54 protein-coding genes (1 of these 54 only partly in view) are annotated in these 56,553 nt (G+C 74.8%); 34 read left to right on the top strand and 20 right to left on the bottom strand.

What is annotated here, in order from left to right; translation table 11 throughout:
• The 5 genes from ACH436_RS15410 to ACH436_RS15390 form a co-directional block, all read left to right on the top strand.
• Positions 1-697, top strand: the 3' portion of a protein-coding gene (locus ACH436_RS15410; RefSeq protein ID WP_430561081.1) for an RluA family pseudouridine synthase. Its footprint begins 242 nt before the window's first position; only the last 697 of its 939 coding nucleotides appear in the window; its start codon lies off the left edge, out of view; it ends in the stop codon at positions 695-697.
• A 5-nt stretch (positions 698-702) separates the two neighbouring features.
• Complete coding sequence (locus ACH436_RS15405) at positions 703-1,119, top strand: YkvA family protein (protein WP_430561080.1); 417 nt, start codon at positions 703-705, stop codon at positions 1,117-1,119.
• Positions 1,120-1,198: 79 nt separating this feature from the next.
• Positions 1,199-4,786, top strand: coding sequence for a DNA polymerase III subunit alpha (gene dnaE, locus ACH436_RS15400; protein WP_430561079.1), 3,588 nt, complete (start codon positions 1,199-1,201; stop codon positions 4,784-4,786).
• The gene (locus ACH436_RS15395) at positions 4,783-5,301 is read left to right on the top strand and encodes an NUDIX domain-containing protein (RefSeq protein ID WP_430561078.1); all 519 of its coding nucleotides are present in this window, start codon (positions 4,783-4,785) and stop codon (positions 5,299-5,301) included. Before dnaE ends, ACH436_RS15395 begins: the two co-directional genes overlap by 4 nt.
• An 80-nt stretch (positions 5,302-5,381) precedes the next feature.
• Positions 5,382-5,786: a pyridoxamine 5'-phosphate oxidase family protein gene (locus ACH436_RS15390; protein WP_430561077.1), complete on the top strand. Its 405-nt coding sequence runs from the start codon at positions 5,382-5,384 to the stop codon at positions 5,784-5,786.
• A 28-nt stretch (positions 5,787-5,814) separates the two neighbouring features.
• Here the strand turns inward: ACH436_RS15390 and ACH436_RS15385 are convergent, their stop codons facing one another.
• From ACH436_RS15385 to ACH436_RS15355, 7 genes are all read right to left on the bottom strand, one after another.
• Positions 5,815-6,051 carry an RNA-binding S4 domain-containing protein gene (locus tag ACH436_RS15385; protein ID WP_430561076.1) on the bottom strand — a complete coding sequence of 79 codons (237 nt, stop codon included), beginning with the start codon at positions 6,049-6,051 and terminating at the stop codon, positions 5,815-5,817.
• A 97-nt stretch (positions 6,052-6,148) separates the two neighbouring features.
• Complete coding sequence (locus ACH436_RS15380) at positions 6,149-7,138, bottom strand: ornithine cyclodeaminase family protein (RefSeq protein WP_430561075.1); 990 nt, start codon at positions 7,136-7,138, stop codon at positions 6,149-6,151.
• A 59-nt stretch (positions 7,139-7,197) separates the two neighbouring features.
• Positions 7,198-8,121: an ABC transporter permease gene (locus tag ACH436_RS15375; protein ID WP_430561074.1), complete on the bottom strand. Its 924-nt coding sequence runs from the start codon at positions 8,119-8,121 to the stop codon at positions 7,198-7,200.
• Entirely contained in the window at positions 8,121-9,371 is a 1,251-nt protein-coding gene (locus tag ACH436_RS15370; protein ID WP_430561073.1) for a hypothetical protein, read from the bottom strand. Before ACH436_RS15370 ends, ACH436_RS15375 begins: the two co-directional genes overlap by 1 nt.
• Complete coding sequence (locus ACH436_RS15365) at positions 9,368-11,056, bottom strand: ABC transporter ATP-binding protein (protein WP_430561072.1); 1,689 nt, start codon at positions 11,054-11,056, stop codon at positions 9,368-9,370. Before ACH436_RS15365 ends, ACH436_RS15370 begins: the two co-directional genes overlap by 4 nt.
• A gap of 131 nt (positions 11,057-11,187) precedes the next feature.
• Positions 11,188-12,222, bottom strand: coding sequence for a BMP family ABC transporter substrate-binding protein (locus ACH436_RS15360; RefSeq protein ID WP_430561071.1), 1,035 nt, complete (start codon positions 12,220-12,222; stop codon positions 11,188-11,190).
• 104 nt (positions 12,223-12,326) lie between these two features.
• Positions 12,327-13,052 carry a GntR family transcriptional regulator gene (locus ACH436_RS15355; protein WP_430561070.1) on the bottom strand — a complete coding sequence of 242 codons (726 nt, stop codon included), beginning with the start codon at positions 13,050-13,052 and terminating at the stop codon, positions 12,327-12,329.
• Between the two features lie 101 nt (positions 13,053-13,153).
• Here ACH436_RS15355 and hisD point away from each other — a divergent pair, with 101 nt between their 5' ends.
• Positions 13,154-14,479, top strand: coding sequence for a histidinol dehydrogenase (gene hisD, locus ACH436_RS15350; protein WP_430561069.1), 1,326 nt, complete (start codon positions 13,154-13,156; stop codon positions 14,477-14,479).
• Between the two features lie 108 nt (positions 14,480-14,587).
• On the top strand, positions 14,588-17,956 hold the full coding sequence (locus ACH436_RS15345; RefSeq protein WP_430561068.1) for an SNF2-related protein: 3,369 nt from the start codon (positions 14,588-14,590) through the stop codon (positions 17,954-17,956).
• A 45-nt stretch (positions 17,957-18,001) separates the two neighbouring features.
• Here ACH436_RS15345 and ACH436_RS15340 read toward each other — a convergent pair whose 3' ends face one another.
• Positions 18,002-20,236: a RecQ family ATP-dependent DNA helicase gene (locus tag ACH436_RS15340; RefSeq protein ID WP_430561337.1), complete on the bottom strand. Its 2,235-nt coding sequence runs from the start codon at positions 20,234-20,236 to the stop codon at positions 18,002-18,004.
• Between the two features lie 238 nt (positions 20,237-20,474).
• Positions 20,475-20,897: a hypothetical protein gene (locus tag ACH436_RS15335; protein ID WP_430561067.1), complete on the bottom strand. Its 423-nt coding sequence runs from the start codon at positions 20,895-20,897 to the stop codon at positions 20,475-20,477.
• 79 nt (positions 20,898-20,976) lie between these two features.
• Here ACH436_RS15335 and ACH436_RS15330 point away from each other — a divergent pair, with 79 nt between their 5' ends.
• Positions 20,977-21,540 (top strand): Rieske (2Fe-2S) protein, encoded by a 564-nt coding sequence (locus ACH436_RS15330; protein ID WP_430561066.1) that lies wholly within the window; start codon positions 20,977-20,979, stop codon positions 21,538-21,540.
• Between the two features lie 57 nt (positions 21,541-21,597).
• Here the strand turns inward: ACH436_RS15330 and adhP are convergent, their stop codons facing one another.
• On the bottom strand, positions 21,598-22,629 hold the full coding sequence (gene adhP / locus ACH436_RS15325; protein ID WP_430561065.1) for an alcohol dehydrogenase AdhP: 1,032 nt from the start codon (positions 22,627-22,629) through the stop codon (positions 21,598-21,600).
• Between the two features lie 294 nt (positions 22,630-22,923).
• On the opposite strand from adhP, the gene ACH436_RS15320 reads away from it, so the two are divergent.
• The 6 genes from ACH436_RS15320 (at position 22,924) to ACH436_RS15295 (ending at position 27,697) form a co-directional block, all read left to right on the top strand.
• Positions 22,924-24,150, top strand: coding sequence for a histidinol-phosphate transaminase (locus ACH436_RS15320; RefSeq protein WP_430561064.1), 1,227 nt, complete (start codon positions 22,924-22,926; stop codon positions 24,148-24,150).
• Positions 24,150-24,752 (top strand): imidazoleglycerol-phosphate dehydratase HisB, encoded by a 603-nt coding sequence (gene hisB / locus ACH436_RS15315; protein ID WP_429728601.1) that lies wholly within the window; start codon positions 24,150-24,152, stop codon positions 24,750-24,752. Before ACH436_RS15320 ends, hisB begins: the two co-directional genes overlap by 1 nt.
• A gap of 4 nt (positions 24,753-24,756) precedes the next feature.
• Entirely contained in the window at positions 24,757-25,278 is a 522-nt protein-coding gene (locus ACH436_RS15310; protein ID WP_430561063.1) for a hypothetical protein, read from the top strand.
• 30 nt (positions 25,279-25,308) lie between these two features.
• Positions 25,309-26,091 (top strand): imidazole glycerol phosphate synthase subunit HisH, encoded by a 783-nt coding sequence (gene hisH, locus ACH436_RS15305; RefSeq protein ID WP_430561336.1) that lies wholly within the window; start codon positions 25,309-25,311, stop codon positions 26,089-26,091.
• 62 nt (positions 26,092-26,153) lie between these two features.
• Entirely contained in the window at positions 26,154-26,885 is a 732-nt protein-coding gene (gene priA / locus ACH436_RS15300) for a bifunctional 1-(5-phosphoribosyl)-5-((5-phosphoribosylamino)methylideneamino)imidazole-4-carboxamide isomerase/phosphoribosylanthranilate isomerase PriA (protein ID WP_430561062.1), read from the top strand.
• Positions 26,882-27,697, top strand: coding sequence for an SseB family protein (locus ACH436_RS15295; RefSeq protein WP_430561061.1), 816 nt, complete (start codon positions 26,882-26,884; stop codon positions 27,695-27,697). Before priA ends, ACH436_RS15295 begins: the two co-directional genes overlap by 4 nt.
• Before the next feature lie 18 nt (positions 27,698-27,715).
• On the opposite strand, the gene ACH436_RS15290 is transcribed toward ACH436_RS15295, so the two are convergent.
• The 6 genes from ACH436_RS15290 to ACH436_RS15265 form a co-directional block, all read right to left on the bottom strand.
• Positions 27,716-28,015, bottom strand: coding sequence for a hypothetical protein (locus tag ACH436_RS15290; protein WP_430561060.1), 300 nt, complete (start codon positions 28,013-28,015; stop codon positions 27,716-27,718).
• A 98-nt stretch (positions 28,016-28,113) separates the two neighbouring features.
• Positions 28,114-28,914 carry a S1C family serine protease gene (locus tag ACH436_RS15285; protein ID WP_430561059.1) on the bottom strand — a complete coding sequence of 267 codons (801 nt, stop codon included), beginning with the start codon at positions 28,912-28,914 and terminating at the stop codon, positions 28,114-28,116.
• Positions 28,911-29,492, bottom strand: a complete 582-nt coding sequence (locus tag ACH436_RS15280; protein ID WP_430561058.1) for a hypothetical protein — start codon at positions 29,490-29,492, stop codon at positions 28,911-28,913. Before ACH436_RS15280 ends, ACH436_RS15285 begins: the two co-directional genes overlap by 4 nt.
• 1 nt (position 29,493) lies before the next feature.
• Positions 29,494-29,862: a DUF1844 domain-containing protein gene (locus ACH436_RS15275; RefSeq protein WP_430561057.1), complete on the bottom strand. Its 369-nt coding sequence runs from the start codon at positions 29,860-29,862 to the stop codon at positions 29,494-29,496.
• Positions 29,863-29,984: 122 nt separating this feature from the next.
• Positions 29,985-31,502, bottom strand: coding sequence for a catalase (locus ACH436_RS15270; RefSeq protein ID WP_430561056.1), 1,518 nt, complete (start codon positions 31,500-31,502; stop codon positions 29,985-29,987).
• Positions 31,503-31,546: 44 nt separating this feature from the next.
• On the bottom strand, positions 31,547-32,014 hold the full coding sequence (locus ACH436_RS15265; protein ID WP_430561055.1) for a Fur family transcriptional regulator: 468 nt from the start codon (positions 32,012-32,014) through the stop codon (positions 31,547-31,549).
• Positions 32,015-32,319: 305 nt separating this feature from the next.
• Here ACH436_RS15265 and infC point away from each other — a divergent pair, with 305 nt between their 5' ends.
• The 4 genes from infC (at position 32,320) to ACH436_RS15245 (ending at position 35,040) form a co-directional block, all read left to right on the top strand.
• The gene (gene infC / locus ACH436_RS15260) at positions 32,320-33,363 is read left to right on the top strand and encodes a translation initiation factor IF-3 (RefSeq protein ID WP_430561054.1); all 1,044 of its coding nucleotides are present in this window, start codon (positions 32,320-32,322) and stop codon (positions 33,361-33,363) included.
• 100 nt (positions 33,364-33,463) lie between these two features.
• On the top strand, positions 33,464-33,658 hold the full coding sequence (gene rpmI / locus ACH436_RS15255) for a 50S ribosomal protein L35 (RefSeq protein ID WP_079576291.1): 195 nt from the start codon (positions 33,464-33,466) through the stop codon (positions 33,656-33,658).
• Between the two features lie 90 nt (positions 33,659-33,748).
• Positions 33,749-34,132: a 50S ribosomal protein L20 gene (gene rplT / locus ACH436_RS15250; RefSeq protein WP_079576292.1), complete on the top strand. Its 384-nt coding sequence runs from the start codon at positions 33,749-33,751 to the stop codon at positions 34,130-34,132.
• A gap of 56 nt (positions 34,133-34,188) precedes the next feature.
• Positions 34,189-35,040, top strand: coding sequence for a TrmH family RNA methyltransferase (locus ACH436_RS15245; RefSeq protein WP_430561053.1), 852 nt, complete (start codon positions 34,189-34,191; stop codon positions 35,038-35,040).
• Here the strand turns inward: ACH436_RS15245 and ACH436_RS15240 are convergent.
• A complete protein-coding gene (locus ACH436_RS15240) occupies positions 35,037-35,711 on the bottom strand; it encodes an SRPBCC family protein (RefSeq protein WP_430561052.1) in 675 nt (224 codons plus the stop codon). The two genes, ACH436_RS15245 and ACH436_RS15240, sit on opposite strands and share 4 nt — an antisense overlap.
• 88 nt (positions 35,712-35,799) lie before the next feature.
• Between ACH436_RS15240 and thpR the strand changes: the two genes are divergently transcribed.
• From thpR to ACH436_RS15220, 4 genes are all read left to right on the top strand, one after another.
• Positions 35,800-36,471, top strand: coding sequence for an RNA 2',3'-cyclic phosphodiesterase (gene thpR / locus ACH436_RS15235; RefSeq protein WP_430561051.1), 672 nt, complete (start codon positions 35,800-35,802; stop codon positions 36,469-36,471).
• A 162-nt stretch (positions 36,472-36,633) separates the two neighbouring features.
• Positions 36,634-37,722: a phenylalanine--tRNA ligase subunit alpha gene (gene pheS / locus ACH436_RS15230; RefSeq protein WP_430561050.1), complete on the top strand. Its 1,089-nt coding sequence runs from the start codon at positions 36,634-36,636 to the stop codon at positions 37,720-37,722.
• Positions 37,722-40,334: a phenylalanine--tRNA ligase subunit beta gene (gene pheT / locus ACH436_RS15225; protein ID WP_430561049.1), complete on the top strand. Its 2,613-nt coding sequence runs from the start codon at positions 37,722-37,724 to the stop codon at positions 40,332-40,334. Before pheS ends, pheT begins: the two co-directional genes overlap by 1 nt.
• Positions 40,327-41,202: an SDR family NAD(P)-dependent oxidoreductase gene (locus ACH436_RS15220; protein ID WP_430561048.1), complete on the top strand. Its 876-nt coding sequence runs from the start codon at positions 40,327-40,329 to the stop codon at positions 41,200-41,202. Before pheT ends, ACH436_RS15220 begins: the two co-directional genes overlap by 8 nt.
• A gap of 24 nt (positions 41,203-41,226) precedes the next feature.
• Here ACH436_RS15220 and ACH436_RS15215 read toward each other — a convergent pair whose 3' ends face one another.
• The 3 genes from ACH436_RS15215 to ACH436_RS15205 are packed head-to-tail and all read right to left on the bottom strand — an operon-like array spanning position 41,227 to position 43,877.
• Positions 41,227-42,012 (bottom strand): LLM class F420-dependent oxidoreductase, encoded by a 786-nt coding sequence (locus tag ACH436_RS15215; protein ID WP_430561047.1) that lies wholly within the window; start codon positions 42,010-42,012, stop codon positions 41,227-41,229.
• Positions 42,013-42,046: 34 nt separating this feature from the next.
• The gene (locus ACH436_RS15210; RefSeq protein WP_430561046.1) at positions 42,047-42,838 is read right to left on the bottom strand and encodes a methyltransferase domain-containing protein; all 792 of its coding nucleotides are present in this window, start codon (positions 42,836-42,838) and stop codon (positions 42,047-42,049) included.
• A gap of 55 nt (positions 42,839-42,893) precedes the next feature.
• Positions 42,894-43,877 (bottom strand): quinone oxidoreductase family protein, encoded by a 984-nt coding sequence (locus ACH436_RS15205; protein ID WP_430561045.1) that lies wholly within the window; start codon positions 43,875-43,877, stop codon positions 42,894-42,896.
• 23 nt (positions 43,878-43,900) lie between these two features.
• Here ACH436_RS15205 and ACH436_RS15200 point away from each other — a divergent pair, with 23 nt between their 5' ends.
• The 12 genes from ACH436_RS15200 (at position 43,901) to tyrS (ending at position 55,997) form a co-directional block, all read left to right on the top strand.
• A complete protein-coding gene (locus ACH436_RS15200) occupies positions 43,901-44,419 on the top strand; it encodes a GNAT family N-acetyltransferase (RefSeq protein ID WP_430561044.1) in 519 nt (172 codons plus the stop codon).
• 64 nt (positions 44,420-44,483) lie between these two features.
• Positions 44,484-45,572: an N-acetyl-gamma-glutamyl-phosphate reductase gene (gene argC / locus ACH436_RS15195; RefSeq protein ID WP_430561043.1), complete on the top strand. Its 1,089-nt coding sequence runs from the start codon at positions 44,484-44,486 to the stop codon at positions 45,570-45,572.
• Positions 45,569-46,759, top strand: a complete 1,191-nt coding sequence (gene argJ / locus ACH436_RS15190; protein ID WP_430561042.1) for a bifunctional glutamate N-acetyltransferase/amino-acid acetyltransferase ArgJ — start codon at positions 45,569-45,571, stop codon at positions 46,757-46,759. The genes argC and argJ overlap by 4 nt, the downstream gene beginning before the upstream one ends.
• Positions 46,756-47,703: an acetylglutamate kinase gene (argB, locus tag ACH436_RS15185; RefSeq protein WP_430561041.1), complete on the top strand. Its 948-nt coding sequence runs from the start codon at positions 46,756-46,758 to the stop codon at positions 47,701-47,703. Before argJ ends, argB begins: the two co-directional genes overlap by 4 nt.
• On the top strand, positions 47,700-48,998 hold the full coding sequence (locus ACH436_RS15180; RefSeq protein WP_430561040.1) for an acetylornithine transaminase: 1,299 nt from the start codon (positions 47,700-47,702) through the stop codon (positions 48,996-48,998). The genes argB and ACH436_RS15180 overlap by 4 nt, the downstream gene beginning before the upstream one ends.
• On the top strand, positions 48,998-49,930 hold the full coding sequence (argF, locus tag ACH436_RS15175) for an ornithine carbamoyltransferase (RefSeq protein WP_430561039.1): 933 nt from the start codon (positions 48,998-49,000) through the stop codon (positions 49,928-49,930). Before ACH436_RS15180 ends, argF begins: the two co-directional genes overlap by 1 nt.
• Positions 49,927-50,469 carry an arginine repressor gene (locus ACH436_RS15170; RefSeq protein ID WP_430561038.1) on the top strand — a complete coding sequence of 181 codons (543 nt, stop codon included), beginning with the start codon at positions 49,927-49,929 and terminating at the stop codon, positions 50,467-50,469. The genes argF and ACH436_RS15170 overlap by 4 nt, the downstream gene beginning before the upstream one ends.
• 83 nt (positions 50,470-50,552) lie before the next feature.
• Positions 50,553-51,782 (top strand): argininosuccinate synthase, encoded by a 1,230-nt coding sequence (locus tag ACH436_RS15165; protein ID WP_430561037.1) that lies wholly within the window; start codon positions 50,553-50,555, stop codon positions 51,780-51,782.
• 40 nt (positions 51,783-51,822) lie between these two features.
• Positions 51,823-53,241, top strand: coding sequence for an argininosuccinate lyase (gene argH / locus ACH436_RS15160; RefSeq protein ID WP_430561036.1), 1,419 nt, complete (start codon positions 51,823-51,825; stop codon positions 53,239-53,241).
• A 109-nt stretch (positions 53,242-53,350) separates the two neighbouring features.
• Positions 53,351-53,977 (top strand): AAA family ATPase, encoded by a 627-nt coding sequence (locus ACH436_RS15155; RefSeq protein WP_430561035.1) that lies wholly within the window; start codon positions 53,351-53,353, stop codon positions 53,975-53,977.
• Positions 53,974-54,675, top strand: coding sequence for a DNA-3-methyladenine glycosylase (locus ACH436_RS15150; RefSeq protein ID WP_430561034.1), 702 nt, complete (start codon positions 53,974-53,976; stop codon positions 54,673-54,675). The genes ACH436_RS15155 and ACH436_RS15150 overlap by 4 nt, the downstream gene beginning before the upstream one ends.
• Before the next feature lie 62 nt (positions 54,676-54,737).
• Positions 54,738-55,997, top strand: a complete 1,260-nt coding sequence (tyrS, locus tag ACH436_RS15145) for a tyrosine--tRNA ligase (protein WP_430561033.1) — start codon at positions 54,738-54,740, stop codon at positions 55,995-55,997.
• Positions 55,998-56,553: the final 556 nt, after the last annotated feature.

Below are 56,553 nucleotides of genomic sequence, written 5' to 3'. Positions count from 1 at the left end.
GCCCGGCATGGCGATCGCCTACGAGGACGACGACGTGGTCGTCGTCGACAAGCCCGTCGGCGTGGCGGCGCACCCGTCGCCGGGCTGGACCGGACCCACGGTGGTGGGGGCGCTGGCCGCCGCCGGCTACCGGATCGCGACCTCCGGCGCCGCCGAGCGGCAGGGCATCGTGCACCGGCTCGACGTCGGCACGTCGGGCCTCATGGCCGTGGCCAAGAGCGAGGCCGCGTACAGCGGGCTCAAGCGGGCCTTCAAGGAGCGCACGGTCGAGAAGGTCTACCACGCGCTCGCGCAGGGCCACCCCGAGCCGACGACCGGCACGATCGACGCCCCGATCGGGCGGCACCCGAGCGCCGACTACAGGTTCGCCGTCGTCGCGGACGGCAAGCACTCGGTGACGCACTACGAGGTGCTGGAGATGCTGCCCGCCGCGTCGTTGGTCGAGGTGCACCTCGAGACCGGCCGCACCCATCAGATCCGGGTGCACTTCCAGGCGGTGCGGCACCCGCTCGTGGGCGACCTCACCTACGGCGCGGACCCGGTGCTCGCGTCGAAGGTCGGCCTGGAGCGTCAGTGGCTGCACGCCGTGCGGCTCGGCTTCGAGCACCCGCTGACCGGCCGCTGGGTGGAGGTCACCAGCGAGTACCCCGACGACCTGGCGCACGCGCTCGAGGTCGTGCGTGGGGCGTACCGGTAGGCACCGTGCCCGACCTGCCCTGGTGGGCGGACGTCGTCCTCGGCCTGGTGGCCTCCTTGCTCGCCCTCTGGGCGCTGCTGGCCGTCGGCCTGCTGGTCGTGCGCCGGCGCACGGGCCGCGGCTCGCTGCGCGGCGCGGTGCGGCTGCTGCCCGACGTCCTACGCCTGGTCAGGCGGCTCGCGGCGGACCGGACGCTGACGCGGCGCGTCCGTGCGCTGCTCGTCGTGCTGCTCGGCTACCTGGCCATGCCGTTCGACCTCGTCCCGGACGTCATCCCCGTGCTCGGGTGGGCCGACGACGTGGTCGTCGTGGCGCTCGTGCTGCGGGCCGTGGTGCGCAGCGCCGGGCCCGACGTCGTGCGCCGGCACTGGCCCGGTTCCGAGGACGGCCTGGCCGTGCTGCGGCTGCTCGTGCGGTGGTAGCCGGGGCCGCCGTCGCCGTGTGACGTTGCCCTCGGCGGGGCGGTCCAGAGTGTCGGAGGCGACTGCCTAGACTCGGTCCATGCCCGACGCAGGTTCCTCCACCGCCCAGCCGACCGGTACCTCCGAGGACGACTTCGTCCACCTGCACGTGCACACCGAGTACTCGATGCTCGACGGCGCGGCGCGGATGAACGACCTGTTCAGCGAGGTGTCGCGGCTCGGCCAGAAGGCCATCGCGATCACCGACCACGGGTACCTCTTCGGCGCGTTCGACTTCTGGAGCACCGCGCAGAAGCACGGGGTGAAGCCGATCATCGGCGTCGAGGCGTACGTGACGCCGGGGACCAGCCGCCACGACCGCACCAAGGTGCTGTGGGGCGAGCAGCACCAGCGGCGCGACGACGTCTCCGCGGGCGGCGCCTACACCCACATGACGCTCTGGGCGCGCGACAACGAGGGCATGCACAACCTGTTCCGCGCGTCGTCGCTGGCGTCCCTGGACGGCCAGATGGGCAAGTGGCCCCGCATGGACCGGGAGCTCCTCGAGACGTACGGCAAGGGCCTCATGGGCACGTCGGGCTGCCCGTCCGGCGAGGTCCAGACGCGGTTGCGGCTGGGGCAGTGGGACGAGGCGGTGCGCGCCGCGGGCGAGCTGCAGGACATCCTCGGCAAGGAGAACTTCTTCGTCGAGCTCATGGACCACGGGATCGAGATCGAGTCCCGCACGTACAAGGACCTGCTGCGCCTCGCGGAGCACATCGACGCACCGCTCGTGGCGACCAACGACCTGCACTACACCAAGCAGGAGGACGCGCACTCCCACGAGGTGCTGCTCGCGGTGAACTCCGGGTCGACGCTCGACGAGCCGACCTACGACCAGGGCGGCAGCCGGTTCGCCTTCAGCGGTGACAGCTTCTACGTGCGCTCCGGGGCCGAGATGCGCCGGCTGTTCTCCGAGCTGCCGGAGGCGATCGACAACACGCTGCTCATCGCCGAGCGCTGCGACGTCTCGTTCGACACCAAGGCGAACTACATGCCGCGGTTCCCCGTGCCCGACGGCGAGGACGAGGTGAGCTGGTTCGTCAAGGAGGTCGAGGCGGGCCTGCGCCGCCGGTACCCCGACGGCATCAGCGACGACGTCCGCAAGCAGGCGAACTACGAGGTCGAGGTCATCATCCAGATGGGCTTCCCGGGGTACTTCCTCGTGGTGGCCGACTTCATCAACTGGGCCAAGGAGCAGGGCATCCGCGTGGGGCCGGGCCGCGGTTCGGCCGCGGGCTCGATGGTGTCCTACGTCATGGGCATCACGGAGCTCGACCCGCTCAAGCACGGCCTGATCTTCGAGCGCTTCCTCAACCCGGAGCGCGTCTCCATGCCCGACGTCGACGTCGACTTCGACGAGCGCCGGCGCTCCGAGGTGATCCGGTACGTCACCGAGAAGTACGGGGACGACCGCGTGGCGATGATCGTCACCTACGGGTCGATCAAGGCCAAGCAGGCGCTCAAGGACGGCTCGCGCGTGCTCGGCTTCCCGTTCGCGATGGGGGAGAAGCTCACCAAGGCGATGCCGCCCGCCGTCATGGGCAAGGACATCCCGCTGTCCGGGATCTTCGACCCGAAGCACGAGCGGTACGCCGAGGCGGCGGAGTTCCGCGCGGTGCACGACGCCGACCCGGAGGCGCAGCGCGTCGTCGAGACGGCGCGGGGCATCGAGGGGCTGAAGCGCCAGTGGGGCGTGCACGCCGCCGGCGTCATCATGTCCAGCGACCCGTTGATCGACATCATCCCGATCATGCGCCGCCCGCAGGACGGCGCGGTCATCACGCAGTTCGACTACCCGACGTCCGAGGGCCTCGGCCTCATCAAGATGGACTTCCTGGGGCTGCGCAACCTCACGATCCTCGACGACGCCCTCGAGAACATCGTCATGAACGGCAAGGAGCCGGTGGCGATCGAGACGGTCGAGCTCGACGACAAGGCGACCTACGACCTGCTCGCCCGTGGCGACACGCTGGGCGTCTTCCAGCTCGACGGCGGCGCGATGCGCTCGCTGCTGCGCCAGATGCGGCCGGACAACTTCGAGGACGTCTCCGCCGTCATCGCGCTGTACCGCCCGGGGCCGATGGGCATGAACTCGCACATCAACTACGCCCTGCGCAAGAACGGCATGCAGAAGATCGAGCCGATCCACCCGGAGCTGGAGGAACCGCTCAGCGAGGTGCTGGGCGAGACCTACGGCCTCATCGTCTACCAGGAGCAGGTGCAGCGCGCCGCGCAGATCCTCGCCGGCTACTCGCTCGGCCAGGCCGACCTGCTGCGGCGCGCGATGGGCAAGAAGAAGAAGGAGATCCTCGACAAGGAGTTCGTCCCCTTCGAGGCGGGCATGAAGGAGCGCGGCTACTCCAAGCCGGCGATCCAGGCGGTCTGGGACACGCTGGTGCCGTTCGCCGGGTACGCGTTCAACAAGGCGCACTCCGCCGGCTACGGCGTCGTCTCGTACTGGACGGCGTACCTCAAGGCGAACTACCCGACCGAGTACATGGCCGGCCTGCTGCAGAGCGTGCGGGACGACAAGGACAAGATGGCGCTCTACCTGGGCGAGTGCCGTCGCATGCACATCACCGTGCTGCCCCCGGACGTCAACGACTCCGCCGCGAAGTTCACCGCCGTCGGCGACGACATCCGCTTCGGCCTGACGGCGATCCGCAACGTCGGGGCCAACGTCGTGGACGCGATCATCGCCGCGCGCGAGGAGAAGGGGGCGTTCACCTCCTTCACGGACTTCCTCGACAAGGTGCCGGCCGTGGTCTGCAACAAGCGCACCATCGAGTCGCTCATCAAGGCCGGGGCGTTCGACTCCCTCGGCCACCCGCGTCGGGCCCTGCTGGTGGTCCACGAGCAGGCCGTCGACTCGGTCATCTCCGTCAAGCGCAAGGAGGCCGAGGGGCAGTTCGACCTCTTCGCCGGCTTCGGCGGGGCCGAGGAGGACGCGGCGATGACGTTCGCCGTCGACGTGCCGGACCTGCCGGACTGGGACAAGAAGCAGCGGCTCGCGTTCGAGCGGGAGATGCTCGGCCTGTACGTGTCGGACCACCCGTTGTCGGGGCTGGAGCACGTCCTGGCGCGCGCGGCGGACACGTCGATCGCGTCGCTGATGGCCGACGAGGGCCGCCAGGACGGCTCGCAGGTCACGGTGGCCGGGCTGCTCACCAGCGTGCAGCGCAAGATGAGCAAGAACGGCAACCCGTGGGCGGCCGTGACCGTCGAGGACCTCGAGGGCGCGGTCGAGGTGATGTTCTTCGGCGAGACCTATCTCGCGTACTCGACGATCCTCGCGGAGGACCAGGTCGTCACGCTGCGCGGCCGCGTGCGTCGCCGCGACGACCAGATGCAGCTGCAGGCGATGGAGGTGTCGCTGCCGGACACGTCCGCCGTCGCGGACGCGCCCGTGCTGGTGACCGTGCCGCACACCCGGTGCGTCGAGCCGGTGATGGTGCGGCTGCGGGAGGTGCTCGCCACGCACCCGGGGTCGGCGGAGGTGCACGTGAGCGTCGCGGAGCCGGGCAAGCGGACGGTGGTGCGGGCGGCGGACACGCTGCGCGTCGAGAAGTCGCCCGCGCTGTTCGGCGACCTCAAGGCGCTCCTCGGCCCGAGCTGCCTGTCATGACCGCGCACGTGACCCAGGACGACGGGGGCCGGGACGACGGCTCGGCCGACCACCGCTTCCGGGTGGTGCCGGCGGCGTATGTGTACCTGCGCCGTGAGGGGCAGGTGCTGCTCCAGCTGCGGCAGGGGACCGGGTACCGGGACGGCCACTGGGCCGCGGCGGCGGCGGGGCACGTCGAGGCGGGGGAGTCGGTGCGCGAGGCCGCGGTCCGCGAGGTGCGCGAGGAGCTCGGCGTGGAGGTGGACCCGGCCGACCTGGTCCCGGTGACCACGATGCATCGCGGTGAGCCCGGCGGCCCCGCGCTCGAGCAGCGTGTCGACTTCTTCTTCACCGTGACCCGGTGGTCGGGCAGCCCTGAGATCCGCGAGCCCGCGAAGGTCGCCGACCTGCGGTGGTTCCCGTTCGTCGCCCTGCCGGACCCGGTCGTACCGCACGAGCTGACCGTGCTGCGCGCCCTGCACGACGAGGGCCGGCACGGCACCCGCGTGCCGCCGATCCTCATCGAGGGGTTCTGAGGGGTTCTGAGGGGTACGCCACGGCGTCGCTAGGGATGTGGTCGGCGTCCCGCACGCCGGCGCGGCCGTAGGCTCGGGGCGTGTTCCGCCTCAACCCCGAGCAGCTCGTGTTCGTCACCGAGCGCCACCTCGCCACCCTCACCACCCTGCGCGCGGACGGCAGCCCGCACGTCGTGCCCGTCGCGTTCACGTGGGACGCCGACGCCGGGGTCGCGCGGACGACGGCACGTCGCACGTCGACCAAGGTGGCCAACGCGCGCCGGGCCACCGCGGAAGGGGGACGCCCTCGCGCCGCGCTGTGCCAGGTGGACGGCGGCCGCTGGCTGACGCTCGAGGGCACGATCGAGGTGAGCGAGGACCCGGACGAGATCGCGGACGCCGTCGCGCGGTACGCGAAGCGCTACCGGCCGCTGTCGCACGACCCCGACCGCGTCGTCCTGCGCCTCACCCCGGACCGGGCGATGGCCTCCACCTACATGGCCTGATCGTTGCTCACCACGATCAGGGGATGCATCAGGCGACGACGGCCGTCTCGTCGCCCTCGGGCAGGGCCACCGTGATGCGGTCGCCGCGCACGAGCTGGCGGCCGCGCCGCGTCTCCTCCTCGCCGTTGACGCTGACCTCGCCGTCGGCGACCAGGTCCCGGGCGTGCGTGCCGGACTCCGCCAGCCCCGCGAGCTTGAGGAACTGACCCAGCCGGATCACGTCGTCACGGATGGGTACCTCGATCGGGGTGCTCATGGGACCCATTGTCCGCCCTCCGGACCGGAGCACGGCCGCCACCGCGCCCGCGGCCGCCCACCGCCGCCGCCCACCGTCGCCACCCACCGCGTGGCGTGGTGCGGCGTCACGCGGCGAGGTCGACGGCGACGCCCCGGCCGGCCGCGCGTGCCCGCTCGACGAGCACCGCGCCGATCGCGACGTCGAGGATGCCCAGCCCGACCGAGTTGAACAGGGTGATCTCGTCCTGCGCCCGCCGCCCGGTGGCGCGGCCGGTGACCACGTCCCCGAGCTCGAGCCGGCACGCGTCGGCGTCGATGGCGCCCTCGGCGATGGCGAGGAGGGCGTCGCCGGACTCGTGCAGCGCGGTCCCGACGGAGTCGACCACGACCCGGGACCGTGCCATGGCCGCCCCGTCCACCTCCCGGTGGTCCGGGCGGGGAGGCGCCCCGACGACGTTCACGTGCTGGCCGGGGGTGAACCACGCCCCCTGGACGAGCGGGTCGCGCGCGGGCGTCAGCGTGCAGACGACGTCGGCGCGCCGCACCGCCTCCTCCGGCGAGCGGACCGCGTCCACGGTGAGCCCGGGACGGTGCTCGGCGACCAGCGCGGCGAACGCCGCGACACGCTCCGCCGTGCGGGACCACACGAGGACGTGCTCGAGCGGGCGGACCTCGGCCAGTGCGCGCACGTGCTCCAGCGCGAGCGCACCGGCGCCCACCAGCCCGAGCACGCTCGCGTCCGCGCGCGCCAGCCACCGGGTCGCGACGGCGCTCGCGGCCGCGGTGCGCAGCCGGGTGGGGACGGCGCCGTCGAGCACCGCGACCGGCGCGCCGGTGCCGGAGTCGACGAGCACCAGGACGGACCGCTGCGCCGGCAGGCCGCGGGCGCGGTTGCCCGGCAGGTCGGCGAGCAGCTTCGAGCCGGCGAGCCCCGCACGGCCCGAGACGGCGGTCATGGGCAGGAAGTGCGCGGCGGGGTCGAGCGCGGCGACCGTGAGCGGCGCCTGGGCGGCGACGCCGTCGGCGACGTCGGCGAAGGCTCGTTCGACGAGGTCGACGACCTCGAGGGGCGTGACCAGCCCGGAGAGGTCGGAACGGGTGAGGACGAGGGGCACGGGCGCTCCTACGGTGGTGGTAGCGGTAGCGGTAGCGGTAGCGGTGGCGGTCGGGGTGCTCATGCCGTGCGCCCGAGCCGGACGAAGGGCGTCGTGAGGCCCGCCGGCGGGCGGCTGTGCGTGACGAGGCCGGCGACGGCGAGCAGCGCCAGGACGTACGGCAGCATGACGAGCAGCGCGAACGGCACGTCCACCCCGAGCGCGGGCAGGGTGAACTGCAGCGCCTGCGCGAGCCCGAAGACCAGGGCCGCCACGGCGACGCCGACGGGTCGCCAGCTCCCGGCGATCACGGCCACGACCGCGAGGTAGCCGACGCCGGCCGTCATGTTGTCCGTGAAGGTGTGCACCTCGGCGAGGGCCAGCTGGGTGCCCGCGAGCCCGGAGAGCACACCGACGACGAGCACCGCCAGGAACCGGACCCGCCGCACGGGGACGCCCGCGCGGTCCGCGCTCGCAGCGTCCTCGCCGACGGCGCTCAGGGCGATGCCCCAGGACGTGCGGCGCGACGTGAGGAGGGCGAGCGCGACGACCACCGCGAGCAGGACGTACGCGAGCCCGGTCTGCCGGAACAGCGCGGGCCCGAGGACCGGGAGGTCGGAGAGCCAGGGCACGGCGACGCGGTCGAAGCCCGGCACGACGGTGCCGCGCTCGAGGAGCAGCCGGGCACCGAACGTGGTGCCCGCGAGCGCGAGCGCGTTCGCGGCGATGCCCGTGACGATCTGGTCCGCGCGCAGGACAACGCTGAGCAGCGCCTGCAGCAGCCCGGCGAGCAGCCCTGCCGCGGCTCCGCAGGCGACACCCACCAGGGCGGACCCGGACGTGGTGGCCCCGACCACGGAGGCGAACGCGCCGGTGAGCATCATGCCCTCGACGCTCATGGTCAGTGCGCCGGACCGCTCGCCCACGAGCTCGCCGCTCGCGGCGACGAGGACGGGGACGGCGAGCGCGACGCCGGCGGCGAGCAGGTCGGCCAAGGTGTCCATCACGGGGTCGCCTCCGGTCGGGGGGTCGTCGGGTCGGGACGGTGCGCGCGTCGTGACCGGGCCGGGCGCACGGCCCAGACGGCGGTCCCGGCGACGCCGAGGATGACGAGGCTCTCCGCGACCTGGGTGAGGGACGCGGGGACCCCGGCGGCGAGCTGCAGGTTGATCCCGCCCGACACGAGGAACCCGAGCGCGGTCGCGACGGCCACCGCGGCGGTGCACGACCCGCGCGCGAGCAGGCCCACGACGAGGCCGGAGAACCCGTAGCCGGAGGAGATGCCGTCGTCGAGCACGTAAGGGGCGGAGGCGACCAGGACGCCCCCGGCGACACCGGCGGCGGCTCCCGCGCCGGTGAGGGCGGAGAACCGGAGCCGGTCGACGCCCAGCCCCAGGCGGCGCGCCGCGGGTCGGGACAGCCCGACGGCTGCCAGACGGACCCCGGTGCCGGTACGACGCAGGACGAGCGCCACGACGGCCGCGGCGACGAGGGCGAGCACCACGGCGACGGTGGCGGGCGACCCGGGGATCCCCAGGAGCGGCAGGTGCGCCGCGTCCACGAGCGGGGCCGACTGCGGGAGCGTCTCGGAGCTGGTCACGGGCTGGCGCAGCAGCGCCTCCTCGTGGACGGCGAGGACGAGGACGGCGGCACCGACGAAGTTGAGCAGCAGCGTGGTGATGACCTCGCTCACCCCTCGGCGGACGGCGAGCCAGGCGGCGATCGCCGCCCACCCGGCGCCTCCGGCCGCGGCGGCGGCCAGGACGAGGGGGAGCGCGAGGGCCGGGGGGACGCCCGGCGGGAGGGTGGTGCCGACCGCGGTGGCGGCCACGGCCCCCACGCAGATCTGGCCCTCGCCGCCGACGTTGACCATGCCCGCGCGGTGCGCGACCAGGAAGCCGGCGGCCACCAGCAGCAGGACCGCGGCGGTGTTGACGGCCGAGCCGATCGCGTACGGCGTCCCGACCATCCCGTCCCAGAGCGCCGCGGCGGCCTCGGCGGGGGGTGCGCCGGCGAGCGCGGCGAGCGCGGCGCTGACGGCCAGCGCCCCGACGACGGCGGCGGTCGGGACGAGCACGGGCGCCAGGTCCCGGAGCCTGGCCGCCAGGACGGCGGGACGACGTGCCGGCGGTGCGGACGGCGAGCCGGACGAGGGCCCGGACGACGGCTCCGGCGCTGGAGCGGCCGGCGGTCCGGGAGCGGGGCCGCGCCGGGCGTCCCGGGCGGCGGCGGTGGTCCGTGCGGCGAGGGTCATGCGGCTGCTCCTGTCATCAGGTGCGCGACCTGGTCGCGCGCGTCCGGCACGTCGGTGGGCACGGGCCCGCTGAGCCGGCCCCGGTAGGCGACGTGCACCCGGTCGCACGTCGCGAGCAGCTCCGAGAGCTCGCTCGAGACCACCAGCACCGCCGCTCCGGAGGAGGCGGCGCCGCGCAGGCGGGTGACGACGTCGTCGACGGCGCCGAGGTCGAGGCCGCGCGTCGGCTGGGCGGCGACGACGCACCGGAGGGGGTCGAGGCTGAGCTCCCGGGCGAGCACGGCCTTCTGCTGGTTCCCGCCCGAGAGCGACGAGAGCGGGGCGTCGAGGTCGGGCGCCCGGACGTCGAACCGCGCGGCGAGGTCGCGCGCGTCGGCCCGCAGGGCACGCCGGTCGAGGAGCCCCAGCCGCCGGTACGCGCCGAGGCGCCCGAGCAGGAGGTTCGTGGTGACGCTGAGGTCCGCGATCACGGCCTCGTGGTGGCGGTCCTCGGGGACGACGCCGAGCCCGAGACGCGTGCGCCGTGCCGGTGTCGCTCGCGTGACGTCGTGCCCGTCGAGCAGGACCTGACCCGCGAGCGGCACGATCGCCCCGGACAGCGCGGCGACCAGCTCGCTCTGGCCGTTGCCCTCCACGCCCGCGATCCCGACGACCTCGCCGGGCCGCACGGCCAGGTCGACGCCGTCCACGAGGCGTGCGCCGTCCGCGCCCTCGACCACGAGGCCGCGGACGTCCAGCACGGCCGACACGCTCTCGCCGGGCGGCCGCCTCGGTGTCGGGGCGTCCGGCGAGGGAGCGTCCGGTGGTGGTCCGTCCGGTCGTGCTTCCACCGACCGTTCCCCGACGTCGACGCTCGCGGCGAGCACGGGGTCGAGCGCCCGGACGTCGCGCCCGATCATGAGGGGGACGAGGTCCGCGACGCCGAGCGCGTCGGTCGCGGTGGCGCCGTCGGCGTGCGGCGCGTGAGCGGCGTCAGTGGCGTCAGTGGCGTCGGTGCGGGCGATGAAGCCGCCGCCGACGACGTGCCCGCCGCGCAGCACCGTCGCGCGGTCACCGACGCGCATCACCTCGGCCAGCTTGTGGGTGATGAGCACGACGGCCGTCCCCGCCGAGGCGACGCGACGGCAGGTGGCCAGGAGGCGCTCGACGTCCTCGGGGCCGAGCACGCCCGTGGGCTCGTCGAGCAGCAGCAGGCGGGGCCGGTCCAGCAGGGCGCGGACGATCTCGACCTGCTGGCGGGCGCCGACGCTGAGCGCTCCCGTGACGGCCGCCGGGTCGACGCGCAGGCCCAGGTCGTGCTCGATCTCCTCGAGCCGTGCCGCGAGGCCGGCACGGTCGGGTCGCAGCCGCCGCCCCCGGCCGAGCAGGAGGTTCTCCGCCACCGTGAGCGTGGGCACCAGCGAGAAGTGCTGGTGGACCATGCCGACGCCGAGGCGGATCGCCTCGGCGGGGGAGGCGGGGGCGTAGGGCACGCCGTCGAGCAGCAGCTCGCCGCGGGTGGGCGGCAGCGTGCCGAAGACCAGGTGGCACAGGGTCGACTTGCCGGCGCCGTTCTCCCCGAGCACGCAGTGCACCTCACCGGCGGCGACCGTGAGGTCGACGTCGTCGAGCGCGGTGTGCGCGCCGAAGCTGCGGGTGACGCCACGGAGCTCGAGCACCGGCGGGGTCGGCTGCGGTGGGGGCACGGGACCTCCTCGGTCGGGCGGCCTGGTGGCCTGCCTGGTGGTGGGTGCCGGCGGTGCGCTGCCGGCGGTGGGTGGGAGGGCGGACGCCGGGCCGGGCCTGTGGTGGCCCGGCCCGGCGCCGCGAGGTGCCGTCAGTAGGGCGCGACGTCCCCGCTGGCGACCGAGTCCGTGATCGTCGCGAGCGTGTCCGCGATCTCGGGGTCGTCGTCGCACAGCACGAACTCGGTGCCGCCGCGCTCGGACGTCAGCCCGAAGGGCACCTGCGCCGCCTCCCACGTGCCGTCGAGCACCGACCGCACGGCGTACTCGACCTCGGTGCCGATGTCCGTGCGGACGTAGCCGACGTACGGGCCGGTGCACTCGCCCGGGATCGGGCCGCCGATCATCGCCGTCCCCGCGTCGCTCGCGGCCTGCTCGATGCCCTGCTTGCCCAGGTTGACGATCTGGCCGACGACGTCCACGCCGACGCCGAAGTTCGCCGCCGCGGCCTGCTTCGCCTTCGCGGGGTCGTTGAAGTCGCCGAGGAACTGCGGCGTCACCACGGTGGTGCCGGGGACGGCGGCCTCGGCACCGTTCGCGAAGGCGACCGAGGCGTTGACGATGGCGGGCAGCTCGACGCCGCCGATGAACCCGACCTTCCCGGTGCTCGACGACAGGGCGGCGACGGCGCCCGAGAGGTATTCGGCCTCGGCCTGCTGCGGGTCGTAGTAGGCGAGGTTCTCGAGCGGCTCGGCGTCGGCGGGGCCGCCGATCTCGACGAAGGTGACGTCGGGGAACTGCGGAGCCACCTTGCGCAGGTCGGCGTCGGTCTGGCCGCCCACGGAGACCACGAGGTCGGAGCTGCCGGCGAGGCGCACCAGGGTCTGTTCGTAGTCGGCCGCGGCGACCTCCTCGACGAAGGACATGTCGACCTCGCCCCCGAGCTCCTCCTCGACGCGCTGGTACCCGAGGTACGCGGACTGCATGAACCCGGTGTCCGAGGTCGACCCGGGCAGGAACACGCCGACGGCGAGCGGCTCGTCGGCCGCGGGGTCGCTGCCGGATGCCGCGGGGGTGCCGCACGCCGCGAGGGCGAGCAGCCCGGCGGCGCCGAGGGCGACCATCAGGGGCCGGCGGGCCGTGGCACCGGGCCGCGGCCCGGCGGTACGGGGGTGGGGCGTGCGCATGTCGTCCTCCAGTGAGTTAGCGGTATACCACTAATGGAGGAGTCTCGGGACGGAGTGTTTCCACCGGATCACCCGGCCGTAAATGGTGCGTGACCGTCCTTCGGTCAGCCGGCGCGGCGTCCTCGGTTGCGCGACCGGGTCGCCACCACGGGGTCGACGGGGGAGGAGGCCCAGGTCTCGGCGAGCGCGAGGCTCGGCTCGCGTCCCGAGGTCACGTGCTGCCGGGCGAGGGCGGCGACGGTCTCCGCGTCGCGGGCCTCGATCGCCGCCAGCATCGCGGCGTGCTCCGCGCACTGCTCGCGGGTGTCCCGTTGCTTCGTGAGATGGAAGAGCCAGCGGACCCGGGCGTCGAGCGGGGCCAGCATCGACCGCAGCAGCGTGTTGCCGCAGGCCTGCACGACCGCCGCGTGGAACCCCGCGTTGGCCGCGGCCGTCGCGGCGTCGTCGTGCGCGTCGAGCGCCTGGCGCGCCGCCTGGACCGCGGCCCGCATCGCCGCGAGGTCGGCGGGCGTCCGGCGCAGCGCCGCGAGCCGGAAGGCGAGCACCTCGACGCTCTCGCGGACCTCGAAGAGCTGCTCGACGTCCGCGCGCGTGAAGGGCGCGACGAGCGCCCCCTGCCGCGGCACCAGGATCACCAGCCCGTCGCCCTCGAGCTGCTGCAGCGCCTCCCGCAGGGGCACGCGGGAGACGCCGAGCTCGGCGGCGATGTCCCGCTCGACCAGACGCTGCCCGGGATGGAGGTCGAGGCCGATGATGCGCGCCTTGAGGGTCTCGTAGGCGGTCTCGCGCAGCGAGCGGCTGTCGCCGCGGGGCGCGGGGAGCGTGGTCACCCACCGATCCTAGGGAGCGCGCCGCCGGGGCGCCCGCGGCCCGTCGTCCGTCCTCCGGTCGGACGAGGTGGCGCCGGGGCGGCCCCACCTAGACTGGTCGCGTGATCCGACGCATCGACCTCCGCGGGGAGGACCTGACCCGTACCGAGCTGCTCGGGGTGCTGCCGCGCCCCGAGGTCGGGGTGGACCAGGCCGTCCAGGCCGCGACCCCGATCATCGCCGACGTCCGGACGCGTGGCGCCGCCGCGCTCCGTGACCTGTCGGAGCGCCTCGACGGGGTGCGTCCGGACCATCTGCGGGTGCCCGTGGCGGCGCTCGCCGACGCGCTCGCCGAGCTCGACCCGCAGGTGCGCGCGGGGCTCGAGGAGGCGATCCGGCGCGTGCGCGCGGTGCACGCCGCCCAGGTGCCCACGGAGCACTCGACGCGGCTGGGGCCGGGTGCCGTGGTGCGGCAGCGGTGGGTCCCGGTGCAGCGCGTGGGCCTGTACGTGCCCGGCGGCCGTGCGGTCTACCCGTCCTCCGTGATCATGAACGTGGTCGCCGCGCAGGAGGCCGGGGTGCCCGGTCTCGCCGTCGCCTCCCCGCCGCAGAAGGACGCCGGCGGGCTGCCGCACCCGACGATCCTCGCCGCCTGCGCGCTGCTCGGCGTCGACGAGGTGTACGGGGTCGGTGGCGCCCAGGCGGTGGCGATGTTCGCCTACGGCGCGGCCGGCAGCGAGCCCCAGGACGGTGACGTGCTGTGCGAGCCGGTGGACGTCGTCACGGGCCCCGGCAACGTGTACGTCACGGCGGCCAAGCGCCTGGTGCGCGGCGTCGTGGGCATCGACGCCGAGGCCGGGCCCACCGAGATCGCCGTGCTGGCGGACGCGTCCGCCGACCCGGGCCACGTCGCCCTCGACCTCATCAGCCAGGCCGAGCACGACCCGATGGCCGCCTCCGTGCTGGTGACGCCGTCCGTGGAGCTGGCGGGCGCGGTCGAGGCCCGGCTCAGCGACCTCGCGGGCTCCACCAAGCACTCCGCGCGCGTGATGCAGGCGCTGGGCGGGCCCCAGTCGGCGGTCGTGCTCGTCGACGACCTCGAGCACGGTCTCGCCGTGGTGGACGCCTACGGGGCCGAGCACCTGGAGATCCAGACCGAGGGCGCCGCGGAGCTCGCGGAGCGCGTGCGGTCGGCGGGGGCGATCTTCGTCGGCCCGTGGTCCCCGGTCTCGCTCGGCGACTACATGGCGGGCAGCAACCACGTGCTGCCCACCGGTGGGTCCGCGCACTTCTCCAGCGGCCTCGGCGTGCACGCGTACCTCAAGTCCGTGCAGGTCGTCGAGTACACCCGCGACGGCCTGGAGGAGCTCGCCGACCGGATCGTCGCCGTCGCGAACGACGAGGACCTGCCCGCGCACGGCGAGGCCGTGCGCGGCCGGTTCGTCTGACCCCTCCCGCCGACCGACGGCGCCCGTGGCCCCGGCCGGAATAGTGTGCCAAACGGGCTGACGGCCGCGCGGGCGGGGCGCGTCGGGGGCGCGTGCGAGCATGGACGCATGCCCGCGCTGCCCCCTCGCCTCGACCCGGTGGTGGTGGGCGACCTCGTCGGGAGCGCGGCGTTCCGTCGCGCCCAGGGGTACCAGCGCGCGGGCATGGTCCGGACGTGGCACTGGGACACCGGCGCCCGGACGCTCACCGCGCGGGTCGCGGGGAGCGGCGCCCAGCCGTACGCCTGCCGGGTGACGTTCACGGTCGGGGGCGACGGGCGGTACGCCTACGGGTCCTCGACGTGCAGCTGCCCGGTGGGCGCGGACTGCAAGCATGTGGCGGCCCTGCTGCTGCACGTCGGCGCGGCGCCCGACGCCGCCGGCGCGGCGGGCCCCGATGACGACGACGCGCAGGACGGGGCGGCCGTCGGCTGGCGCGGGCGCCTCGCCGCGGTGGCGGGCGCCTCGGACCCCGGCGCGCACGTCGGCACCGGACGTGGCGCCGGCCGCGGCGGCGTGCTCCCGGTCGGGCTGCGGTTCCGGCTCGACGAGGCGTTCGGCGGGCAGCCCCAGGAGCTGTCCGTCCGGCCGGTCGTCCAGGGGCGCAACGGGTGGAAGGTGGCCCCGGAGGCGAGCTGGGAGGCGCTGGCCACCGGGCTGTACGCGTTCGCCGACGTGCGGGCCACCCCGGCGCCCGAGGTGCGCCGCTGGTTCGCGGACCTCGGCTCCGCCCTCGCCGACGGCGGGGGGTTCGGCCGCGGCCGGCGCGCGTGGCGGTCCCTGGCGGCCGGCGGGCGCGGGCTGTGGGCGCTGCTCGCCGAGGCCGCGGAGCTGGAGATCCCCCTCGTCGCGCACGGGACCCGAGACGAGGTGCTGCTGGCGGGTGCGGCGCAGCTCCGCCTGCAGGTCGGTGCGGTCGGCGGCGGCACGGTCGACGGCGACTCGTACGAGGGCGGCGCGGTCGGGGTGCGCCTCGACCCGGTCGTGACCTTCGACGGCGTCGACGCGGCACCCGGGGCGCCGCTGGGCACGGTGGGCGACACGGGCCTGTACGCGGTCGAGGCCCGGGACCGGCGGACGGTGCTGCGGTTGGGGCCGACCTCGCGGCGGCTGTCCGACGCCGCGCGGGAGCTCGTGGTCGTGGGCCGGGTGGAGGTGCCCGGCGACGACGTGGCGGAGCTGTTCGCCGAGCACCTCCCCGTGCTGCGCCGGGCCGCGCGCGTCGTGTCGGACGGCTCCGTCGAGCTGCCTGACCCGCCGCGTCCGGTGCTCGTCGCGGGCGTGGCCTTCGTGTCGCCGGAGCACGCGCGCCTGTCCTGGTCGTTCGAGTACGCTGCGCCGGCCGGCGGCCCGGCGCGCCGTGTCCCGCTCGACGGGGCCGCCTCCGACCCGGTCCGGGACCCGGACGCGGAGGCCGAGATCCTCGCCAAGGCGCAGGCGACCGTCCGGGGCGTGCCCGGGTTCGAGCGCTTCGACCTCGCCGCCCGGACCGAGCTCAAGGGCCTGGACGCCCTCGACCTCGCCCACAGCGTGCTCCCCGCGCTGGCCGGGGCAGCCGACGTGCGCGTCGAGGCCGGCGACGTGCCGCACTACCTGCACCTCGACGCCGCGCCCCGGGTCGTGGTGTCCGGCGCGCCCTCCGGGGACGCCGACTGGCTCGACCTGGGGATCTCGGTGTCGGTGGGCGGCAAGGCGATCCCCTTCGCCCGGCTGTTCACCGCCCTCGCTCGCGGGGACACGCGGCTCCTGCTCGTCGACGGCTCGTGGCTCCGGCTCGACCAGCCGGTGCTGGGGCGGCTGCGCGACCTCATCACCGAGGCCACCGCGTTGAGCGACCGACCGGGCAAGGCACGGGTCAGCCGCTACGACGCCCACCTCTGGGGCGAGCTCGAGGACGTGGCGGACGTCGTCGAGGCGGCCGAGGCGTGGCGGCGGTCGTTGGCAGGCCTGCGGGCGCTCGCCGCGGGGGACCGGGTCGCGGACCCGGTCGACGTGCCCGACGGGATCCGTGCCGAGCTGCGTCCGTACCAGCGGGAGGCGTTCGAGTGGCTGGCGTTCCTGTGGCGCCACGGGCTCGGCGGCATCCTGGCCGACGACATGGGGCTCGGCAAGACGCTCGAGACGCTGACGTTCCTCGCGCACGCCCGGGCCCAGGACCCCGGTGCGCCGCCGTTCGTGGTCGTCGCCCCGGCCTCGGTGGTCGGCAACTGGGTCGACGAGGCGGCACGCTTCGCCCCCGGCCTGCGGGTGGCCGCGATGCCGGCCACGGCGCGCACCCTGGGGACCGGGCTGGCCGACCTCGCCTCAGGCGCCGACCTGGTCGTCACGTCGTACGCGGTCTTCCGCCTGGAGTTCGACGCGTTCGACGCCCTCGAGTGGAGCGGCCTGGTCCTCGACGAGGCACAGGTGGCGAAGAACCCGCGCACCCGGGCCCACGAGACGGCTCGGCTCCTGCGCGCGCCCTTCAAGCTCGCCATCACCGGCACGCCGCTCGAGAACAACCTCATGGAGCTCTGGGCCGCGCTCGCGATCGTCGCGCCCGGGCTGTACCCCTCGATGCACCGCTTCAAGGCGGAGACGGCGCGGCTCGTCGACGCGGCGGCCACCGACGACGACCCGCAGGTGGTCGCGGCCGGCAACCGTGCGCTCGCCCGGCTCAAGCGCCGCATCCGCCCGCTCGTGCTGCGCCGCACGAAGGAGCAGGTCGCGCCCGAGCTGCCCGAGCGCACCGAGCGCGTGCTGCGCGTGCCCCTCACCCTGGACCACCGCAGGGTCTACGACACCCATCTGCAGCGCGAGCGGCAACGCCTGCTCGGGCTGCTCGAGGACTTCGACGCGAACCGGGTGGCGATCTTCCGGTCGCTGACGACGCTGCGGCGTCTGGCCCTCGACGCCTCCCTGCTCGACGACGCGTACGCGGGCGTCGGCTCCGCGAAGCTCGACGTGGTGACCGACGAGCTGACCGAGATCGCGGCCGAGGGGCACCGGGCGCTCGTCTTCTCGCAGTTCACGTCGTTCCTGCGGCGCGTCGAGCAGCGCTGCGCCGCCGCCGGCCTGCCCGTCGTCTACCTCGACGGCGCCACCCGGAGGCGCGCCGACGTCGTGCGGGCCTTCAAGGACGGTGACGCCCCGGTGTTCCTCATCTCGCTCAAGGCGGGCGGGGTCGGGCTCAACCTCACCGAGGCCGACTACGTCTACCTGCTCGACCCCTGGTGGAACCCCGCCACGGAGGCGCAGGCCGTGGACCGTACCCACCGCATCGGGCAGACCCGCAACGTCGTCGTGACACGCCTGGTGGCGCAGGACACGATCGAGGAGAAGGTCATGGCGCTGGCGCGACGCAAGGCCGCGCTGTTCGACGCCGTGCTCGACGACGCGGCGGGCACGTTCGCCCGGACGCTGGCGGCCGACGACGTGCGCGGCCTGCTCGACGGCTGACCCACCGTCGCGAGCCCGCCGGTCGCGGCTGCCGCCGGCAGCGCGTCAGCGCACCCCGAGCACGAACGGGTGCACGGCCGCGGCCCCGGCCTGGCGCAGCAGCCGCGCGGCGACCGTGAGCGTCCAGCCGGACTCGGTCCAGTCGTCCACCAGCAGCACCGTGCGCCCGGGCAGCCCGCCCAGGGCGGCGTCGCCCAGCTCCAGCCGCAGGCGGCGCGCCACCCCCGCCAGCCGCATCGCCGAGTTCACGTCGTGCCGGTCGGGCTGCTCCGTGCCCGCGGTCGGGCCGACCGCGCCGATGAGCGGCACCCCCAGGTAGGCGGCCAGCCCGGACGCCAGGTGGTACGTCAGCTGCGGTCGCGTGGTGGACCGCACCGCCACGACCCCTTCGATCGTCGTGCGGCGGCCACCCTTCGCGGCCGGCTCGTCGCTGCCGTCGGCACCCTCGGGGCGGATCGCGTCCCAGTCGTCCAGGACCCGCGCGGCGGCGTGCCGCAGCGGCACCGGCACCTCGCCGTCGGCGGCGCCCGGCGCGAAGAGGTCCCGCAGCGGCCCGGACCAGCCCAGTCCGTCGAGCCGCGCCACCGCGCGGCCGGGCTCGGCGCGCTCGTCGGGCGCGATCTTGCCCTTGAGGTCCAGCCCGAGCGCGGCCAGCCCGGACGGCCACATCGCCCGCGGGCCGACCTCGACGCCCGGGCGGTCCATGTCGGCCCGCGCGGCGGCGACCGCCTCGGCATCGGGCACCGCGGGCAGCGTGACCCCGCCGCAGCGGTCGCAGCGGCCGCACTGCCAGCCCTCGGGCAGCTCGGGGTCGTCGAGCTGGGCGCGCAGGTACGCCATCCGGCACCCCGACGTCGCCACGTAGTCGACCATCGCCTGCTGCTCCGCCTCGCGGGTGGCCTCCACGCGCGCGTACCGCTCGGCGTCGTACCCCCACGGCGTGCCCGTGGCGACCCATCCGCCCTGCACGCGGCGCACCGCGCCGTCGACGTCGAGCACCTTGAGCATCGTCTCGAGCCGGGACCGCTTGAGGTCGACCTGCGTCTCCAGCGCCGCCGTCGACTGCGCTCCCTCTCCCGCCGAGAGCGCGGCGAGCGTCGCCCGGACCTGGGGCTCGGCGGGGAACGCCTGCGACCCGAACCAGTCCCAGATCGCCCGGTCCTCCTGACCGGGCAGCAGGACCACCACGGCGTCGTCCACGCCGCGGCCGGCGCGGCCCACCTGCTGGTAGTACGCGATGGGGGAGGACGGCGCGCCGAGGTGCACGACGAAGGCGAGGTCGGGCTTGTCGAACCCCATGCCGAGCGCGGACGTCGCGACGAGGGCCTTGACCCGGTTCTCCTTGAGGTCCTCCTCGAGCTGCTCGCGCTGGGTGGGGTCGGTGCGGCCGGTGTACGCGGCGACCGCGAGACCCGCACCGCGCAGCTGCTCGGCGACCTGCTCGGCGGCCGAGACCGTGAGGCAGTAGACGATCCCCGACCCCTCGACGTCCTGCAGGGCCTCGACGAGCCACGCCACGCGCGTGGGCTGGTCGGGCAGCTCGAGCACCGCCAGGTGCAGCGACTCGCGGTCGAGGCCGCCGCGCAGCACGAGCACCTCGCCGGCGTCGCCGCCGGCATCGTCAGCGGCTCCGTGCACGCCCAGCTGCTCGGCGACGTCGGCGGTGACGCGGGCGTTGGCCGTGGCCGTGGTGGCGAGCACGGGGATCCCCGGGGGCAGGTCGGCGAGCAGGGTGCGGATGCGGCGGTAGTCGGGCCGGAAGTCGTGGCCCCAGTCGGAGATGCAGTGCGCCTCGTCGATCACGACCAGGCCGGCGTCGGCCGCGAGGCGGGGGAGCACCTCGTCGCGGAAGGCAGGGTTGTTGAGCCGCTCGGGGGAGCACAGGAGCACGTCGACCTCGCCCGCCGCGATGGCCGCGTGCACCTGGTCCCACTCGGTGACGTTGGAGGAGTTGATCGTCACGGCGCGGATCCCGGCACGGGCGGCGGCCGCGATCTGGTCACGCATGAGCGCCAGGAGCGGCGACACGATGACGGTCGGCCCGGCACCGCGGGACCGCAGGAGGGACGTGGCGACGAAGTAGACGGCGGACTTGCCCCATCCCGTGCGCTGCACGACGAGCGCGCGTCGGCGGAACGCGACCAGGGCCTCGATGGCCCGCCACTGGTCCTCCCGCAGCGTCGCGTCGTCACGGCCGACCAGGGCACGCAACGACTCCTCGGCCTGCTCGCGCAGCGTGCCCCCGCCCTCGCCGGCGCTGTCGAGCAGGCCGCGCAGCATCGCGAGCTTGGCCCGCATGGCGGCGTCCGGGGCGGGAGCGTCCGCCCGGCCCGCCGCGGAGGGGGCCGGCACCGGGGCGGGCGGCCCGTGCTCGGGCTCGGGCGCCAGGTCGTCGGGCGGCGGGACGTCCTCGTCCGTCGGGTCGAACACGAGGTCGGCGTACGGGTCGTCGGGGTGGCTCACGTCCTCGATCGTAGGGGGATCCGCCGACGGTGTGCGCCCGCTCTCCACAGGTCCGTCAGCGCACGTACTCCCGCAGCAGCGCCACGGCCGACGCCACCACCGCGACCACCTCGGCCGCGGCCGCGACGATCTCGGTGGTGCCCGCGAAGGTCTCGTTCACGCCGTAGAAGCCGACCGTCGTCGAGAGCACGAACGCGAGCAGGGTCAGGCCGCCGAAGCCGATCCCGCCCACCAGCGGCAGCCAGTGCCGCCAGACCACCAGGAGGGCGGCCAGCACGATCCCGGCCACGGCGTTGAGCAGGAAGAGGGGCCCGACGACGGCGATGGTGTCGTAGCCGTCGACGTACAGGACGACGTGGACGACGGCGGAGACGAGGACGGCGAGGGCCGCGGCGAGCCGCCAGCCGCGTGCCACGGGCGGGCGGGCCGCCGGCGTGGGCCTCGGCCGCGGTGGCACGGCGCCCTGGGAGGAGTCCATGATGATGATGCTCCCACTCCTCGGTGGCGCCGTCAGCGGAAGCGTCCGGCCGCCCGAGGCCCGACCCACCGGAGGCGCGATGCCGACCAGACTGCCGACCAGCCCGCCGACCAGCCTGTCGACCGGCCGGCGCGAGCCCGGAACGTCCCCGCTCTCCCGGGTGCCCGACGACGACCGGGAGGCGGGCGCACTCGACGGACCCGCCTGCGCCTGCGGTCCGACCCGCCGCCAGCTGCTGCGGGGTACGGGCGCGGCGGCGGGGGCGATCGCCGGTGCCGGGGTGCTCGCCGCCTGCGCCGAGCAGCGGCCGACGCCTCAGGACGCGGCGGCCTCCGCGAGCGCGGAGGGGGCGGGGACCGTCGTCGTGGCGCTCGCGGACGTGCCGGTCGGCGGTGCGGTCGCGGCGAAGGTCGGGGGGCAGGACGTGCTCGTGACGCAGCCGACCCAGGGCGAGGTGCACGCGTTCAGCGCGATCTGCACCCATGCCGGGTGCACGGTCACCCCGGGGGAGGGCGAGCTGCTGTGCCCCTGCCACCAGTCGCGGTACGCGCTCACCGACGCCGCGGTGCTCGGTGGCCCGGCGCCCGAGCCCCTGCCGGCGATCCAGGTCGAGGTCTCGGGGGAGGACGTCGTCCTCGCCTGAGGCGCGACGAAGGCCCGGCGGCCTGGCCGCCGGGCCTTCGTCGCGCACGGGTGCGGGTCAGCTGCGCATGTCCATGACGACCCGGCCGTCGATCTTGCCGGCGATCATCTCGTCGAAGATCGCGTTGATGTCGCCGAGGGGACGCACGGTGTAGGTCGGGTCGATCTTGCCCCGGGCGAAGAAGTCGAGGGCCTCCGCCATGTCCTTGCGCGTGCCGACGATCGAGCCGCGGACGGTGAGGCCGAACAGCACCGTGGTGAAGATGTCCAGCGGGAACTTCTCCGGGGGCAGCCCCACCAGGGAGACGGTGCCGCCGCGGCGCAGCGCGCCGACGGCCTGCGGGAAGGCGTGGGCGTTGACCGCGGTGACGAGCGCGCCGTGGACGCCGCCGCCGGTCTTCTCCTGCAGCTCGGCCGCCGCGTCGGCGGAGGTGGCGGCGTTCACGGTCACCTCGGCGCCGTGCTTGCGGGCCAGCTCGAGCTTGGCGTCGTCGACGTCGACCGCGGCGACGCGGCGGCCCATCGCGACCGCGTACTGCACGGCGATGTGCCCGAGGCCGCCGATGCCGGAGATCAGGACCCACTCGCCGGGCTGGGTGTCCGTCATCTTGAGGCCCTTGTAGACCGTGACGCCGGCGCACAGGATCGGGCCGACGGCGGCGAGCTCGACGCCGTCGGGGATGACGGGCGCGTACCGGGAGTCGACGAGCATGTACTGGCCGAAGGAGCCGTCGACCGAGTAGCCGCCGTTCTTCTGGTTCGGGCAGAGGGTCTCCCAGCCGGTCTCGCAGTACTCGCACTCGCCGCAGGCGCTCCACAGCCAGGCGTTGCCGACGGTGTCGCCGACCTTGACGCGGGTCACCTGGTCGCCGACGGCGACGACGTGGCCGACGCCCTCGTGGCCGGGGACGAACGGCGGGGTCGGCTTGACCGGCCAGTCGCCGTGCGCGGCGTGCAGGTCGGTGTGGCACACGCCGGTGTAGTCGACCTTGACCAGCGCCTCGTGCGGGCCGGGCGCCGGGACCTCGCGGTCCTCGACGGACAGGGGCTCGGTGAACGAGTGGACGACCGCGGCCTGCATGGTGCTCATCTGCTTCTCCCTCTCGCGGGCCGCGGACGGCGGCCCCCACGTCGAAACTGCTGGGTCGATCTGTTGGGTACCTCGACGGTAGGCACAAGTGGTGGGGAGTGCAGCCGGAAACCCTTGTGAAGGCTGTCACAAGGCCCGGAACCGTGCCGTTCCTGGCATGTGAAGTCCTTCACAAACCTGTTCTCGGGGCCCCGGACGGGAGAGTGCGGGCCCGGCCCGCACCCGGTGCCGACCGCCGGCGCCGAGGGGCGGACGCCACACCCGGCCACCCCGCAGGTTCCGTAGAATGACGCCGTGACCACCCCCCTGTCCGCCGCCGCGCCCGCCGGTGGCGTCGACGGCGCGCGGCTGCCGCTGCGTCCCGAGCTCGCCGCCGAGGTGCCCTACGGCGCCCCGCAGCTCGACGTGCCGGTGCGGCTGAACGTCAACGAGAACCCGTACCCCCCGTCGGACGCGGTCGTCGCGACGATCGCCCGCCACGTCGCGGACGCGGCGCGAGGGCTCAACCGGTACCCGGACCGCGACTTCGCCGCCCTGCGCGACGACCTGGCGGACTACCTGGCCCTCGAGTCGGGCGTGCGCGTCGCGGCCGAGCAGGTCTGGGCGGCCAACGGCTCCAACGAGGTCATGCTGCACCTGCTGCAGGCCTTCGGCGGCCCCGGGCGCACCGCGCTGTCGTTCGCGCCGACCTACTCCATGTACCCCGAGTACGCGCGGGACACCCACACGCGCTGGGTCACCGGGCGCCGCGAGACCGACTTCACGCTCGACGTCGACCACGCCGTGGCGACGATCGAGGAGGTCCGGCCGTCCGTGATCCTCCTCGCCAGCCCGAACAACCCCACCGGGACGGCGCTGCCGCTCGCGACCGTCGAGGCCGTCCTCGAGGCGGCGGCGCGCGTCGAGGTCGCGGACGCGCCGGAGCACGGCGGGCGTCGTGCGGGAGCCGTCGTCGTGGTCGACGAGGCGTACGCCGAGTTCCGGCGCCCGGGCACGCCCTCGGCGCTCGAGCTGCTCGGTGCGCACCCGCACCTCGCCGTCTCGCGCACGATGTCGAAGGCCTTCGCCGCGGCCGGGCTGCGGCTGGGCTATCTGGCGGCCTCCGCCGAGCTCGTGGACGCCCTGCGCGTCGTCCGGCTCCCGTACCACCTGTCGGCGGTGACGCAGGCCGCCGCGCGCGGCGCGCTGGCGCACCACGACGAGCTGCGCGCCCAGGTGCGCGAGCTCCGCGACGAGCGGGACGCGCTGGTGGCGTGGCTGCGCGCGCAGCGCGTGGCCGGTGAGGCGCTGCAGGTCGCGGACTCGGACGCGAACTTCGTGCTGTTCGGCAGGTTCGCCGACCGGCACGCCGTCTGGCAGGGCCTGCTCGACCGCGGCGTCCTCATCCGGGAGACGGGTCCCGACGGGTGGCTCCGGGTGTCCGTCGGCACACCCGCCGAGAACGCGGCGTTCCGGGCCGCGTTCACCGAGGTCGTCGGCGCGAGCACGACCGGCGCCGCGGCGCCCGAGAAGGAGGACTGATGCAGCACCGCACGGCCCGCGTGGAGCGCACGACGAGCGAGTCGAGCGTCGTCGTCGAGCTGGACCTGGACGGCACGGGGCGCACGGAGATCTCGACCACCGTGCCCTTCTACGACCACATGCTCACCGCGCTCGGCAAGCACTCCCTGATCGACCTCACGGTGCGCGCGACCGGGGACACGCACATCGACGCCCACCACACCGTCGAGGACGTCGCGATCGTGCTCGGCGAGGCGCTGCGCGAGGCGCTCGGCGACAAGCGGGGCATCTCCCGCTTCGGCGACGCCACGGTGCCGCTCGACGAGGCGCTCGCGCTCGCGGTCGTCGACGTGTCGGGCCGGCCGTACCTGGTGCACTCCGGCGAGCCGGAGGGCCAGGAGTACCACCTCATCGGCGGGCACTTCACCGGGTCGCTCACGCGGCACGTGCTCGAGTCGATCGCGCACCACGCCGGGATCTGCCTGCACGTGCGGGTCCTCGCGGGCCGCGACCCGCACCACATCGTCGAGGCCCAGTTCAAGGCGCTCGCCCGTGCGCTGCGCGCCGCCGTCGCCCCCGACCCGCGCGTCGAGGGCGTCCCGTCCACGAAGGGTGCGCTGTAGCCGCATGACCACCGATCCCGACCAGCAGCCCGACCTGCCCGAGGGCTTCGAGGTCCCCGACGACCTGTCCGGCCTCGACGGCGCCTCCGCGGACCCCGAGCTGGCGGTCCTCATCACGCAGATCGCCGGCGCCGAGCCCCTGGCGGCCGCCTGCTCGCTCGCCGAGCTCGACGTCGACGCCGCGCCGACCCCGGTCGGTGCGCTCGCGATCCTGCGCGACACGAGCGGTGACGCGCCCGCCCGGGCCGCAGCCGCGATCTCGAAGCTCGTGGCCGGGGTGCCCCTGGTCCTCGTGACCCGCCGGGGCGAGCAGCTCACGTGCGTGCGCTACTCCGGCGGCGAGGCGGAGGGCGAGCTCCCGCCGGGCCTGGTGCTCGGCGGCGCGCCCGAGGCCCTCGAGGACCTCGTCACCGGCCAGATCACCGTGGCCGACCTGCCGGGCGTGGTGCCCTCGTCGAGCATCGGCCGGTTCAAGGCGATGCGGATGCTCACGGGCGCCGCGCGCAAGGCCCGCAAGAAGCAGTAGAGGAGTCGCATGCCGGACACGACCAGCGACATGCCCGGAGCCACCGGCCGGGACCCGATCGCCGCCGCGCAGGAGGCCGCGGGCATCTCGCCCCTGCTGCCGCACGGCGGCGCCGCGGCCGACCTCAACCCGGCGCCGGCGCCCGCCAGGGCGGGCGGGCTCCCGCACGTCGTCGTGCTCGACTACGGCTTCGGCAACGTGCGCTCGGCCGTGCGGGCCCTCGAGCGGGTGGGTGCCGACGTCGAGCTCACCGCGGACCTGACGCGGGCCGCCGAGGCCGACGGGCTCGTGGTCCCGGGCGTGGGCGCGTTCGCCGCCTGCATGGCCGGGCTGCGCGCCGTCCGCGGCGACCAGGTGATCGACCGGCGTCTCGCCGGAGGACGGCCCGTGCTCGGCATCTGCGTCGGGATGCAGGTCATGTTCGACGCCGGCGTGGAGCACGGCGAGCGCGCCGAGGGCCTCGGCGAGTGGCCCGGGGTCGTCGAGCGCCTCGACGCCCCGGTCGTGCCGCACATGGGCTGGTCGCCCGTGGAGGTCCCGGAGGGGTCGCGGCTCTTCGCGGGGGTGGAGCACGAGCGGTTCTACTTCGTGCACTCGTACGCGGCGCAGGAGTTCACGCAGGGGCACGACGGCGACGCCGACCCGCGTTATGCGCCGCCGCTGGTCACCTGGGCCCGGCACGGGGCCCCCGGCTCGGAGGCCCGGTTCGTCGCCGCCGTCGAGAGCGGACCGCTGGCCGCCACGCAGTTCCACCCCGAGAAGTCCGGTGACGCCGGCGCGACCCTGCTCGAGAACTGGGTCCGCTCGCTCTGACGGCCCTCCCGCTCCCTGGCCCGACAGCGACGGGCCGCACCACCGAAACGATGGAGAACCCCGTGACTGATCGCCTCGTTCTGCTGCCCGCCGTCGACGTCGCCGACGGCCAGGCCGTCCGACTCGTGCAGGGAGAGGCCGGCTCCGAGACGTCCTACGGAGACCCGCTGGCCGCCGCCCGCGACTGGCAGGCGGGGGGCGCCGAGTGGATCCACCTCGTCGACCTCGATGCGGCGTTCGGTCGCGGCTCCAACGCCGACCTCCTCGCGCAGGTCGTGGCCGAGCTGGACGTCCAGGTGGAGCTGTCGGGCGGCATCCGCGACGACGCGTCCCTCGAGCGCGCCCTCGCCACGGGCGCCCGGCGCGTCAACATCGGCACGGCGGCTCTCGAGGACCCGGAGTGGACCGCGCGCGTGATCGCGGAGCACGGCGACGCCGTCGCCGTCGGTCTCGACGTGCGCGGCACGACGCTCGCCGCGCGGGGGTGGACCCAGGAGGGCGGCGACCTGTGGGAGGTGCTCGCCCGTCTCGACGACGCCGGGTGCGCGCGGTACGTCGTCACGGACGTCACCAAGGACGGCACGCTGCGCGGGCCGAACGTCGACCTGCTGCGCGAGGTCGCGTCGCGCACGCCCGCCAAGGTCGTCGCGTCGGGGGGCATCTCCTCCCTCGCGGACCTCGAGGCGCTGCGCGCCCTGGTGCCGGACGGCGTCGAGGGCGCCGTGGTGGGCAAGGCCCTGTACGCCGGGGCGTTCACGCTGCCCGAGGCGCTCGACGTGGCGGGCCGGCCGTGACGGCGGGTGACGGCGACCCGGCGGGCACCGAGGGTCGGGCGCTGCCCGGCCACCTGAAGTCCATCCAGCCGACGTCGCAGTTCGCGGGTGACGACGGCTCGGCCGACCCCGAGCTCGCCTCGCTGCTGCGCGCGCACGCCGGCGGGACGGGCTCGCTGGGCGACGTCGTGCGGCGCCTCGCCGTCACGCGCGTGCTGGTGCCGGTGCTGGCGGAGCTCGCCGTCGCCGACGTGGTCGAGCACGACGGCCCCTCGGGCACCACCCAGGAGCTGCACGTCGACAAGGAGGCCGCGGCCGGCGTCGTGGCGATCGAGGCGCCCGACGGTCGCCGGGCGCTGCCGGTCTTCAGCTCGGTCGACGCGATGAAGGCCTGGCGCGCGGACGCGCGGCCGGTCCCGGTCGAGGCCGCCCGCGCGGCGCTGTCGGCCGTGAGCGAGGACTGGTCGCTCCTGGTCGTGGACCCGGCGGGGCCCGCCACGGCCCTCGTGCCCCGCCCGGCCGTGTGGGCCCTCGCCCAGGGCCACGAGTGGCGGCCGGCGCTCGTCCCGGGCGGCACGGACGGCGCGCTGGTGGTCGACCGCGAGGTCGCCACCGCGGTGGCGGACGCCGCCGCCCCCGTGCAGCACGTGGTGCGGGCGCACGCCGAGCCCGGGCGCCGGGCGGAGGTCGCCGTCGTCCTGGCGCTCGACCCGGGCCTGGACCGTTCCGGGCTCGACCGCGTGCTCGCGCAGGTGAACGCCCGCCTGGGCGCCTCGACGGTGATCTCGGGCCGGGTCGACTCCCTCGAGCTGCGGGTGGGTGCCGCGCGCTGAGACCCCGGGCGTCCGGGGTCAGCCGGGGACGGTGAACGCGACCGGCGTCCCGGTGGCCCGGGCGTACGCGATCTCCCTGCGCGTCGACTCTCCGACGTAGCCGCCGGGGTTGACGACCAGGACCCGGTCGGCCAGGTCGATCTTGCGCAGGTGCAGCGCGGCGAGCGCAGCCCTCTGCTCCTCGGTCAGGACCTCGTCCGCCCCGCCCGGGCCGACGACGATCGCGCCGGCCAGGGTCAGGTCGCGGTGCGCCGCGCGCATCTCGTCCACGAACCGCACCGAGCCGCAGATGCAGACGATCTCGGGGCGGTCGGGCACGGTGGGGACCTCCGGTCGGACGGGCGACCGCCAGTCTGCACCCCCGGGCTCTCGGGGGGAAGCGTCGCCACTCGGGACCGGACGGTCGGCGCCGACGGTCAGCGCGGGGGTGACGGCGACCCGGAGGGCTGCTCGCACGGCGGCAGCGCCCGGAACCCGTCGGCGTCGTCGAGCAGCTGCTCCAGGGTGGAGAGCGGCACCAGCAGGGAGCGTCCGTCGGACGTCTTCGCGTACACCACCCCGATCACCCTGCCCCGCTCGTCGAGGGCCGCGGACCCGGAGGAGCCGGGCTCGACGGGGGCGTCGGTGAGCAGCACCTCGCCGAGGTTCTCGTGCAGGGGGTCGGTGGTCGGCCCGATGACCTCTCCGGCCGTCACGGTCAGCCTGCCGCCCTCCGGGTACCCGACCACCGTCACGGGATCGCCGGGCCTCGGGTCGGCGTCCGCGAGGGTGGGGTGGCTGGGCAGGGGGTCGGCGGTGCGCACCAGCGCCAGATCGGCGAGCGAGGCGCTGCCCGCGGCGGAGACGGCGAGGTCGCGCCCGTCGTACGTGCTCACCTCCAGGGACTCGGAGTCGGCCACGACGTGCCGGTTGGTGATGAGGGTGTGCTCGTCGACGGCGAAGCCGGACCCGGTGGACAGCCCGTCGCAGCCCACGTTGCGGATCCGCACGGCCATGCGCTGCACGGCGTCGAAGCCGTCCGGCGACAGGCCCTCGGCGCCGTCGGTCGAGAGGGAGGGCGCTGGCGACGGTGCGACGCGTGTCGGGACGACGTCGTCCGGGACGGGGGGCGGCATCGCCGGGAGCACCCCGCAGCCCGTGAGCGCGGCGGCCAGGAGCAGCGCCGCCGCGGGGCGCACCCCCCGCCCGGCGCGTCGCGGGGACGCCGGGCGGCTCACGGTTCGAGCTCCTGCTCCAGCTGGTCGTTCGCCTTCGAGGCCTGGCGGCACAGGGTGTCGACGTCGGTGGCGAACCGGTCGAGGTCCTTCGCGTCGTAGGAGCCGCGGTCCTCGAGGTAGGTGATGAGCTGCGCCTGGGCGTCCACGCAGTCGCCCAGCGCGGTCGTCACGACGCCCGCCGCCTCGCTCACCTGCTTCTCGTAGTCGAGGTACCGCTGCGAGGCGACGTTCTCGTCGCCGAGCTGGGCCTTCTCGTTGGCGAGGTCGGTGATCCGTGCCGTCGCGGTGGCGAGCTGCTCACGGGCGGCGACGAGCTCGGCGTCGGTCGCCGCGAGCTCGGCGTCGAGCGCGGCCACGCGGTCGGCGTACCCGCGCGCCTCGTCCTCCCAGGCGGCGCTGTGCGCCTGCCAGCGCGCCGTGGTCACCCCCAGGTACGCGCCGAGCCCGAGCGACCCGGCCAGCAGCACCGCCAGGACCGTGACCGCCGTGCGGCGGCCGCGTCGCCGCGCCGCCGCGCCGCCGCCCTGGGGCGGCGGCGCGTGATCCGGGGGCGGGGGCCAGGCGGACGGGGCGGACATCTCAGACGACGGAGCCCGTGTACTTCTCGCCCGGGCCCTCGCCGGGCGCGTCCGGCACGACGGAGGCCTCGCGGAACGCGAGCTGGAGGGACCGCAGGCCGTCGCGGAGCGAGCGGGCGTGCTGGTTGCCGATGTCGGGGGCGCTCGCCGTGACGAGGGCGGCGAGCGCGGTGATCAGCTTGCGCGCCTCGTCGAGGTCGAGGTGCCCCTGGGCGTCGGCGTCCTCCGCGAGGCCGCACTTCACGGCGGCGGCGCTCATGAGGTGCACGGCCGCGGCGGTGATGACCTCGACGGCGGCGACGTCGGCGATGTCGCGGGTGGCGTCGTCGGCGGCGGAGGTGGGGGAGGGGGCGTCGGGCGGGGTGCTCATGGGGTCCATCTTCGCATCGGGGCGGAGCCCCGGCGGCCCGCCGCGGACGGCCGAGGCCGGGCCCCCGTGGGGGACCCGGCCTCGGCGTGGTGTCGGCGCGCGTGCCGTGCGCCGGCGTGTCGTCAGATGCCGACGGGCTCGACGTCGGGGCCCGAGCCGGCGGCGGCCGGCGAGGGGACGTGGCCCGCGGACACCTCGGCGCGGAGCTTGGCGCCGAGCTCGGCGTCCACGTTCGTCCAGTACTGGAAGAACCGCTCGCGGATCTCGTCGATCGTGATCGCGAGACCCTGGCCGGTGAGGGTCTCGAGGAAGCGCGCCTTGGCGCCGTCGTCGAAGACCTCGCGGTACAGGGTGCCCGCCTGGCCGAAGTCGTCGTCCTCGGCGTGCAGCGTCTGGGCGGCGCGCACGAGCTCGCCGTCCGACTCCCAGCCGGCCTCGACCCCGCGCGCCGGGTCGGCCACGGGGCCGCCCTGGGCGCCGAACGAGTTCGGCGTGTAGACCCGGTGCTCGGGGCCGTTGAAGTGGTACTGCATGCTGCCCTGGTGCATGTAGTTCGCGACCGGGGCGGCGTGCGGCTGGTTCACGGGGAGCTGGTTGTAGTTCGTGCCGATGCGGTAGCGCTGCGCGTCGGGGTAGGAGAAGACGCGGGCCATGAGCATCTTGTCGGGCGAGATGCCGGTGCCCGGCACCTGGTTGCCCGGCGAGAACGCCGCCTGCTCGATCTCCGCGAAGAAGTTCTTCGGGTTCCGGTTCAGCGTGAAGGTGCCGACCTTGATGAGCGGGTAGTCCGCGTGCGGCCAGACCTTCGTCATGTCGAACGGGTTGAAGCGGTAGGTCTTCGCGTCCTCGTACGGCATGACCTGGACCTTGACGTCCCAGGAGGGGTGCTCCCCGCGCTCGATGGCCTCGTACAGGTCGCGGCGGTAGTAGTCCGCGTCCTCACCGGCGATGCGCTCGGCGTCCTCGGACGACATGTGCTCCACGCCCTGCTGGGAGATGAAGTGGTACTGCACCCAGAAGCGCTCGCCCGCGGCGTTGATCCACTGGTAGGTGTGCGAGCCATAGCCGTTGAGGTGGCGCCACGACTTCGACAGCCCGCGGTCGCCCATGACGTAGGTGACCTGGTGGGCGGACTCGGGGGACAGCGTCCAGAAGTCCCACTGCATGTCGGCGTTGCGCAGGCCGGAGGCGCCGAGGCGCTTCTGGGAGTGGATGAAGTCCGGGAACTTCATCGCGTCGCGCAGGAAGAACACCGGGGTGTTGTTGCCGACGATGTCGAGGTTGCCCTCGGTGGTGTAGAAGCGCAGCGAGAAGCCGCGCACGTCGCGCCAGGTGTCGGGGGAGCCCTGCTCGCCCGCGACCGAGGAGAAGCGCAGCAGCGTCTCGCTCGTCGCGCCCTTCTGGAAGACCGCGGCGCGGGTGTACTGCGAGACGTCCTCGGTGACGACGAACTCACCGAACGCGCCGCCGCCCTTGGCGTGCGGGTTGCGCTCCGGGACGCGCTCCCGGTTGAAGGAGGCGAGCTTCTCGACCAGGTAGCGGTCGTGCAGGACGGTGGGCCCGTCCGCACCCAGCGTGAGGGACTGTGCGTCGCTCGCGACCGGCGTGCCGGTCTGCGTCGTCGTGAACGGCGTCGTCATGTGATGACGTCCTTTCTCAGGGGGGTTCCGGTTGAGGTCCGGCTTCAGGAGGTCGTGCCGGTGACGGCCGCCGGGACGGGGTCGGCGGCCGGGGCGCCGGCACAGTCGGGGCACAGGCCCCAGAACGTGACCTCGGCGAGGTCGACGGCGAACCCGTGAGACGCGCTTGGCGTCAGGCAGGGCGCGTGCCCCACGGTGCAGTCCACGTCGGCGACGGCGCCGCACGAGCGGCACACCACGTGGTGGTGGTTGTCGCCGGTGCGGCGCTCGTAGCGGGCGGGGTGCCCGGCGGGCTCCATGCGGCGCAGGAGGCCGGCCGAGGTGAGCGCGTGCAGGCAGTCGTACACGGCCTGCACGGACACCGAGCCGAGGTCGTCGCGCACCGCGTGCACGACGTCGTCCGCGGTGGCGTGCTGGTGCGCGGAGAGCGCGCGCAGGACGGCGAGCCGGGAACCGGTGACGCGCAGTCCCCGTTCCCTCAGCAGTGTCTCGTCCGTCGTCGCCGTGGTCACGGGGCCGACCCTGCCACATTTTCTGGAACGATTCCAGTAAAGGTCCCGAGCGGGGTGGCCGAGACGCTCGCCACACCGGCCGGGCGGGCGGCGAGACCGTGCTAATCTTGATCGCTGACCGACCTGGGTCCGAAAGTGCGTCGCCCCTCGGGGTGTCGACAGGGCCCGGGTGCATCAAGTGGATCTCATCCCACCCGAGCACCGACCGAGCGCCCCCGGGCGCCGACAGGGGCCGGGTCCCGGTCGGACGCCTCTCGTGGGCGTCCGCCTCGGTCGTCGGAGCGCTCGCGCCCCGGCGTCGGTAGATGGCCTCCACCTGTGCTCAGGTCGGGGGCCTTTCCCGTCCCTGGCGGTCTACCGACGAGTTTAGGAGCATCACCATCAGCGAGCCTCGCATCAACGATCGGATCCGCGTCCCCGAGGTCCGACTCATCGGCCCGGGCGGGGAGCAGGTCGGCGTGGTCGCCACGGGAGTCGCCCTGAAGCTTGCCCAGGACGCCGACCTCGACCTCGTCGAGGTGGCCCCGGACGCCCGTCCGCCCGTCGCCAAGCTCATGGACTACGGCAAGTTCAAGTACGAGTCGGACATGAAGGCGCGCGAGGCGCGGCGCAACCAGGCGAACACGGTCCTCAAGGAGATCCGGTTCCGCCTGAAGATCGACCCGCACGACTACGGCACCAAGAAGGGCCACGTCGTCCGCTTCCTCGAGGCCGGCGACAAGGTCAAGGTCATGATCATGTTCCGCGGTCGTGAGCAGTCGCGCCCCGAGATGGGCGTGCGTCTGCTGCAGCGGCTCGCGGAGGACGTCTCGGACCTCGGCTTCGTCGAGTCGATGCCGAAGCAGGACGGCCGCAACATGACCATGGTGCTCGGTCCGGTGAAGAAGAAGGCCGACGCCAAGGTCGAGCAGCGCAAGCGGTCCAGCGAGATCAACGCGCAGCGCAAGACCAAGTCCGAGGTCAAGGCCGAGGCCCGTGCCCAGGCCGCGCCGGCGCAGCCTGCGCCGGAGCCCGAGCCGACGGAGCCCGAGGTCGAGGCGCAGGAGGCTCCGGCCCCCGAGGCCGCACAGCCGGCGCCCGCCCCGCGTGCCGAGACGAAGCCCGCCGTAGCGCCGGCCGCGTCGAAGCCCGCGACGTCGAAGCCCGCGACGTCGAAGCCCGCGACGTCGAAGCCTGTGGCGGAGAAGTCGGCCTCCACGCCGGCCACGCCGGCCGCGCCGGCCGCGGCCCCGAAGCCCGCGACGCCGGCGAAGCCCGCCGCGGCGACGCCGAAGCCCGCGACGCCGAAGCCCGCCACCCCGCGGCCGCCGGCGCCGCGTCCGAAGCCGAGCCCCCGCGCGGGGCGCTGAGGCCGTACACGACCATCTGGCACCGGGCCGCTCGCCGGCCCCGGTCCGCACCACGTCCCCGCCACCCGGCGGGTGACCGACACGAGGAGAGACGGCAGTCATGCCGAAGAACAAGACGCACTCCGGCGCCAAGAAGCGCTTCCGGGTCACCGGCAGCGGCAAGATCATGCGGGAGCAGACGAACGCTCGCCACTACCTCGAGCACAAGTCCAGCCGCCGCACGCGTCGTCTGGCTCAGGACCAGGTGGTCTCGGCCGCCGACGTCAAGACCATCAAGAAGCTGCTCGGCAAGTGACGCCCTCGGCGGTCGGCGGCTTCCGGTGACACCACCGGGGAGCACGACCGCCGGGTCCACTTCCGGCCCCGACACTGCAAGGAGCATCACGTGGCACGCGTGAAGCGGGCGGTCAACGCCCACAAGAAGCGCCGTACGACCCTCGAGCGCGCCAGCGGCTACCGCGGCCAGCGTTCGCGCCTGTACCGGAAGGCGAAGGAGCAGGTCACCCACTCCCTCGTCTACTCGTACCGCGACCGCAAGGCGAAGAAGGGCGACTTCCGCAAGCTGTGGATCCAGCGCATCAACGCTGCGTCCCGCGCGCAGGGTCTGACCTACAACCGCCTCATCCAGGGCCTCAAGGCTGCTGGTGTCGAGGTCGACCGCCGCATGCTCGCCGAGCTCGCGGTCAACGACGTGGCGGCGTTCAACGCGCTCGTCCAGGTCGCCAAGGACGCGCTGCCGGCCGACGTCAACGCGCCGAAGGCCGCCTGAGCCACCCCGCTCAGCACCCCGGACGCCCGGACACCCCCGACCTGTCGATGCCGCGCATGATCTCAGGCATCCCCGACGTGACGCTCGCGAACCCGCGGGCGGACCGGGTCAAGCAGGTCAGGGCGCTGTCCGGGCGTCCCGCGCGTTCCCGGCACGGGCAGTTCCTCGTCGAGGGCCCGCAGGGCGTGCGCGAGGCCGTGCGGCACGCGCCCGACGAGGTACGGGACGTCTACCTCACGGCGGCCGCCGCCGAGCGCTACGACGAGATCGTGGGGGCCGCCGGCGAGGCCGGGCTGCGCCTGCACGTCGGCACCCCCGAGGTGCTCGACGCGATGAGCCCCGACGCCCAGGGCGTGCTCGCCGTCGTGCGGGCCCGCCCGCGCACGCTCGACGACGCCCTGCGCGGGCTGGACGCCCGCCCGCTGCTGGTGGCCGTGCTCGCGAACGTCCGCGACCCCGGCAACGCGGGCACCGTCATCCGGGCCGCCGACGCGGCCGGCGCCGACCTCGTCGTGCTCGCCGGCGAGAGCGTCGACGTGCACAACCCCAAGGTCGTGCGTTCCACCGCCGGCTCCCTCTTCCACGTCCCCGTCGTGACGGGCGTGCCCCTGACGGGCGTCGTCGCCGCGGCGCACGACGCCGGCTGCGTCGTCCTCGCCGCGGACGGCACGGGCGAGCACGACCTCGACGACCTGCTCGACGTGGCCGGGACGGCCCCGGCAGGGCGGCCCGACCTCGCCGGCTCCACCGCCTGGGTGTTCGGCAACGAGGCATGGGGCCTGCCCGAGGCCGACCGGGCCCTGGCGGACGCCGTCGTCCGCGTGCCCATCCGCGGCCGGGCCGAGTCGCTCAACCTCGCCACCGCCGCCACCGTCTGCCTGTACGCGAGCGGTCGCGCCCAGCGCTAGCCCGCGGGGCGTGCCGCGCGCGCCCGGCGCCCCTCCGCGCGGTCCCGGATGCCGCGCAGCATCGCGGCGGACATCACCCAGCTCGCCACCTGCGTGGCCTCCACGACGACGCGGCCCACGGTGCCGTGCGGCCGGTAACGCTCGCGCACGAGCAGCCGGGTCCCCACGTCACGCCCCTCCCAGGGCAGCAGGACGAACGCCCACGAGAAGTCGAAGGGCGGTGACCCGGCCACCGGTTCCCCGCGCCCCGGTTCGCCGCCGTGCAGGACGATGTGCCGCCCGGGCTCCAGGGCGGCGACGCGGAGCCCGAAGCCCCCGGCGAGGTCGACCCGGTCGCCGACGGCGAGGTCCTGCCACGCCGGCTCCACACGGTCGGCGGAACGGATGTCCAGCCCGACGGCCCGCTCCAGCCGGTCGTGGGAGTAGAAACCGCCACGGCCGTACCCGAGCTGGACGAGCCAGGGCCACACCCGGGAGGCGGGGACGCCGATGCCGACGGCCCGGGTGGCCACGACGCTCGCCCCCCGCACGAGGTCGTCGCCGGGCAGGGGGAGGTCGGCCTCCAGCGCCGCGGTGCCCCAGGTCTGCGTCATCCGCCGGGTGAGGAGGGCGGCACCCAGCCCGAGGGCGGCCAGGGACGAGGTGACGAGGACGCGTCGGAGCGAGGGCATGGCCCCAGCCTGCCGCTCCACGGAGCGGGGCGCGCGGAGAACGGGCGCGGTCGTGCCCGGCGGGCCGCCGCGAGCCTAGCATCGCGCCATGCGCCTGTTCACGGCCGTGTACCCCTCCGCCGACGCTGCCGGCCACCTGGATCTCGCCCTGGCGGGGGTGGGTGGCGGCGCCCTGTCCGACCCGGGCCGCGGGCTGCGCTGGGTGCCGCGCGAGCAGCGTCACGTGACGCTCGTCTTCCACGGCGAAGTGCCGGACGGCGCCGTCCCGGGTTACGTCGACGCGCTGCGGGCCGCGCTCGCCGACGTACCCCCGTTCGAGCTGGCCCTGGCCGGGAGCGGCTCGTTCGGCGGGCGCACGCTCTGGGTGGGCGTCGCCGGAGCCGTCGACGACCTGCGCCGCGCCGGGGAGGCCGCCCAGGACGCCGCCGCCGCGGCGGGGCTGCCCGCCTCGGACCGCACCTCCGGCCGGCCGCACCTCACGGTCGCGCGGGCGACGGTCCGGGCGGCCGAGGGTCGGCGCCGGGTCGACGGCGCGCGCGGCGGGACGCGCGGGCGGGTGGCCGAGGCGTCCCCCCTCGTGCCCTGGGCGCGTGCGCTGGCCGTGTACCGGGGGCCGTCGTGGCGGGTCGACGCCGTGCACGTCGTCGCGTCCCGGCTCGGCGAGGGCCGGTCGGGAGGGCCGCTGCACGAGGACGTCGCGGTCGTCCCGCTGACCGGCCGGGAAGGGGCCCGCCCGCCCGTGTCATCATGGGAGGCGTGACACGCCGCGACCGCCGATTTACCGGGCCCGCCACGGGCCCGGCCCCGGTGACGCCCGCGCGCTGAGCGCGGCACTGCGGACGCCGACCTGACCGGCCCGGGCGGGCACATAAACTGACCCCGCCGCCACACCCTTCGCAGGGCCCCTCTCAGGAAGGCACGCATGTCCACGCCCGCACCCACCCCAGAACCCGGCAACGAGCGACAGAGCCCCGACCCGCTGGACGTCGCCGCGCTCGACGCCGCCGTCGCCGAGGCGCTCGCCGCCGTCGCCGCCGCGCGCGACCTCGACGAGCTGAAGGCCGTCCGCACCGCGCAGACCGGGGACCGGAGCCCGCTCGCGCTGGCCAACCGGGCCATCGGGGGCCTGCCCGGGCCCGACAAGGCTGCCGCGGGCAAGAACGTCGGCCCGCGCCGCGGGCGGGTGAACCAGGCGATCGCGGCGCGCCAGGCCGAGCTCGAGGTGGAGCGCGACGAGCGCGTCCTCGTGGAGGAGGCCGTCGACGTCACGCTCCCGACCGACCGGCGCCCGGCCGGCGCGCGGCACCCGATCGAGCTGGTGCAGGAGCGCATCGCCGACTTCTTCGTCGGGCTCGGCTGGGAGATCGCCGACGGCCCCGAGGTCGAGGCGGAGTGGTTCAACTTCGACGCGTTGAACTTCGCCCCCGACCACCCGGCCCGGCAGATGCAGGACACCTTCTACGTCGAGGGCGAGGGGGACAAGCCGTCCAACCTCGTGCTGCGCACGCACACGTCGCCGGTGCAGTCGCGCTCGCTGCTCGAGCGCGGGGTGCCGCTGTACGTGGCGTGCCCCGGCAAGGTGTTCCGCACCGACGCGCTGGACCAGACGCACACGCCCGTCTTCCACCAGGTCGAGGGCATCGCGATCGACAAGGGCCTGACGATGGCGAACCTCGTGGGCACCCTCGACGCGTTCGCCCGCGCCATGTTCGGCCCCGAGGCCCGCACCCGGCTGCGCCCGGCGTTCTTCCCCTTCACCGAGCCCAGCGCCGAGATGGACCTGTGGTTCCCCCAGAAGAAGGGGGGCGCGGGCTGGATCGAATGGGGCGGCTGCGGCATGGTCAACCCGAACGTGCTGCGGGCCGCCGGCATCGACCCCGAGGAGTACCAGGGCTTCGCCTTCGGGATGGGCATCGAGCGCACGCTCATGCTGCGCAACTCGATCGCGGACATGCACGACATCGTGGAGGGCGACGTGCGCTTCTCCACCCAGTTCAGGACGGAGATCTGATGCCCCGCATCGTCACTGACTGGCTCGGCGAGCACGTCGAGCTGCCGGCGGACCTCACCGCGGAGCAGCTCGCGGCGGCGCTGGTGAGGGTCGGCCTGGAGGAGGAGGAGATCCACCCCGCCGCCGTCACCGGCCCGCTCGTCGTGGGGCGCGTGCTCGCGCAGACCCCCGAGCCGCAGAAGAACGGCAAGACCGTCAACTGGTGCCTGGTCGACGTCGGCCCGGAGCACAACGCCACGCAGATCAAGGGCGTCGACGACGCCGACGTGCCCGCCGGTGGCGCGCGCGGCATCATCTGCGGCGCGCACAACTTCGGCGTGGGCGACCACGTCGTCGTGTCGCTGCCCGGCACCGTGCTGCCCGGCGGGTTCGCCATCGCCGCGCGCAAGACCTACGGCCACGTCTCCGACGGCATGATCTGCTCGGTGCGCGAGCTCGGCATCGGCGAGGACCACGACGGCATCCTCGTGCTCACCCGTGCGGGCTTCGACGCCGCCGACCTCACGCCCGGCCAGGACGCGATCGCCCTGCTCGGCCTGGGCGACGAGGTGCTCGAGATCAACGTGACCCCGGACCGCGGGTACGCGTTCAGCTACCGCGGGGTGGCGCGCGAGTACGCCCACTCCACGGGCGCGCGCTTCACCGACCGTGGGCTGCCGGAGAACCTCGTCACGCCCCCGCCGGCCCCGACGGCCGACGGGTTCGCCGTCGAGGTCGACGACGCGGCGCCGATCCACGGGCAGGTCGGCTGCGACCGGTTCGTCACGCGCGTCGTGCGCGGGATCGACCCCGCCGCGCCCACCCCGCCGTGGATGAAGCGTCGCCTCGAGGGCTCGGGGATGCGCTCCATCTCCCTGGCCGTCGACGTCACGAACTACGTGATGCTCGACCTCGGGCAGCCGCTGCACGCCTACGACCTCGACCAGGTCGCGGCGCCGATCGTCGTCCGCCGCGCGGCCCCCGGCGAGCGGCTCACGACGCTCGACGACGTCGACCGTGCGCTGGACGCCGAGGACCTGCTGATCACCGACTCGCCGGCGGGCGAGCGCGGCGCACGGGTGCTGGGCCTCGCCGGCGTCATGGGCGGCGCGTCGTCCGAGGTGAGCGGCACGACGACGGACGTCCTCGTCGAGGCGGCCCACTTCGACCCGATCACCGTGGCCCGCACGGCGCGGCGCCACAGGCTGCCCTCCGAGGCCGCCAAGCGGTTCGAGCGGGGCGTGGACCCGCGGCTGCCCGCCGTCGCGGCGCAGCGCGTGGTCGACCTGCTCGTGGAGCTCGGCGGCGGCACCGCCGACCCCGCCGTGAGCGACCTCGACACCACGACCGCGCCCCAGCGGGTGCGCCTGGACGTCACGCTGCCCACGCGGCTGTCGGGCGTGGACTACGACCGCGCCACCGTGGTCGGCATCCTCGAGCAGATCGGCTGCACCGTCACGGACGCCGTCACCGGGGCCGGCGTGGACGCGGTCCGCGTGACGCCGCCGTCGTGGCGTCCCGACCTGACCGAGCCGGCGGCGCTCGTCGAGGAGGTCGTGCGGATCGCGGGCTACGACCAGATCCCGTCCGTGCTCCCCGCCGCCCCCGGCGGGCGCGGGCTCACGTCCGAGCAGCGGGCACGCCGGTCCGTGGCGCGCGCGCTCGCGGAGGCCGGCCTCGTCGAGGTGCTGTCCTACCCGTTCGTCGGGGAGGCGGACCTGGACGCCCTGGGTCTGCCCGACGACGACGTGCGCCGCACCACGCTGCGCCTGGCCAACCCGCTGGCCGACGACCGACCGTTCCTGCGGGCCGACCTGCTCTCGACGCTGCTCGAGACCGCGCGCCGGAACGTGTCCCGCGGTCTGCCCGACGTGGCGGTCTTCGAGATCGGTCTGGTCACGCGCCCGGCGCCGGGCACCCCGGCGCCGCCGCAGCTGCCGGTGGGCGTGCGCCCGAGCGACGACGACCTGGCGGCGCTCGTCGCCGCCGTCCCCGACCAGCCCCGCCACGTCGCGGGCGTGCTGACCGGCCGGGCGGCGCCCGCCGGGTGGTGGGGCGACGGTCGTGCGGCCGACTGGGCGGACGCCGTCGACGCCGCACGTCTCGTCGCCGAGCGTGCGGGGGCCGAGGTCACGGTCCGGGCCGACTCCGGGACGATGCCGTGGCACCCGGGGCGGTGCGCGGCGCTGACGCTGCCCGACGGCGCCGTCGTCGGTCACGCGGGCGAGCTGCACCCGAAGGTGGTCGAGGCGCTGGGCCTGCCCGCCAGGGCCGCCGCGTTCGAGCTCGACCTGGGCGCGCTGATCGCCGCCGGCGGGGACGCCCCCGTCGCGGCCGAGCCGGTGTCGGCGTTCCCCGCGGCCAAGGAGGACTTCGCCTTCGTCGTCGACGAGGACGTGCCCGCCGCCGACGTGCACGCCGCCGTCGTCGCGGGCGCCGGCCCCCTGCTGGAGGATGCGCGCCTCTTCGACGTGTTCACCGGCGCCCAGGTGGGCGAGGGCAAGAAGTCGATCGCCTACTCGGTGCGGCTGCGCGCGGCCGACCGCACGCTGACCGCCGACGACGTGCGCGCCGTCCGCGAGGGCGTCGTCGCCGCGGCGACCGAGCGCGTCGGGGCGGTGCTGCGTGGCTGACGAGGCCACCGTCGCGGGTCGGGGAGGCACCGTCCCGCCGGCCCGCACCGCGCTGGTCACGGGCGCGAGCCGCGGCATCGGCCGCGCGCTCGCGCTCGGTCTGGCGCGAGCGGGGCTGGACGTCGCCCTCGTCGCGCGGGACGCCGCCCGCCTGGCCGAGGTCGCGCGCGAGGTGCGCGACCTCGGCCGGACGGCCGTGGAGCTGCCCGCCGACGTCACCGACGCCGCGGCCGTGGCGACGGCGGTCCGGGCGGCGGAGGCGCCGGCGTCCGACGGCGGGCTGGGCTCCGTAGACCTGCTCGTCAACAACGCCGGCCGGATCGACGCCGAGGTGCCGCTGTGGGAGGCCGACCCCGACGAGTGGTGGTCGGTGCTCGAGACCAACGTGCGCGGGCCGTTCCTCCTGGCCCGGCACGCGGTGCCGGGGATGCTGGCGCGCGGCGGCGGGCGCGTCGTCGACCTCAACAGCGGCGCCGGGTCCCACGACAGCGCCGACGCGACCGCCTACAACGCGAGCAAGACGGCGCTGATGCGCCTCGGTGCCGGGCTGCACGCCGCCGGCCACGACCGGGGCCTGCGCGTGCTGGAGGTCGCCCCCGGCGTCGTGCGCACGGACATGACCGGCGCGATGCGCGCGCACGAGGGACGCACGGAGTGGACCCCCGTCGAGCGGACGGTCGACCTCGTCACGGCGTTCGCGCGCGGCGACCTCGACGCCTGCTCCGGCTGGTTCGTGCGGGCGTCGCACGACACCCCGGAGTCCCTGGTGCGTCTCGCGGGCGACGCGACGGCGCCGGCCGCCCGCCGGCTGCGCGTGCAGCCGGCGGCGGACGACGACCCGCTCGGCCCGGTGCTCACCGGCCGCTGAACGGCCTGCCGGCGGGCGAGGCGGTCAGCGGCGCTCGTCGCGCCAGCGGACCCACTGCTCCACGAGGGACAGGTCGTAGTCCGGCCCGCTCGTGCCGATCGTGAACAGTGTGGCGCCGGCGTCGAGCAGCCGCTGCCCGACCTCCTCGGGCGGGGCGCCCACGCCGACCGAGCGCTCCACGAGCCCGGCGGTGTCCCGCCCGACGGCCGCGCCGTGCTCGTCGAGGATGGCGGACTTGCGGGTCAGGGTGTCGACGTCGCCGAAGGAGTGCCAGACGTCGGCGTGCTCGGCGACGAGGCGCAGCGTCTTCTTCTCGCCCCCGCCCCCGACGAGGATCGGGATCTCCCGGGTCGGGGCAGGGTTGCCCGCTGCGAGCCGGGCCTTGATGCGGGGGAGCGCCTCGCCCAGGTCGGCGATGCGCGAGCCCGCCGTGCCGAACTCGTAGCCGAACTGCTCGTAGTCCTTGGCGAACCAGCCGGCGCCGACGCCGAGGATCAGCCGGCCCCCGCTGATGTGGTCGACCGTGCGGGCCATGTCCGCGAGCAGGTCCGGGTTCCGGTACGAGTTGCACGTCACGAGCGCGCCGATCTCGACGCGCTCGGTCTGCTCGGCCCAGGCGCCGAGCATCGTCCAGCACTCGTAGTGCATGCCGTCGGGGTCGCCGGTGAGCGGGAAGAAGTGGTCCCAGTTGAAGATGACGTCGACCCCGGCGTCCTCGGCGCGCCGGACGGCGTCGCGCAGCTGGGTGTAGTCGGCGTGCTGCGGCTGGAGCTGGACCCCGATGCGGATCGGGTGGGTGGTGTCGGTCACGACGGGAGCCTACGTCCGCCCGTCCGGTGCGCCGTCACGACGTCCGCGTGGCGACCGCGAACACCCGGCGGAACGCGAGGGGCGTGCCCCACGGGCGCGCCGGGTAGGCCGCGCGCAGCGCGGCGCCGAACGCGGCGTCGAACCGCCCGCGCAGGTCGGTGCCGTGCGCGGCGTCGTGCGCGTCCAGCGCGTGCAGCACCGGCTGCGCCCCGGTGGCCGAGATCCAGCGCAGCACCGGGTCGGGTCCGTCGAGCACGTGCGTGTAGGTCGTCTCCCAGGCGTCGACCGACCACCCCGGCGCGGCGAGGAGCTCGAGGTAGTCCGCGGGGTCGCCGACCGCGCGGCGCTCCACCGACCCGACGACGGCCGCGTACGGAGCCCGTCCGGCGACCTCGCGCAGCAGGCGATGGCTGGGGGCGTCGTGGTTGCCCGGGACGGAGAAGGCGAACGTCTGGCGGGCGGTCGCGGCGAGCGCGGGCACGAGGTCGAGGTGGTCGGGCACCCACTGGAGCGTGGCGTTGCTGATCACGAGGTCGGCCTCGGGGGCGGGGCCGCGGCCGGCCGCGTGGTCGCGCACGTCGGCGAGCTCGTACCGTCCCGTCGGGTCGGCCGTCCGGGCTCGCTCGATCATGGCGGGCGAGGCGTCGAGGCCGACGAACGAGGCCGCAGGCCATCGCTCTCGCAGCACCGGCGTGAGGTGTCCTGGCCCGCAGCCGAGGTCGACGATGCTCGCAGGCTCGCGGACCACGCGCGCGACCAGCTCGCCGAACGGGCGCGAGCGCTCGTCCGTGTAGCGGAGGTAGGCGGTGGGGGACCAGTCGGCCACGACGATTCCTCTCGACGTCAAGTGTCTTGATGTCAAGAGACTAGTCCGGTGCGGCTCAGGGGACCAGCAGCACCTTGCCGGTCGTGGCGCGCCCCTCGAGGGCGCGGTGCGCCTGAGCCGCGTCGGCGAGCGGGAACCTCTCCCCGATCCGGACGTCCAGGTCTCCCGCGGCGGCGGCTCCCAGGACCTCGCCCGCCCGCCACTCGAGCTCGCCGCGGGTCAGGGTGTAGTGCCCCAGCGTGGGTCGGGTGAGGTAGAGCGAGCCGCCGGAGTTCAGCCGCTGCGGGTCGAAGGGCGGGACCTGCCCCGACGCGCCGCCGAACAGCACGAGCATGCCGCGCGGGCGCAGCGACGCGAGGGAGGCGTCGAACGTCGCGCGGCCCACGCCGTCGTAGACCACGTGCATGCCGCGTCCGTCGGTGAGGTCGCGCACGACCCTCGGCAGCTCGGTCGCGAGGTCGTCCATCGCCGCGTAGTCGACCGTGTGCGCGGCGCCGGCCGCCGACGACAGCGCGGCCTTCTCCGGCGAGGAGACCGTGGTGATGACGCGCCCGCCGCGCGCCACCGCGAGCTGGGTCGCGAGCAGGCCGACACCGCCGGCGCCCGCGGTGAGCAGGACGTCGTGGCCCGGCCCGACCTCGAAGGTCGACGAGACGAGGTAGTGCGCCGTCATCCCCTGCAGCGGCAGCGCGGCGGCGGTGACGAGGTCGAGGCCCGCGGGGACGGGCACGGCGTTCGCGGCGGGGACGACGGCGAGCTCGGCGTACGAGCCGGGCGCCTCGTTCCAGGCCACCTCGTCGCCGACGGCGAAGCCCTCGACGCCGTCGCCGAGCGCCTCGACCGTGCCCGCGCCCTCGACCCCGACGACGTGCGGGTAGTCCATCGCGTAGACGCCGGCGCGACGGTAGGTGTCGATGAAGTTGACCCCCGCCGCGGCGACGCGGACGAGGAGCTCGCCCGCGCCGGGCACGGGATCGGGCTGCTCGACGTACTCCAGGACCTCGGGACCACCCGCCGCGCGGGCCACGACTGCGTGCATGCGACCGACCCTATGCTTCGGCCGTGACCCGAGACACCCGCACCGTGTTCGCGATCCGTCCGGCGACCGACGACGACTGGCCCGGCCTGTGGCCGATCGTCGAGGCGGTGGTGCGCGAGGGCGAGACGTACGTCTACCCGCTGGACCTCACGAGCGAGCAGGCGCGAGGGCTCTGGATGGAGCGCGCCCCGGGTGCGACGGTCGTGGCGGAGGCAGCGGACGGGACGCTGCTGGGCACGGCCAAGATGGGCCCGAACCGGCCGGGACGCGGCGACCACGTGGGCACGGCGTCGTTCATGGTGTCGCCCGACGCGCGCGGGCTCGGGGTCGGCCGGGCGCTCGCCGAGCACGTCGTCGCGTGGCACCGCGAGCAGGGCTTCCGCGGCATCCAGTTCAACGCGGTGGTGGAGTCGAACGAGGTCGCGGTGCGCCTGTGGCGGGCGCTCGGTTTCGAGGTGGTCGGCACGGTGCCGGGTGCCTTCCGCAGCCCCGCGCACGGCTACGTGGGCCTGCACGTGATGTACCTGCCGCTCGTCGCCTGACGTGCGGTGTCCGGGTCGTGGAAGGGCGACCAGGGTGCCTGCATAGGTATGTATAGTGCTGCATATGGTCAGCACTGAGTCGCGCACGTTCCGTGTCGCCGTCGCCGGTGCCTCCGGGTACGCCGGGGGCGAGTTCCTGCGCCTCGCGGCGCGCCACCCCGCGCTGGAGATCGGGACGCTCACCGCGCACTCGAACGCCGGGGCGCGGCTCGGCGCGACGCAGCCGCACCTGCGTTCCCTCGCGGACAGGGTGCTCGAGCCGACCACGCCCGAGGCGCTCGCGGGACACGACGTCGTCGTGCTCGGCCTTCCGCACGGCGCGTCCGGGGAGATCGCCGCCCAGCTGCCCGACGACGTGCTCGTCCTCGACCTCGGCGCCGATCACCGCCTCGCGTCCGCCGCCGACTGGGAGCAGTTCTACGGCTCGTCCCACGCGGGCACCTGGCCCTACGGCCTGCCCGAGCTGCTCCACGCAGACGGCGCGGGGACGGTCACCGGGGCGCAGCGCGACCACCTGGTCGGCGCCCGCCGGATCGCGGTGCCCGGCTGCAACGTCACGGCGGTCACGCTCGGGCTGCAGCCCGGCGTCGCCGCCGGGCTCGTGAGCCCGGCCGACGTCGTCGCGGTCCTCGCCAACGGGTACTCAGGCGCGGGCAAGTCGCTCAAGCCGCACCTGCTCGCCGCCGAGGGACTGGGTTCCGCCGTGCCGTACGCGGTGGGCGGCACGCACCGGCACATCCCCGAGATCGCGCAGAACCTGCGGGTCGCCGGCGCGCCGGCGGTGTCGATCAGCTTCACCCCGACGCTCGTGCCGATGTCGCGCGGCATCCTGGCCACCGTCACGGCCCGCCTCGCGCCGGGCCACGAGGACGCCACCGCCGCCGACGTCCGCGCCGCCTGGGCCGACGCCTACGCGCACGAGCCCTTCGTCGAGCTCCTCCCCGAGGGGCAGTGGCCGGCGACGGCCGCCACCCTGGGCGCCAACACGGCCCTCGTGCAGGTCGCGCTCGACGCCGCCGCCGGGCGCGTCGTGACCGTGACCGCCATCGACAACCTGGTCAAGGGCACCGCCGGCCAGGCGGTCCAGGCCATGAATCTTGCCCTCGGCCTGCCGGAGACGGCCGGCCTCGTCACCGAAGGAGTCGCTCCATGAGCATCACCGCACCGGCCGGGTTCCGGGCCGCCGGCGTCGCCGCCGGCCTCAAGACGTCGGGCGGGCGCGACGTCGCGCTCGTCGTCAACGACGGCCCGCGACGCACGGCCGCGGCGGTGCTCACGACCAACCGCGTGCAGGCCGCGCCCGTGGTGTGGACCCGGCAGGCGGTCAGCGACGGCGCCGCGCGTGCGGTGGTCCTCAACTCCGGCGGCGCCAACGCGTGCACCGGTCCTGAGGGGTTCGGCGACACGCACCGCACGGCGGAGCACGTCGCCGCCGTCCTCTCCGCCGGCGCCGCGACGCCCGAGGCCGAGGTCGGGGCCGGCGACGTGCTCGTGTGCAGCACCGGCCTCATCGGACTGCGCCTCGACATGGACGCCCTGCTGGGAGGCGTCGACGCCGCGGCCGGCGCGCTCGCGGCCGACGGCGGCGACGCCGCGGCCGACGCGATCCGCACCACCGACACGGTGTCCAAGCAGGCCGTCGCGCAGCGCGACGGCTGGAGCGTCGGCGGGATGGCGAAGGGCGCCGGCATGCTCGCGCCGGGCCTCGCCACCATGCTCTCCGTGATCACCACCGACGCCGTCGTCGACGCCGCCACCGCGGACGCCGCACTGCGCACCGCCACCGCCGCGACGTTCGACAGGGTCGACTCCGACGGCTGCATGTCGACCAACGACACGGTGATCCTGCTCGCCAGCGGGGCGTCGGGCGTCGAGGTCGGCGTCGACGACCTCGCGGCGGCCGTCACGGAGGTGGCCGCCTCTCTCGCCCGCCAGCTCGTCGCGGACGCCGAGGGCGCCAGCCACGACATCGCCGTGACCGTCACCGGCGCGTCCAGCGAGGAGGCGGCGGTCGCCGTGGCCCGGGCGGTCACGCGTTCCAACCTCTTCAAGGCGGCCATCTTCGGCAACGACCCGAACTGGGGCCGCATCGTGGCCGCCGTCGGGACCGTGCCCGAGGACGTGGCCCCGTACGACCCGCTGGCGCTCGACGTCACGGTGAACGGCGTGCAGGTCTGCCGGGCGCAGGGCGTGGGGGAGCCGCGCGAGCTCGTGGACCTGGCCGCGGCCCGCGAGGTCACCGTGGTGGTCGACCTGCACGCCGGCGACGCGTCCGCCACCGTGTGGACCAACGACCTCACGCACGACTACGTCCACGAGAACAGCGCGTACAGCTCATGAGCAGCGACGTCGTGAACGGGCTCGCGCCCGAGCAGAAGGCCGAGGTGCTCCTCGAGGCGCTGCCGTGGCTCCAGGAGTTCGCCGGAGCCCTCGTCGTCGTCAAGTACGGCGGCAACGCCATGATCGACGACGAGCTGAAGGCCGCGTTCGCCCAGGACATGGTCTTCCTGCGCCAGGTCGGCCTGCGGCCCGTCGTCGTGCACGGCGGTGGCCCGCAGATCAACGCCATGCTGGAGCGCCTGGACATCCACAGCGAGTTCCGCGGCGGCCTGCGGGTCACGACGCCCGAGGCGATGGACGTGGTGCGCATGGTGCTCACGGGCCAGGTCTCGCGCGAGCTGGTGGGCCTCATCAACGCGCACGGCCCGCACGCCGTCGGCATGTCCGGGGAGGACGCCGGGCTGTTCCGCGCGGCCCGCCGGCACGCGGTCGTGGACGGCGAGCCCGTCGACGTCGGGCTCGTGGGCGACGTCGTCCAGGTGGACGCCAGGGCCGTGCAGGACCTGCTCGACGCCGGCCGCATCCCGGTCGTGTCGACCGTCGCGCCGGACATCGACGACCCGACCCAGGTGCTCAACATCAACGCCGACACGGCCGCCTCCGCGCTCGCGGTGGCGCTCGGCGCGACCAAGCTCATCATGCTCACCGACGTCGAGGGCCTGTACACGTCGTGGCCCGACAAGGACTCGCTCGTCGAGGAGATCACCGCGCCCGACCTCGCCGCGCTCCTGCCGAGCCTGACGGCCGGCATGGTGCCCAAGATGGAGGCGTGCCTGCGCGCCGTGCAGGGCGGCGTGCCGCGCGCGACCGTCATCGACGGCCGCCAGCCGCACTCCGTGCTCCTGGAGGTCTTCACCACCCGCGGCAACGGCACCATGGTCGTGCCCGCGCCCGACGCAACCACGAGCACGACCACGACCACGGCCAAGGAGGCGGGCGCGTGAGCGACACCCTGCAGTCCGTGAGCGGCGGCGCCCTCGCCGACGCCTCGAACGCTGCGTGGACGGACCGGTACGCCCACGCGGTGATGGACACGTTCGGCCCGCCGCAGCGCGTGCTGGTGCGCGGCGAGGGCGCGTACGTGTGGGACGCCGACGGCCGCCGCTACCTCGACCTGCTCGCCGGGATCGCGGTGAACGCGCTCGGCCACGCCCACCCCACGCTCACGGCGGCGATCAGCGCGCAGCTCGGCACCCTCGGCCACGTGTCGAACTTCTTCGCCACGCCCACCCAGATCGGTCTGGCCGAGCGCCTCCTGCAGCTCGCCGGCGCGCCCGACGGCTCGCGGGTGTTCTTCACCAACTCGGGCACCGAGGCGGTCGAGGCGGCGTTCAAGATGGCGCGGCGCAACCGCTCCGACGGACCTGGCGACGTCGGCACCCGCACCCGGGTCCTGGCCCTGGAGGGCGGCTTCCACGGCCGCTCGATGGGCGCGCTCGCCCTCACGGCGAAGGCCGCGTACCGCGAGCCGTTCGAGCCGCTGCCCGGCGGCGTCGAGCACGTGCCGTTCGGCGACACCGCCGCCCTCGACGAGGCGTTCTCGCCGGAGGCGGTCGCCGACCGGGGCGGCGTCGCCGCGCTCGTCGTGGAGCCGCTGCAGGGCGAGGCCGGCGTACGGCCGCTGCCCCCGGGCTACCTGGCGCACGCCCGCCGGCTCACCGCCGAGGCGGGAGCGCTGCTCGTGCTCGACGAGGTCCAGACGGGCGTCGGGCGCACGGGCTCGTGGTTCGCCTTCCAGCAGCCGGAGATCGGCGGCGGCGTCGTGCCCGACGTCGTCACCGTGGCCAAGGGCCTGGGCGGCGGCTTCCCCGTGGGCGCCGCGATCGCGTTCGGCGAGCGCGCCGCGACGCTGCTCGGCCGCGGCCAGCACGGCACCACGTTCGGCGGCAACCCGGTCGCGGCGGCTGCCGGCCTCGCCACGCTCGGCGTCATCGAGCGTGACGGCCTCCTCGAGAACGTGCGCCGCGTCGGGGAGGTGCTGCGCACCGAGATCGAGGCCGCGGGCAACCCGCTCGTCGCCGGGGTGCGCGGGCGGGGGCTGCTGCTCGCGGTCCAGCTCACCCGGTCCGTCGCGGCCGACGTCGCGGCGGCGGCGCTGGAGGCCGGGTTCGTCGTCAACGCCGTCGCCCCGGACGCGATCCGCCTCGCACCGCCCCTGATCCTCACGGCCGACCAGGCGCGCGACGTCGCCCGGTTCTTCGCCACCGTCACCGTCCCCTCTGCCGACAGGGAGTCCTGATGCCCCGCCACTTCCTCCGCGACGACGACCTCACCCCGGACGAGCAGCGGGAGGTCCTCGAGCTCGGCATGGCGTTCCGGGAGGACCGGTTCGTGCGCGCGCCGCTGGCCGGCCCGCAGGGCGTCGCCGTCCTGTTCGACAAGCCGACGCTGCGCACCCAGGTCTCGTTCTCGACGGGCGTCGCCGAGCTCGGCGGCTTCCCGGTGATCGTCGACGGCCGCCTGGCCCAGGTGGGCGTGCGGGAGTCCGTCGCGGACGTCACCCGCGTGCTCGACCGTCAGGTGTCCGCCATCGTGTGGCGCACGTTCGGCCAGGAGCGCATCGACGAGATGGCCGCCGTCTCGCGGGTCCCGGTCGTCAACGCCCTCACGGACGCCTTCCACCCGTGCCAGATCCTCGCCGACCTGCTCACCGTCGCCCAGCACCGTGGCGGGATCTCCGCCCTGGCCGGGCAGCGGCTCGCCTACGTGGGCGACGCCGGCAACAACATGGCCGCGTCGTACCTGCTCGGCGGGGTCACCGCCGGCCTGCACGTCGCCGTCGCCGGGCCCGAGGGCTACCTGCCGCCCGCCGACATCGTGGCGCGCGCCGAGGAGATCGCCGCCGCGACGGGCGGCTCGGTGACCGTCACGACCGACGTGCGCGCCGCCGTCGCCGGGGCCGACGTCGTCGCCGCGGACACCTGGGTGTCGATGGGTGACGAGGACGAGGCCGCCGAGCGGCTCGCCGCCCTCGACGCCTACCGCGTCGACGACGACCTCCTGGCCGTCGCGGCCGACGACGCGATCTTCCTGCACTGCCTGCCCGCCTACCGCGGCAAGGAGGTCACCGGCTCGGTGATCGACGGCCCCGCCTCGGTGGTGTGGGACGAGGCGGAGAACCGCCTGCACGCGCAGAAGGCGCTGCTCACCTGGCTGCTGGAGCACCGGTGAGCGCCGTCGACGGGGCGTCGGCGGGCCAGGCCGCCGGGCCGACGACGAAGGCCGCGCGGCACGCGCGGATCGTCGAGATCGTGCGGCGCACGGCGATCCACTCGCAGGCCGAGCTGGCCCGCGAGCTCGCCGACGCGGGCGTCAGCGTCACGCAGGGCACCCTGTCGCGCGACCTCATCGAGCTGCGGGCGGAGAAGGTGCGCAACGCGGCGGGGGCGCTCGTCTACGCCGTGCCCGGCGAGGGCGGCGACCGCAGCGTGCAGGCCGCGGGCGTGGGGGAGCACGACGTCGAGTACGTCGCCGCGCGCCTCGCCCGGCTCTGCAACGACCTGCTCGTGTCGGCGGAGGCGTCCGGCAACCTCGTGGTGCTGCGCACGCCCCCCGGCGCGGCCAACTACCTCGCGTCCGCGATCGACCACTCGGTCCTCCCGGGCGTCCTCGGCTCCATCGCGGGCGACGACACGATCCTCGTCATCGCCCGCGACCCGCTCGGCGGCGACGACCTGGCCCGCCGCTTCCTCGAGCTGACGGGGCCCTGACCCCGACCACCGAGGGTCCGTGGCCGCCGCGGACCCGTACTGCCAGACTTGACCCGAACCCCCTCGCAAGAAAGAGAACTGTGATGACTGATCGCGTCGTGCTCGCCTACTCGGGCGGCCTGGACACCTCCGTGGCCATCGGCTGGATCGCCGAGGCCACCGGGGCCGAGGTCGTCGCCGTGGCCGTCGACGTGGGCCAGGGCGGCGAGGACATGAACGTCATCCGCAAGCGCGCGCTCGACTGCGGCGCCGTCGAGGCGTACGTCGCCGACGCGCGCGACGAGTTCGCGGCGGAGTACTGCATGCCCGCGCTCAAGGCCAACGGCATGTACCTCGACCGCTACCCGCTGGTCTCGGCGATCTCCCGCCCGGTGATCGTCAAGCACCTCGTGCGCGCCGCGCGCCAGTTCGGCGCGACGACGGTCGCGCACGGCTGCACCGGCAAGGGCAACGACCAGGTCCGCTTCGAGGTCGCGACGACGTCGCTCGCCCCGGACCTCAAGTCCATCGCCCCGGTGCGCGACCTCGCGCTCACGCGCGAGAAGGCGATCGACTACGCGGAGCGCCACGACCTGCCGATCGCGACCACCAAGAAGAACCCGTTCTCGATCGACCAGAACGTGTGGGGTCGCGCGGTGGAGACCGGCTTCCTCGAGGACATCTGGAACGAGCCCACCAAGGACGTCTACTCCTACACCGACGACCCGACGTTCCCGCCGGTCGCCGACGAGGTCGTCATCACCTTCGACCAGGGTGTGCCGGTCGCGCTCGACGGCGTGGCCGTCACCCCGCTGCAGGCCATCCAGGAGATGAACCGTCGTGCCGGCGCCCAGGGCGTGGGCCGCATCGACATCGTCGAGGACCGCCTCGTCGGCATCAAGTCCCGCGAGATCTACGAGGCGCCCGGCGCGATCGCGCTCATCGCCGCGCACCAGGAGCTGGAGAACGTCACCCTCGAGCGCGAGCAGGCCCGCTTCAAGCGGCAGGTCGAGCAGCGCTGGACCGAGCTGGTCTACGACGGCATGTGGTTCTCGCCGCTGAAGAAGAACCTCGACACGTTCGTCGACGAGACCCAGAAGTACGTCTCCGGCGACATCCGCATGGTGCTGCACGGCGGCCGGGTCACCGTGACGGGCCGCCGCTCGGAGTCCAGCCTGTACGACTTCAACCTCGCCACCTACGACGAGGGCGACTCGTTCGACCAGTCGCACGCCCGGGGCTTCATCGAGATCTACGGCCTCGCCGCCAAGCAGGCCGCGGCCCGCGACGAGAAGTTCGGCAACGGCGTGGACTTCGGCGTCGGGGAGTTCTGACGTGGGCTCCGAGGTCACGCCGGGCGCAGGGTCCGGAGCGGTGACGACGCAGGGCGACAACGTCTCCCTGTGGGGCGGCCGGTTCTCCGGCGGCCCGTCGCCGGAGCTGCAGGCGCTGAGCCAGTCGACGCACTTCGACTGGGTGCTCGCCCCGTACGACATCCGGGGGTCCCGGGCGCACGCCCGCGTGCTGCACGCCGCGGGCCTGCTCACGGACGACGAGCTCACGGGCATGCTCGAGGCGCTCGACGTGCTGCTCGCCGACGTCGAGTCGGGGGCGTTCCTCCCCGTGCTCGGCGACGAGGACGTGCACACGGCGCTGGAGCGCGGTCTCATCGAGCGCGCCGGGACCGAGCTCGGCGGCAAGCTCCGCGCGGGCCGCTCGCGCAACGACCAGATCGCCACCCTCGTGCGGCTGTACCTGCGCGACCAGGCGCGCGTCGTCGTGCGCCAGGTGCTCGACGTCGTGGACGCGCTCATCGTGCAGGCGGAGGCGGCCGGCGAGGCCGTCATGCCGGGCCGCACGCACCTGCAGCACGCGCAGCCTGTCCTGCTGGCCCACCAGCTCCTGGCGCACGCGTGGCCGCTGCTGCGCGACGTCGACCGGTTCGTCGACTGGGACGTGCGCGCCGCGCGCTCGCCGTACGGGTCGGGGGCGCTCGCGGGCTCGTCGCTCGGGCTCGACCCGGCGGCGGTCGCGGCGGAGCTCGGCTTCGACGGACCGGTGGAGAACTCGATCGACGGCACGGCCGCGCGCGACGTCGTCGCGGAGTTCGCGTTCGGGTCCGCGATGGTCGGCATCGACCTGTCGCGGCTGAGCGAGGAGATCATCCTCTGGAACACGAAGGAGTTCGGCTTCGTACGCCTGGACGACTCGTGGTCCACCGGGTCGAGCATCATGCCGCAGAAGAAGAACCCGGACATCGCGGAGCTCGCCCGCGGCAAGGCCGGCCGGCTCGTGGGCGACCTCACGGGCCTGCTCACCACGCTCAAGGGCCTGCCGCTGGCGTACAACCGCGACCTGCAGGAGGACAAGGAGCCGGTCTTCGACCAGGTCTCCACGCTCACGGTGCTGCTGCCCGCGTTCGCGGGGATGGTCCGCACCCTCACGTTCGACACGGCACGGATGGCCGAGCTCGCCCCGCAGGGCTTCTCGCTGGCCACCGACGTCGCCGAGTGGCTGGTGCGCCAGGGCGTCCCGTTCCGCATCGCGCACGAGGTGGCCGGCGCGTGCGTCCGGGTCTGCGAGGAGCGCGGCATCGAGCTGTGGGACCTCTCGGACGCCGACCTCGCCGGGATCTCCGAGCACCTGACCCCGGGTGTGCGCGAGGTGCTGAGCGTCGAGGGCTCGGTCGGTTCTCGCGACGGTGTCGGCGGCACCGCCCCGGCGCGGGTCGCCGAGCAGGTGGAGGCCGCCAAGGAGCGGTCCGCGGAGTTCCGCATCTGGGCGGACAGCTGAGCCCGACCCGCACCGACGTCGGCCGCACGCTCCTCGGGGCGTGCGGCCGACGTCGTTCGTCGACGGCACGGGAGCGGGTACGGTCGGCGGGCCGGAGGAGGGAGCGGTCGTGACGACGAGCGAGGACGTGCTGGACCAGCTGGTGGCGCGCGTGCACGCGGCGGTGCCGCGGCTCCCCGGGCCCGGGGAGCCCGAGCCGTGGCGGCGCACGCGCCTCGTGTGCGTCGACGGCCCCGCAGGCTCCGGCAAGACGACGCTCGCCACGCAGCTCGCTGTGCGGTTCGCGTGTCAGGTCGTGCACCTCGACGACCTCTACGAGGGCTGGGAGGCCGGGCCCGACGGCGGCGCGCGGCGCCTGGGGGAGTGGATCCTGGGCCCGCTCGCGGCGGGCCGCGCGGGCCGGTACCGCCGCTTCGACTGGGTGGCGGGCGAGTACGCCGAGGCGCACGACGTCGAGCCCGCCCCGGTGCTCGTCGTCGAGGGCTGTGGCGCGGCCGCGCGCCAGGTCGACCCCTGGGCAGCCCTCAAGGTCTGGGTCGAGGCGGCCGACGCGGTGCGCCTCGACCGTGGCCTCGCGCGCGACGGCTCGGACGCTCGGGAGCACTGGTTGCGGTGGATGGCCGACGAGCGCGCCCACTACGCGGCGGAGCGCACGCGCGAGCGCGCCGACGTCCGGCTCGACGGCGTCGGGCGGCTCGTCGTCGCGGTGCCCGACGCGACCTCGGGGACGCGATGACCGCGCGGCGGGAGCAGAGCTCCTCGGCGGCCGTGCCGGACGCGCGCGCCGGCGTCGCGGCAGACGGGGTGCCGGACCGCGCGTGGTTCACCCGCGAGGTGCAGGTCGTCGCCCGTGACCTCCTGGGTGCGCTGCTCACCCGGCGGACGCCGGAGGGGGCGGTGACCGTGCGCATCACGGAGGTCGAGGCGTACGCCGGTCCCGCCGACCCGGGCTCGCACGCCTACCGGGGCGAGACCGCCCGCAACCGCACCATGTTCGGCGAGCCCGGCCACGTCTACGTGTACCGCCATCTGGGGCTGCACCACTGCATGAACGTCGTGTGCAGCCCTCCGGGTGAGGCGTCCGCCGTGCTGCTCCGTGCCGGCGAGGTGGTCGAAGGTGCCGACCTCGCGCGCGAGCGGCGCGCGGCCGCGGGTGTCACGCGGTCCGACGTCGACCTGGCTCGCGGCCCGGCGCGGCTGACCGTCGCGCTCGCGATCGACCGGGACGACGACGGCGCGGACGTCGCCGACCCGCGCGGCGACCTGGTGCTGCGGGTGCCCCCACGGCCGGGCGGCGACGTCGCGACGGGGCCCCGCGTCGGGGTGAGCGGCGAGGGCGGCCGCGCCGATCTCTTCCCATGGCGCTTCTGGCTGGCGGGCGACCCCACCGTCTCGGCGTACCGGGCGGCGGAATCACGGCGCCGTCGGCGGTAGGCGTCGGGCACACTAGGAGGGCGGCCCGTCCGGGCCGCGACCCCTGGCACGAGGAGCACACGGTGACCGACGTTCTCGACGAGCTGCACTGGCGAGGCCTGGTGGCGCAGTCCACCGACGAGGCCGCGCTGCGTTCTGCGCTGGCCGAGGGACCCGTCACCTATTACGCGGGCTTCGACCCGACGGCGCAGAGCCTGCACGTCGGGCACATGGTCCAGCTGCTGAACATGCGCCGGCTCCAGCTCGCGGGGCACCGCCCCCTCGCGCTGGTCGGCGGCGCCACGGGTCTCATCGGCGACCCGCGCCCGACCACGGAGCGATCGATGCAGTCGCGCGACGTGGTCGCCGGCTGGGTGGACCGCATCCGGGCCCAGATCGAGCCCTTCCTGGACTTCGAGGGCCCGGCCGCCGCGCGGATGGTGAACAACCTCGACTGGACCGGGTCGATGTCGGCGATCGACTTCCTGCGCGACGTCGGCAAGCACTTCCGGGTGGGCACGATGCTCGGCAAGGACATCGTGGCCCGGCGCCTGCGCTCGGACGAGGGCATCAGCTACACCGAGTTCAGCTACCAGGTGCTCCAGGGCATGGACTTCCGCGAGCTGTACGAGCGGCACGGCTGCACGTTGCAGCTCGGCGGCAACGACCAGTGGGGCAACCTGCTGTCCGGCGTCGAGCTGATCCGCAAGACCGACGGCGCGGCCGTGCACGCACTGACGTCGCCGCTCATCACCAAGGCCGACGGCACCAAGATGGGCAAGTCGGAGGGCGGCGCGGTCTGGCTCGACCCGGAGCTGACGAGCCCGTACGCCTTCTACCAGTTCTGGCTCAACACGGCGGACGCGGACGTCGTGAAGTACCTGAAGGTCTTCACCTTCCGCACCCGGGAAGAGATCGACGCCCTCGAGGCCGAGGTCGCCGAGCGGCCGTTCGCGCGCGAGGCGCAGCGGGCACTGGCCGGCGACCTCACGACCCTGGTCCACGGCCAGGCCGCGACGGACGCGGTCATCACGGCGAGCCAGGCGTTGTTCGGGCGCGGCGAGCTGCACGGTCTGGACGCGGGGACCCTCGGCGCGGCCGTCGCCGAGCTCCCGCGCACGACGGCGAAGGCCGGCGACCTCGTGGTCGACGCGTTCGTGGGCTCGGGCCTGGTCGCGTCGAAGGCCGCGGCCCGCCGCGCGATCGGTGAGGGCGGGGCGTACGTGAACAACACGAAGGTGGAGACGGAGGACGCGGCGCTGCGCACGGAGGACCTGCTGCACGGGAGGTACGCCGTCCTGCGCCGCGGCAAGCGGACGCTCGCCGTCGCCGTCGCCGAGTAGCCGACGCGGCACGAAGGCCAGGGCCCCGGGGGAGCGCGAGCTCGCCCGGGGCCCTGGCCGTCCCCCGAGGGGGCCGGGTCCTTCACCCCCGCCGGGCACCCCACGTGTATCGCTGCAGGTCAGAGCGCGATTTGGTGGGTCGGCCGGAGTGTGTGTAATGTTCTGGTCGTTCGCCCGACAGGGAGAACGGACACCGAGGAGACAGCCGCGAGGCTGGGTACCGGTGGCCGGCCCGGGGCGGACACCCGAATCCTTCTTCACGAGGTCGACGAGTGCGCCTTCGTTCGGGACCGGGACGTTCGAACCGACACGCCAGGCCAACGGCCGGGAGTTGACGGGGCAGGGCGAACCGAGTAAGGTTGAGGGGTTGCCCCGGGAGGGTCAGAACGGGAAGTTCTGGTTCTGCGGTGTGCGTCGGTTGTTTGAGAACTCAACAGTGTGTTTGATAGTCAATGCCAAATTTTTTGAACCCTTTGTGGTTCCTTTGGATCGGACTGAGCAGTTCAGCTTGGTCTGGCCAGTATCGTTGAATGCTGCGGGCTCTTTTGGGGGTTCG

The organism is Isoptericola sp. NPDC019693 (assembly GCF_044389085.1).
GTDB lineage: Bacteria > Actinomycetota > Actinomycetes > Actinomycetales > Cellulomonadaceae > Isoptericola.
The sequence above is the reverse complement of the archived record's forward strand: the minus strand, read 5'-3'. Positions and strand labels throughout refer to the sequence as shown.

What these genes read in the sequence shown, in the direction of transcription:
- dnaE (WP_430561079.1), top strand. Translation starts at nt 1,199, where the DNA reads ATGCCCGACGCAGGTTCCTCCACCGCCCAGCCGACCGGTACCTCCGAG.
- ACH436_RS15395 (WP_430561078.1), top strand. Translation starts at nt 4,783, where the DNA reads ATGACCGCGCACGTGACCCAGGACGACGGGGGCCGGGACGACGGCTCG.
- ACH436_RS15385 (WP_430561076.1), bottom strand. Translation starts at nt 6,051, where the DNA reads ATGGGTCCCATGAGCACCCCGATCGAGGTACCCATCCGTGACGACGTG.
- ACH436_RS15375 (WP_430561074.1), bottom strand. Translation starts at nt 8,121, where the DNA reads ATGGACACCTTGGCCGACCTGCTCGCCGCCGGCGTCGCGCTCGCCGTC.
- ACH436_RS15370 (WP_430561073.1), bottom strand. Translation starts at nt 9,371, where the DNA reads ATGACCCTCGCCGCACGGACCACCGCCGCCGCCCGGGACGCCCGGCGC.
- ACH436_RS15360 (WP_430561071.1), bottom strand. Translation starts at nt 12,222, where the DNA reads ATGCGCACGCCCCACCCCCGTACCGCCGGGCCGCGGCCCGGTGCCACG.
- ACH436_RS15345 (WP_430561068.1), top strand. Translation starts at nt 14,588, where the DNA reads ATGCCCGCGCTGCCCCCTCGCCTCGACCCGGTGGTGGTGGGCGACCTC.
- ACH436_RS15340 (WP_430561337.1), bottom strand. Translation starts at nt 20,236, where the DNA reads ATGCTGCGCGGCCTGCTCGACAGCGCCGGCGAGGGCGGGGGCACGCTG.
- ACH436_RS15335 (WP_430561067.1), bottom strand. Translation starts at nt 20,897, where the DNA reads ATGGACTCCTCCCAGGGCGCCGTGCCACCGCGGCCGAGGCCCACGCCG.
- ACH436_RS15330 (WP_430561066.1), top strand. Translation starts at nt 20,977, where the DNA reads ATGCCGACCAGACTGCCGACCAGCCCGCCGACCAGCCTGTCGACCGGC.
- adhP (WP_430561065.1), bottom strand. Translation starts at nt 22,629, where the DNA reads ATGAGCACCATGCAGGCCGCGGTCGTCCACTCGTTCACCGAGCCCCTG.
- hisB (WP_429728601.1), top strand. Translation starts at nt 24,150, where the DNA reads ATGCAGCACCGCACGGCCCGCGTGGAGCGCACGACGAGCGAGTCGAGC.
- ACH436_RS15310 (WP_430561063.1), top strand. Translation starts at nt 24,757, where the DNA reads ATGACCACCGATCCCGACCAGCAGCCCGACCTGCCCGAGGGCTTCGAG.
- hisH (WP_430561336.1), top strand. Translation starts at nt 25,309, where the DNA reads ATGCCCGGAGCCACCGGCCGGGACCCGATCGCCGCCGCGCAGGAGGCC.
- ACH436_RS15280 (WP_430561058.1), bottom strand. Translation starts at nt 29,492, where the DNA reads ATGTCCGCCCCGTCCGCCTGGCCCCCGCCCCCGGATCACGCGCCGCCG.
- ACH436_RS15275 (WP_430561057.1), bottom strand. Translation starts at nt 29,862, where the DNA reads ATGAGCACCCCGCCCGACGCCCCCTCCCCCACCTCCGCCGCCGACGAC.
- ACH436_RS15270 (WP_430561056.1), bottom strand. Translation starts at nt 31,502, where the DNA reads ATGACGACGCCGTTCACGACGACGCAGACCGGCACGCCGGTCGCGAGC.
- infC (WP_430561054.1), top strand. Translation starts at nt 32,320, where the DNA reads ATGGCCTCCACCTGTGCTCAGGTCGGGGGCCTTTCCCGTCCCTGGCGG.
- rpmI (WP_079576291.1), top strand. Translation starts at nt 33,464, where the DNA reads ATGCCGAAGAACAAGACGCACTCCGGCGCCAAGAAGCGCTTCCGGGTC.
- ACH436_RS15245 (WP_430561053.1), top strand. Translation starts at nt 34,189, where the DNA reads ATGATCTCAGGCATCCCCGACGTGACGCTCGCGAACCCGCGGGCGGAC.
- ACH436_RS15240 (WP_430561052.1), bottom strand. Translation starts at nt 35,711, where the DNA reads ATGCCCTCGCTCCGACGCGTCCTCGTCACCTCGTCCCTGGCCGCCCTC.
- thpR (WP_430561051.1), top strand. Translation starts at nt 35,800, where the DNA reads ATGCGCCTGTTCACGGCCGTGTACCCCTCCGCCGACGCTGCCGGCCAC.
- pheS (WP_430561050.1), top strand. Translation starts at nt 36,634, where the DNA reads ATGTCCACGCCCGCACCCACCCCAGAACCCGGCAACGAGCGACAGAGC.
- pheT (WP_430561049.1), top strand. Translation starts at nt 37,722, where the DNA reads ATGCCCCGCATCGTCACTGACTGGCTCGGCGAGCACGTCGAGCTGCCG.
- ACH436_RS15205 (WP_430561045.1), bottom strand. Translation starts at nt 43,877, where the DNA reads ATGCACGCAGTCGTGGCCCGCGCGGCGGGTGGTCCCGAGGTCCTGGAG.
- argC (WP_430561043.1), top strand. Translation starts at nt 44,484, where the DNA reads ATGGTCAGCACTGAGTCGCGCACGTTCCGTGTCGCCGTCGCCGGTGCC.
- argJ (WP_430561042.1), top strand. Translation starts at nt 45,569, where the DNA reads ATGAGCATCACCGCACCGGCCGGGTTCCGGGCCGCCGGCGTCGCCGCC.
- argB (WP_430561041.1), top strand. Translation starts at nt 46,756, where the DNA reads ATGAGCAGCGACGTCGTGAACGGGCTCGCGCCCGAGCAGAAGGCCGAG.
- argF (WP_430561039.1), top strand. Translation starts at nt 48,998, where the DNA reads ATGCCCCGCCACTTCCTCCGCGACGACGACCTCACCCCGGACGAGCAG.
- ACH436_RS15165 (WP_430561037.1), top strand. Translation starts at nt 50,553, where the DNA reads ATGACTGATCGCGTCGTGCTCGCCTACTCGGGCGGCCTGGACACCTCC.
- ACH436_RS15150 (WP_430561034.1), top strand. Translation starts at nt 53,974, where the DNA reads ATGACCGCGCGGCGGGAGCAGAGCTCCTCGGCGGCCGTGCCGGACGCG.